54 protein-coding genes and 1 pseudogene (2 of these 55 running past the window's edge) are annotated in these 55,911 nt (G+C 61.3%); 36 read left to right on the forward strand and 19 right to left on the reverse strand.

What is annotated here, in order from left to right; all coding sequences use genetic code 11:
• A protein-coding gene (gene cqsA / locus CYJ10_RS12225; protein ID WP_374703257.1) for an alpha-hydroxyketone-type quorum-sensing autoinducer synthase crosses the window boundary here: on the forward strand, positions 1 to 1,000 show its 3' portion. Its footprint begins 380 nt before the window's first position; only the last 1,000 of its 1,380 coding nucleotides appear in the window; its start codon lies off the left edge, out of view; the stop codon is at positions 998 to 1,000.
• Between the two features lie 23 nt (positions 1,001 to 1,023).
• Positions 1,024 to 2,328: a sensor histidine kinase gene (locus CYJ10_RS12230; RefSeq protein WP_101681858.1), complete on the forward strand. Its 1,305-nt coding sequence runs from the start codon at positions 1,024 to 1,026 to the stop codon at positions 2,326 to 2,328.
• 943 nt (positions 2,329 to 3,271) lie between these two features.
• Here the strand turns inward: CYJ10_RS12230 and CYJ10_RS12235 are convergent.
• Positions 3,272 to 3,985: a GntR family transcriptional regulator gene (locus CYJ10_RS12235; protein WP_101681761.1), complete on the reverse strand. Its 714-nt coding sequence runs from the start codon at positions 3,983 to 3,985 to the stop codon at positions 3,272 to 3,274.
• A gap of 136 nt (positions 3,986 to 4,121) precedes the next feature.
• On the opposite strand from CYJ10_RS12235, the gene CYJ10_RS12240 reads away from it, so the two are divergent.
• The 5 genes from CYJ10_RS12240 to CYJ10_RS12260 all read left to right on the forward strand — a co-directional run bounded on the left by CYJ10_RS12240 (position 4,122) and on the right by CYJ10_RS12260 (position 9,511).
• Positions 4,122 to 4,877, forward strand: coding sequence for an alpha/beta fold hydrolase (locus CYJ10_RS12240; RefSeq protein WP_101681762.1), 756 nt, complete (start codon positions 4,122 to 4,124; stop codon positions 4,875 to 4,877).
• Positions 4,874 to 6,145: an iron-containing alcohol dehydrogenase gene (locus CYJ10_RS12245; RefSeq protein ID WP_101681763.1), complete on the forward strand. Its 1,272-nt coding sequence runs from the start codon at positions 4,874 to 4,876 to the stop codon at positions 6,143 to 6,145. Before CYJ10_RS12240 ends, CYJ10_RS12245 begins: the two co-directional genes overlap by 4 nt.
• A 161-nt stretch (positions 6,146 to 6,306) precedes the next feature.
• Complete coding sequence (locus tag CYJ10_RS12250) at positions 6,307 to 7,683, forward strand: MFS transporter (protein WP_101681764.1); 1,377 nt, start codon at positions 6,307 to 6,309, stop codon at positions 7,681 to 7,683.
• Between the two features lie 151 nt (positions 7,684 to 7,834).
• The gene (locus tag CYJ10_RS12255; protein WP_101681765.1) at positions 7,835 to 8,641 is read left to right on the forward strand and encodes a fatty acid hydroxylase; all 807 of its coding nucleotides are present in this window, start codon (positions 7,835 to 7,837) and stop codon (positions 8,639 to 8,641) included.
• A gap of 228 nt (positions 8,642 to 8,869) precedes the next feature.
• On the forward strand, positions 8,870 to 9,511 hold the full coding sequence (locus tag CYJ10_RS12260; protein ID WP_101681766.1) for a hypothetical protein: 642 nt from the start codon (positions 8,870 to 8,872) through the stop codon (positions 9,509 to 9,511).
• Positions 9,512 to 9,634: 123 nt separating this feature from the next.
• On the opposite strand, the gene CYJ10_RS12265 is transcribed toward CYJ10_RS12260, so the two are convergent.
• Complete coding sequence (locus CYJ10_RS12265) at positions 9,635 to 11,308, reverse strand: site-specific integrase (protein WP_101681767.1); 1,674 nt, start codon at positions 11,306 to 11,308, stop codon at positions 9,635 to 9,637.
• Positions 11,309 to 11,717: 409 nt separating this feature from the next.
• Positions 11,718 to 12,596: a LysR family transcriptional regulator gene (locus CYJ10_RS12270; protein ID WP_101681768.1), complete on the reverse strand. Its 879-nt coding sequence runs from the start codon at positions 12,594 to 12,596 to the stop codon at positions 11,718 to 11,720.
• 167 nt (positions 12,597 to 12,763) lie between these two features.
• Here CYJ10_RS12270 and CYJ10_RS12275 point away from each other — a divergent pair, with 167 nt between their 5' ends.
• The 4 genes from CYJ10_RS12275 (at position 12,764) to CYJ10_RS12290 (ending at position 16,594) form a co-directional block, all read left to right on the forward strand.
• Positions 12,764 to 13,831, forward strand: coding sequence for an alkene reductase (locus tag CYJ10_RS12275; protein ID WP_101681769.1), 1,068 nt, complete (start codon positions 12,764 to 12,766; stop codon positions 13,829 to 13,831).
• Positions 13,832 to 13,841: 10 nt separating this feature from the next.
• Positions 13,842 to 14,666: a pirin family protein gene (locus CYJ10_RS12280; RefSeq protein WP_101681770.1), complete on the forward strand. Its 825-nt coding sequence runs from the start codon at positions 13,842 to 13,844 to the stop codon at positions 14,664 to 14,666.
• A 52-nt stretch (positions 14,667 to 14,718) separates the two neighbouring features.
• Positions 14,719 to 15,324 carry an isochorismatase family protein gene (locus CYJ10_RS12285; RefSeq protein WP_101681771.1) on the forward strand — a complete coding sequence of 202 codons (606 nt, stop codon included), beginning with the start codon at positions 14,719 to 14,721 and terminating at the stop codon, positions 15,322 to 15,324.
• Between the two features lie 121 nt (positions 15,325 to 15,445).
• On the forward strand, positions 15,446 to 16,594 hold the full coding sequence (locus tag CYJ10_RS12290; RefSeq protein ID WP_257993272.1) for an FAD-dependent monooxygenase: 1,149 nt from the start codon (positions 15,446 to 15,448) through the stop codon (positions 16,592 to 16,594).
• Between the two features lie 358 nt (positions 16,595 to 16,952).
• Here CYJ10_RS12290 and CYJ10_RS12295 read toward each other — a convergent pair.
• A pseudogene (locus CYJ10_RS12295) lies at positions 16,953 to 17,814 on the reverse strand (IS91 family transposase); the annotation flags it as partial.
• A 34-nt stretch (positions 17,815 to 17,848) separates the two neighbouring features.
• Between CYJ10_RS12295 and CYJ10_RS12300 the strand changes: the two are divergent.
• Positions 17,849 to 18,046, forward strand: coding sequence for a hypothetical protein (locus tag CYJ10_RS12300; protein ID WP_257993273.1), 198 nt, complete (start codon positions 17,849 to 17,851; stop codon positions 18,044 to 18,046).
• Between the two features lie 114 nt (positions 18,047 to 18,160).
• Here CYJ10_RS12300 and CYJ10_RS12305 read toward each other — a convergent pair whose 3' ends face one another.
• Positions 18,161 to 19,066, reverse strand: coding sequence for a LysR family transcriptional regulator (locus CYJ10_RS12305; RefSeq protein ID WP_101681772.1), 906 nt, complete (start codon positions 19,064 to 19,066; stop codon positions 18,161 to 18,163).
• Between the two features lie 215 nt (positions 19,067 to 19,281).
• Between CYJ10_RS12305 and CYJ10_RS12310 the strand changes: the two genes are divergently transcribed.
• The 16 genes from CYJ10_RS12310 to CYJ10_RS12385 all read left to right on the forward strand — a co-directional run bounded on the left by CYJ10_RS12310 (position 19,282) and on the right by CYJ10_RS12385 (position 35,271).
• Entirely contained in the window at positions 19,282 to 20,148 is an 867-nt protein-coding gene (locus CYJ10_RS12310; protein WP_101681773.1) for a VOC family protein, read from the forward strand.
• Complete coding sequence (locus tag CYJ10_RS12315; protein WP_101681774.1) at positions 20,145 to 20,852, forward strand: class II aldolase/adducin family protein; 708 nt, start codon at positions 20,145 to 20,147, stop codon at positions 20,850 to 20,852. The genes CYJ10_RS12310 and CYJ10_RS12315 overlap by 4 nt, the downstream gene beginning before the upstream one ends.
• Before the next feature lie 62 nt (positions 20,853 to 20,914).
• Positions 20,915 to 22,276, forward strand: a complete 1,362-nt coding sequence (locus tag CYJ10_RS12320; protein ID WP_101681775.1) for an MFS transporter — start codon at positions 20,915 to 20,917, stop codon at positions 22,274 to 22,276.
• A gap of 48 nt (positions 22,277 to 22,324) precedes the next feature.
• The gene (locus CYJ10_RS12325) at positions 22,325 to 23,779 is read left to right on the forward strand and encodes a 2-hydroxymuconic semialdehyde dehydrogenase (protein ID WP_101681776.1); all 1,455 of its coding nucleotides are present in this window, start codon (positions 22,325 to 22,327) and stop codon (positions 23,777 to 23,779) included.
• Between the two features lie 8 nt (positions 23,780 to 23,787).
• On the forward strand, positions 23,788 to 24,570 hold the full coding sequence (dmpE, locus tag CYJ10_RS12330) for a 2-oxopent-4-enoate hydratase (protein ID WP_101681860.1): 783 nt from the start codon (positions 23,788 to 23,790) through the stop codon (positions 24,568 to 24,570).
• A gap of 32 nt (positions 24,571 to 24,602) precedes the next feature.
• On the forward strand, positions 24,603 to 25,391 hold the full coding sequence (dmpH, locus tag CYJ10_RS12335; protein WP_101681777.1) for a 2-oxo-3-hexenedioate decarboxylase: 789 nt from the start codon (positions 24,603 to 24,605) through the stop codon (positions 25,389 to 25,391).
• 42 nt (positions 25,392 to 25,433) lie between these two features.
• On the forward strand, positions 25,434 to 25,649 hold the full coding sequence (locus CYJ10_RS12340; RefSeq protein ID WP_257993289.1) for a 2-hydroxymuconate tautomerase: 216 nt from the start codon (positions 25,434 to 25,436) through the stop codon (positions 25,647 to 25,649).
• Positions 25,650 to 25,677: 28 nt separating this feature from the next.
• On the forward strand, positions 25,678 to 26,622 hold the full coding sequence (locus tag CYJ10_RS12345) for an acetaldehyde dehydrogenase (acetylating) (RefSeq protein ID WP_101681779.1): 945 nt from the start codon (positions 25,678 to 25,680) through the stop codon (positions 26,620 to 26,622).
• Positions 26,623 to 26,642: 20 nt separating this feature from the next.
• Positions 26,643 to 27,680, forward strand: coding sequence for a 4-hydroxy-2-oxovalerate aldolase (gene dmpG, locus CYJ10_RS12350; protein ID WP_101681780.1), 1,038 nt, complete (start codon positions 26,643 to 26,645; stop codon positions 27,678 to 27,680).
• A gap of 273 nt (positions 27,681 to 27,953) precedes the next feature.
• Positions 27,954 to 29,045 carry a porin gene (locus tag CYJ10_RS12355; protein ID WP_101681781.1) on the forward strand — a complete coding sequence of 364 codons (1,092 nt, stop codon included), beginning with the start codon at positions 27,954 to 27,956 and terminating at the stop codon, positions 29,043 to 29,045.
• Between the two features lie 196 nt (positions 29,046 to 29,241).
• Positions 29,242 to 30,429: an ABC transporter substrate-binding protein gene (locus tag CYJ10_RS12360; RefSeq protein WP_101681782.1), complete on the forward strand. Its 1,188-nt coding sequence runs from the start codon at positions 29,242 to 29,244 to the stop codon at positions 30,427 to 30,429.
• Between the two features lie 24 nt (positions 30,430 to 30,453).
• Positions 30,454 to 31,365, forward strand: coding sequence for a branched-chain amino acid ABC transporter permease (locus CYJ10_RS12365; RefSeq protein ID WP_101681783.1), 912 nt, complete (start codon positions 30,454 to 30,456; stop codon positions 31,363 to 31,365).
• 7 nt (positions 31,366 to 31,372) lie between these two features.
• On the forward strand, positions 31,373 to 32,380 hold the full coding sequence (locus CYJ10_RS12370) for a branched-chain amino acid ABC transporter permease (protein WP_101681784.1): 1,008 nt from the start codon (positions 31,373 to 31,375) through the stop codon (positions 32,378 to 32,380).
• Positions 32,373 to 33,116: an ABC transporter ATP-binding protein gene (locus CYJ10_RS12375; protein ID WP_101681785.1), complete on the forward strand. Its 744-nt coding sequence runs from the start codon at positions 32,373 to 32,375 to the stop codon at positions 33,114 to 33,116. The genes CYJ10_RS12370 and CYJ10_RS12375 overlap by 8 nt, the downstream gene beginning before the upstream one ends.
• A 1-nt stretch (position 33,117) precedes the next feature.
• Complete coding sequence (locus tag CYJ10_RS12380) at positions 33,118 to 33,810, forward strand: ABC transporter ATP-binding protein (protein WP_101681786.1); 693 nt, start codon at positions 33,118 to 33,120, stop codon at positions 33,808 to 33,810.
• Positions 33,811 to 33,901: 91 nt separating this feature from the next.
• Positions 33,902 to 35,271, forward strand: a protein-coding gene (locus CYJ10_RS12385; protein ID WP_374703210.1) for an IS3 family transposase whose coding sequence is annotated in 2 segments (ribosomal slippage) — positions 33,902 to 34,370 and positions 34,370 to 35,271 — 1,371 coding nt in all. Because the reading frame shifts where the segments join, the coding sequence is not laid out codon by codon here.
• Between the two features lie 198 nt (positions 35,272 to 35,469).
• Here CYJ10_RS12385 and CYJ10_RS12390 read toward each other — a convergent pair.
• The 6 genes from CYJ10_RS12390 to CYJ10_RS12415 form a co-directional block, all read right to left on the reverse strand.
• Positions 35,470 to 35,874 carry a GlcG/HbpS family heme-binding protein gene (locus tag CYJ10_RS12390; RefSeq protein WP_101681787.1) on the reverse strand — a complete coding sequence of 135 codons (405 nt, stop codon included), beginning with the start codon at positions 35,872 to 35,874 and terminating at the stop codon, positions 35,470 to 35,472.
• A 71-nt stretch (positions 35,875 to 35,945) separates the two neighbouring features.
• A complete protein-coding gene (locus CYJ10_RS12395) occupies positions 35,946 to 36,839 on the reverse strand; it encodes a fumarylacetoacetate hydrolase family protein (protein ID WP_101681788.1) in 894 nt (297 codons plus the stop codon).
• Positions 36,840 to 37,391, reverse strand: coding sequence for a VOC family protein (locus CYJ10_RS12400; RefSeq protein ID WP_180862910.1), 552 nt, complete (start codon positions 37,389 to 37,391; stop codon positions 36,840 to 36,842).
• A 30-nt stretch (positions 37,392 to 37,421) separates the two neighbouring features.
• The gene (locus tag CYJ10_RS12405; RefSeq protein WP_101681789.1) at positions 37,422 to 38,465 is read right to left on the reverse strand and encodes a CDP-6-deoxy-delta-3,4-glucoseen reductase; all 1,044 of its coding nucleotides are present in this window, start codon (positions 38,463 to 38,465) and stop codon (positions 37,422 to 37,424) included.
• Between the two features lie 299 nt (positions 38,466 to 38,764).
• Positions 38,765 to 39,682, reverse strand: a complete 918-nt coding sequence (locus tag CYJ10_RS12410; protein WP_101681790.1) for a LysR family transcriptional regulator — start codon at positions 39,680 to 39,682, stop codon at positions 38,765 to 38,767.
• A gap of 128 nt (positions 39,683 to 39,810) precedes the next feature.
• Positions 39,811 to 40,689, reverse strand: a complete 879-nt coding sequence (locus CYJ10_RS12415) for a LysR family transcriptional regulator (RefSeq protein WP_101681791.1) — start codon at positions 40,687 to 40,689, stop codon at positions 39,811 to 39,813.
• 384 nt (positions 40,690 to 41,073) lie between these two features.
• On the opposite strand from CYJ10_RS12415, the gene CYJ10_RS12420 reads away from it, so the two are divergent.
• Positions 41,074 to 42,027 (forward strand): alpha/beta fold hydrolase, encoded by a 954-nt coding sequence (locus tag CYJ10_RS12420; protein ID WP_257993274.1) that lies wholly within the window; start codon positions 41,074 to 41,076, stop codon positions 42,025 to 42,027.
• 94 nt (positions 42,028 to 42,121) lie between these two features.
• On the opposite strand, the gene CYJ10_RS12425 is transcribed toward CYJ10_RS12420, so the two are convergent.
• Positions 42,122 to 42,490, reverse strand: a complete 369-nt coding sequence (locus tag CYJ10_RS12425; RefSeq protein ID WP_101681793.1) for a hypothetical protein — start codon at positions 42,488 to 42,490, stop codon at positions 42,122 to 42,124.
• Positions 42,491 to 42,495: 5 nt separating this feature from the next.
• Here CYJ10_RS12425 and CYJ10_RS34110 point away from each other — a divergent pair, with 5 nt between their 5' ends.
• Both CYJ10_RS34110 and CYJ10_RS34680 read left to right on the forward strand, forming a co-directional pair.
• A complete protein-coding gene (locus CYJ10_RS34110; protein ID WP_180862911.1) occupies positions 42,496 to 42,663 on the forward strand; it encodes a hypothetical protein in 168 nt (55 codons plus the stop codon).
• 33 nt (positions 42,664 to 42,696) lie between these two features.
• Complete coding sequence (locus tag CYJ10_RS34680; protein ID WP_257993275.1) at positions 42,697 to 42,825, forward strand: hypothetical protein; 129 nt, start codon at positions 42,697 to 42,699, stop codon at positions 42,823 to 42,825.
• Positions 42,826 to 43,079: 254 nt separating this feature from the next.
• On the opposite strand, the gene CYJ10_RS12430 is transcribed toward CYJ10_RS34680, so the two are convergent.
• Positions 43,080 to 46,013, reverse strand: a complete 2,934-nt coding sequence (locus tag CYJ10_RS12430; protein WP_101681794.1) for a Tn3 family transposase — start codon at positions 46,011 to 46,013, stop codon at positions 43,080 to 43,082.
• A gap of 148 nt (positions 46,014 to 46,161) precedes the next feature.
• Between CYJ10_RS12430 and CYJ10_RS12435 the strand changes: the two genes are divergently transcribed.
• The 3 genes from CYJ10_RS12435 (at position 46,162) to CYJ10_RS33735 (ending at position 48,160) form a co-directional block, all read left to right on the forward strand.
• Complete coding sequence (locus CYJ10_RS12435; protein ID WP_257993277.1) at positions 46,162 to 46,392, forward strand: H-NS family nucleoid-associated regulatory protein; 231 nt, start codon at positions 46,162 to 46,164, stop codon at positions 46,390 to 46,392.
• Positions 46,393 to 46,582: 190 nt separating this feature from the next.
• Entirely contained in the window at positions 46,583 to 47,332 is a 750-nt protein-coding gene (locus CYJ10_RS12440) for a hypothetical protein (RefSeq protein ID WP_146002029.1), read from the forward strand.
• Positions 47,333 to 47,758: 426 nt separating this feature from the next.
• Positions 47,759 to 48,160 carry a hypothetical protein gene (locus CYJ10_RS33735; RefSeq protein ID WP_146002030.1) on the forward strand — a complete coding sequence of 134 codons (402 nt, stop codon included), beginning with the start codon at positions 47,759 to 47,761 and terminating at the stop codon, positions 48,158 to 48,160.
• An 865-nt stretch (positions 48,161 to 49,025) separates the two neighbouring features.
• Here the strand turns inward: CYJ10_RS33735 and CYJ10_RS12445 are convergent.
• From CYJ10_RS12445 to CYJ10_RS12460, 4 genes are all read right to left on the reverse strand, one after another.
• The gene (locus tag CYJ10_RS12445; protein WP_101681796.1) at positions 49,026 to 49,826 is read right to left on the reverse strand and encodes a YecA/YgfB family protein; all 801 of its coding nucleotides are present in this window, start codon (positions 49,824 to 49,826) and stop codon (positions 49,026 to 49,028) included.
• A 469-nt stretch (positions 49,827 to 50,295) separates the two neighbouring features.
• On the reverse strand, positions 50,296 to 51,195 hold the full coding sequence (locus CYJ10_RS12450) for a papain-like cysteine protease family protein (protein WP_101681797.1): 900 nt from the start codon (positions 51,193 to 51,195) through the stop codon (positions 50,296 to 50,298).
• A gap of 10 nt (positions 51,196 to 51,205) precedes the next feature.
• Entirely contained in the window at positions 51,206 to 51,520 is a 315-nt protein-coding gene (locus CYJ10_RS12455; RefSeq protein WP_101681798.1) for a hypothetical protein, read from the reverse strand.
• Between the two features lie 181 nt (positions 51,521 to 51,701).
• A complete protein-coding gene (locus CYJ10_RS12460; protein ID WP_101681799.1) occupies positions 51,702 to 52,103 on the reverse strand; it encodes a nuclear transport factor 2 family protein in 402 nt (133 codons plus the stop codon).
• A 365-nt stretch (positions 52,104 to 52,468) separates the two neighbouring features.
• On the opposite strand from CYJ10_RS12460, the gene CYJ10_RS12465 reads away from it, so the two are divergent.
• Positions 52,469 to 52,732 (forward strand): hypothetical protein, encoded by a 264-nt coding sequence (locus CYJ10_RS12465; protein WP_101681800.1) that lies wholly within the window; start codon positions 52,469 to 52,471, stop codon positions 52,730 to 52,732.
• 481 nt (positions 52,733 to 53,213) lie between these two features.
• Here the strand turns inward: CYJ10_RS12465 and CYJ10_RS12470 are convergent, their stop codons facing one another.
• Both CYJ10_RS12470 and CYJ10_RS12475 read right to left on the reverse strand, forming a co-directional pair.
• Complete coding sequence (locus tag CYJ10_RS12470; RefSeq protein WP_146002031.1) at positions 53,214 to 53,720, reverse strand: hypothetical protein; 507 nt, start codon at positions 53,718 to 53,720, stop codon at positions 53,214 to 53,216.
• A 74-nt stretch (positions 53,721 to 53,794) separates the two neighbouring features.
• A complete protein-coding gene (locus tag CYJ10_RS12475; protein WP_101681802.1) occupies positions 53,795 to 54,229 on the reverse strand; it encodes a hypothetical protein in 435 nt (144 codons plus the stop codon).
• Between the two features lie 777 nt (positions 54,230 to 55,006).
• Here CYJ10_RS12475 and CYJ10_RS12480 point away from each other — a divergent pair.
• On the forward strand, positions 55,007 to 55,911 hold the 5' portion of the coding sequence (locus CYJ10_RS12480; RefSeq protein WP_101681803.1) for a helix-turn-helix domain-containing protein. The gene runs 91 nt beyond the window's last position; 905 of the gene's 996 nt are visible here — the first part of the coding sequence; it begins with the start codon at positions 55,007 to 55,009; its stop codon lies off the right edge, out of view.

The raw sequence follows: 55,911 nt of genomic DNA on the forward strand, positions 1-55,911 counted from the left end.
GGTGTTTCGGCATGGTGACACGCCCCAACAGCAGCTCGAACGCAAGCTCGCCACGCTCATGCAGGCAGAAGATGGCCTGATCGCCCAGTCAGGATGGGCGGCGAACGTCGGGTTGGTGCAATGTATTGCAGGGCCGGGGGTGCCTGTCTACATCGACATGAACGGTCATGCCTCCCTGTGGGAAGGCATCAGCGCGGCGGGGGCACAGGCCGTGCCAGTCCGCCACAACGACTTCGCTCACGCCGCACGTCAGATCGAGCGGATAGGTCCGGGCGTCATCCTCGTGGATTCTGTCTATAGCACCACGGGCAGCGTGGCGCCGCTGGAAGCGTACGTCCAGATGGCGGAATCGACGGGCAGCGTTTTGGTGGTGGATGAGTCACATTCACTGGGCACGCATGGCCCGGCGGGCGGTGGGCTTGTCCCGGCGCTCGGGCTCTCCGAACGGGTGCATTTCCGGACGGCGTCGCTGGCCAAGGCATTCGCCGGCCGCGCCGGGTTCGTGGCCTGTTCGACCAGATTCAAGGAATTCTTTGCGGTGGAGGCGCGTCCGGCCATTTTCAGCTCCGGTCTGCTGCGCCATGAAATCGCCTGGTTCGATGCCGCGACGGATTTCATTGCGCGCGCAGACGATCGCAGGGAGCGCCTGCATGCCATCACCCGGACCACGCGCGCGGCCATCGCAGAGCTTGGCTACAACATCAGCGACGGGAGTGAGCAGATTATCGGGTTGGAGGCCGGCACGGAACCCCAGGTCATGGTTCTGCGCAACGCACTGCAGCGGCATGGCATCTTCGGTGCCGTTTTTTGCTCGCCTGCTACCCCCAAGAATAGGGCATTGATGCGCCTTACGCTGCATGCGAAACTCACTCCCTCCGACATAGACCGGCTGATCGACGTTCTCGCGAAGATTCGGGACGAAGTCAGGCTGGCGGAGTGGTCATCGACGCGCCGCGCGCATCGCGGCCATACCCGTTCACCAGGCGACACAGCGCCATAATCTTGCAGGGGTCAGACGCTCAGATGGAAGCCACGCAAGAGCAATCAGGGGGCGAATCGTTGTGGATTCGACTCGTCAAGGATGCCCGGCGTGCCGTATTTGAGACGGCCTCCAGGACTACCTTGCTCGACGAGGAAAGCGTCGTGCGCCTGCGTCGCATCCAGATGGTGGGCGCGCTCGGGGTCATTGGCCATCCGCTTTACTACGTCATCTGGTCCTATGTCTTTCCCCAGGCTTACGAAAACCTGTGGCTGCGACTGATTTGCACGGCGCTGTTCGTGCCGCTGTTGTTCGCTTCTGCACTGTCGCACAAGCGATGGCTGCCGACCTATGCGCTATTTGCCATCACCGTCGGGATGCCATTCGCTTTTATCTTCTTTTACCTGGAGAACCACGGCTCTCTGGTGTGGGCAGAGTCGGTCATCATCGCCGTAGTGGTCCTCTACCACTTTAGTTCGGCGTTTGCGACGATTGCCTTACTCTCGGGAGCGGCCGGCGCATTTGCCTTGTTTGTGGTCGCCGGTCATTCCATTGCAGGCATTCCCTGGCAGTCGTTGCTTTTGCAGTTGCCGATCATTGCCTTCGTCATCGCCGTGCTCGTCGTGATCAAGTTGGATCGCCAGTTGCTGGTCGAAGAAAAGCGACGAGGGATGGCCGTCGCCCTGGCAACGGTCGCCCACGAATTGCGTACGCCCCTGACGAGTCTGACGATGACCGCTGCGGGACTCAAAAGCAGGTTGCCGGCGGCGCTGGACCCACAGGCCACGCATCGTGAGGGGATTCTGCAGGCCATTGGCCGTTTGCAGGCCGATCTCGCGCATGTCAGCAGCAGCATCGATTTGCTGGTGGCGAACTCCAAGGACCCCGCGGCGGCCAAGCAGGAGGTGTTCGACCTGGTGCACGCTGTCCGCGAAAGTATTGACCGGTTTCCGTTCGACCCTGCGCATCAGGATATCGTCACGATCGACGCGTCGGCACCGCTGCACGTGCTAGGTAACGCCCAACTGTTCGAGTTGGTCATCACCAATCTGACCAAGAATGCGCTCGAGGCGATCAAGCGCGCAGGCAAGGGCAAGATTCTGATCCGATGTGAGATGCGAGGCAGCGACGTTTATGTCTTGTTCCGGGACACGGGGCCAGGGGTCCCTGCGCACGTTTTGGCCCGGATGTTCCAGCCGTTTTTTTCCTATCCCGCGCATCGGGGAACGGGTATCGGCCTGGCGTTTTGCCGGGACGTCTTGCGCAGTTGGGGGGCTTCGATTTCCTGCCAGTCCGTGGAACACGAGTTCACCGAATTCGAGCTTCAGTTCCCGAAACACAAGGCTTGATCTCAGCGGCAATGCGCGGCACGACCCCGACGGCTGCCAAGACTGATGCGGCGGATGTCCAATAGATTGTCTTGGCGTAACGTTCGCGTCAAACACTGCGTCCCCGAATGCAAGTCCAAAAGAGCGCTGACGTCTCGAGGGCCAATGGCTGTGTTTGGCTCTGAGAAAGATGGCCAATGCAGCGGCCGAGGGACGTGATATCGACCATGCGCGCCCAGCAGAAGCTGTAGTGTCTCGTCCGGTAGAGACACTACCCATGCAAACACACAAGTCAGGTCAGTCCGTTGCTATCCGCACCAGTGCAACAAAAACCGCCACTGGTTAGGTGAGCATAAAGCGCTTTTATAGGCACATTCACGGCTGGCAGTGCTTGCTTCCCAGGCTCCGAATCCCCACAACAGTCTTGAGCGCCTGGGGCCAGTGATTGGTCGTTACCCGAAAACTTCGGGTAACGACGCCGGAACAACGCGCTTCGCAAGCCGGTGCAGCCACTGCTCGTGCCGAGCACGCGGGCGGTCGGCCGTCAGAAAACCGGTATCAGCTGCGGAGCAGACCGGCCGAGCGGGTTCCGAGGCAGGCGTGACACAAATCGAGCAAGTTATGGTGGAAACAAAAGTTATTGTGATAAGAAGGCTTATCTTCATAGCATTCATTTTTGCGTGAATCTGCAAGGGCTGGCGCCGCCGTGGCACCAGCCCCCGTGTCGCCGGGATTGCATATCAGGGAGAGAAAGGGAGAGAAAGGGAGAGAAAGGGAGAGAAAGGGAGAGAACGCGCCCGGCGGAACGTTTGCGGTCCGGGCTGTCAGCGTAGACGGGCGCTTACGCGAATACCACGCGCAGCGGGGGAGGGGAGGTCGCCCCTGGGGCTTTGGCTTGACTGTGTCGATGCCGAGCGCTAGCGCGTCGCCGAATTACAGCCGTCAGAGGGCCGAGGCGGGTGCCTTAACGATAGTCACCCAGCACGGTGGCGCGGGTGAATTCCTCAATGTTGTCGAGCAGCGCGTCCAATGCGGCGCCGGCAGCGTCGATATCACCGCGCGCAATGGCCGAAGCGACTGCCGCATGCAGCTTCGACATGGTGGGCAGGTCCGCGGCCTCCTTGTAGTGCAGATACCAGAAGCGGCGCGACAGGCCGTGCATCAGTCGCATCGCGCCTTCCGCGAATTCGTTACGGGCCGCCACCAGGCATAGCTCGTTGAATTCGCGATCCGACCGGACGAACGCTACGTCGTCGCCGTTGCGCGACGATTGCTCGAATTCCTTGGCCAGACGTTTGAAATGGTCGCGCTGCTCGGGCGTGGCCCGGCGCGCTGCGCTTCGGCAGATCAGCCGTTCCACCTCGCGGCGCGTTTCCAACAGCCGCAACTGCCGCGCGACATCCATCGGTGCAATCAGCAGGCCCCGCTGCGGTAGCACCATCAACAGATGTTCCCGCGCCAGCCGCTGGATCGCCTCACGGATCGGCGTGCGCCCGATACCCGTCATGTCGCTCAGTTGCAGCTCCGAGATCGAACTGCCAGGGGCCAGCTTCAGGGTAACGATGGCTTCCTCGATCTGCTCATAGGCGAGGTCGGTCAACTTGCCGCGCTGGACCGCGGTCTCTTCGGTTTCCTGTACGGCCGCGGGACGGGGTCGGGTAGCGGATTTTGCAGGCATGGCCACGGTTTGAGTGCACGGAATCCCATTGTATATGAGCTGTAGGCAGCTTCTGTGCATGTCGCATTCCGTCCTTGCACCCTGAGGCAATTCTGCTACTATCCATGTAATATATTAGATGTGTACGGAGATGCAGATGGCCGACGACGTGCTGGTCTCGGGGCAGGGCCCATTGACGGTGGTCGCAGTGCACGGCATCCAGGGCACTCGCGCAGTGTGGCAGCCGTTGGCCGAACAATTGGGCGGTCTGTGCACATTTGTCCTCCCCAACTTGCCCGGGCGCGCTAGCGCGCCGACGCCTGCCGGCCCGCACGAATGCACGCTGCAGGCCTACGCCGACGTACTGCGCCGGGTCATCTGCACGCAAGTGCGAGGCCCGTTCGTGTTGGCAGGGTGGAGCCTGGGTGTGTCGGTCGCGCTTGCCTATCTGGCGCAAGCCCGCGCGACGTCGCAGCCCATGCCCGCCGAACTGGTGCTGGTGTCCGGCACGCCGCAGCTCAATCAAGTGGCTTGGTTTCCGGCGGTGTCATCCGAGACGGCGCTGCGCGACGCCATAGCTGCGCGTGAACGGCGGTTGGGTCTGCGCGAGGCGGCCGACCATCAGACCGTCGCATGGACATGGATGTCGATCCGTGACACCGATCAGCGTGCCGAACTGCGCCACGTTACCTGTCCCACACGGGTCATTCACGGCAGCGCGGACGACGATTGCCCTTTACATCATGGCGCTGCCCTGGCCGAAGGCATCCCGGATGCCGCGCTGCACGTGCTGCATGGCGCCGGACATAACGTGTTCACGCAGCAGACCGACGAGATTGCCGACGCGCTGCGCTTGTACTGGCGCGAGCGCAATGCCACGTCGAACAAGACCTACCCCCGGGAGACAGCATGAGAGTGGAAGACCTGGTGTACTTTTGCGCGCCCGCGCGGCTGATTGTCGGCCCCGGTAGCCGGGCGCAATTGCCTGCGCTGCTGAACCGGCTGAACTACCGACGCGGACTGATCGTGACCGATACGTTCTTTACGCAGGCGACGTCGTGGGTCGAAGAACTGGTCAGCGGTGCGCAGGAACAGGGCGTGGAATTGCTGGTGTATGACGGCGGTATGCCGGACCCCACCACAACACGTTGCGATGCGGCCACGCTATCGGTGCGCCAGTGGGCCGGCGACCGGCCGTTCGATCTGGTGATTGCACTGGGTGGCGGTAGCAACATCGATCTGGCCAAGGCGCTGTGTCTGACGTTGCCCGATGGCAAGCCGGTGCGCACGTTCATGGGCCGTATCGATGCGCAAACACCGATTCTGCCAGTGGTAGCCCTGCCGACCACTGCGGGAACGGGCTCGGAGGCCACGCCCGGCGCCATCCTGGTGGACCCGGAAAGCGCAACGAAGGTCGCCGTGATGGACAACCGGCTACGGCCAGCCATCGCACTCATTGATCCCGAGTTCACCTATACGTGTCCGCCGCGCGTCACCGCCGACGCGGGTATTGATGCGTTGACCCACGCGATCGAGTCATACCTGACGCGCGACGCCGCGGACTTTGATCGCGCGGGCGACCCCGATCCGGGCTATAGCGGACGCAACGCACTCACCATGTTGTTCGCGCAGGAGTCGGTCAGGCTGTGCAGCCAGTTCCTGATGCGCAGCTACCGCGATGGCAATGACGAGGTGGCGCGCTGCGGTATGAGCTACGCGAGCCTGTATGCGGCGCTGTCTTATGGCAGCGCGGGGTTGAACGCCGTGCATGGCATCGCCTATGCGGTGGCAGGGTTCACCCATCTGTCGCACGGCACAACCAATGCCGTGATGCTGCCGTACGTGCTTGATGCGCTGCGCGATGTTCGGCGTGATGAACTGATAACGATCGCCCGGCTTTTCGGGATCGACACGCCCGATCCAGAGGATGCCGCGGCCCAACTGCCTGTCGTCATGCGCGATCTGGTGCAGGCGCTCGGCATCCCCACCACGCTCAAGGCTTGCGGGATTGCCCAAGGCGATCTCGACGCGCTCACACGCGATGCCTTGGCGGTGACCCGACTGGCCAAGGCGTTGCCGGCACCCGACGTGGCCGCGCGATATGCCGCCATCGTGCGCCATGCCTGGGCAGGAACGCTGACCGCCGAAGCGAAATTGAAGGCGCCACGCCGCGCGGCATAGCGCCATCCCATCTCCCCGTCACCCCTAAACCGCACCCCAAACACGACCGGCATACGGTAAACCATTACTTGAACATCAGATATGTACAACTAATATATTACGCAAGATGTTCCCCAAAAACGCGCCGCGAATGAGCGCGTTCACCGATACAGGAGACAACCATGGATATGTCAGGCGCCCTCAAGCTGGAAGCGGGTATTGCCGCCCGGCTGGAACGATTGCCGATGACCGGCTATCAACGTTCGCTGTTCGGCATCATTGCCACGGCGTGGTTTTTTGATTCGATGGACCTTGGGCTGATGACGTTCGTCCTGGGATCGATCAAGGCCGAATTCGGCCTGACGGCCGCACAGGCCGGCATGCTGGCCAGTTCCAGTTTCCTGGGCATGTTCCTGGGCGCCGCTGTGGCGGGTCTGCTGGCTGATCGTTTTGGTCGTAAGCCGGTGTTCCAGGTCAGCATGATCTTCTGGGGTGTGGGTAGCCTGATGTGCGGGCTGGCTGACAACGTGACCACGCTGATGCTGTATCGAGTGCTGCTCGGTTTCGGCATGGGCATGGAATTTCCGATCGGATTGTCGATGGTCTCGGAGATCGTGCCGGCCAAGAGTCGTGGCAAGTATGTCGCGGTCCTGGAAGGCTTCTGGCCGATTGGCTTCATTGCGGCGGGCGCGCTGACCTATACCCTGCTGCCGGTGATTGGCTGGCGCGGCATCTTTATGGCGCTGGCTGTGCCCGCGGTGTTCGTGTTCGTGGTGCGCCGTATCGTGCCCGAGTCGCCACGCTGGCTGGAGGATGTCGGCCGCAAGCGCGAAGCCGACGCGGTCATGGCCGGCATCGAGCAACGCGTGGAACGCGCGTGGGGCCGCGCGCTGCCACCGGTGGCGGCCGTGTATCAGGGCGCCGCGCCATCGAACCGCAAGGCGCGTTTTATGGAACTGTGGGCAGGGCCTTACGCACGCCGCACCATCATGCTCTGGTCGGTCTGGTTCTTTGCGCTACTGGGCTATTACGGGCTGACCACCTGGCTGGGTGCGCTGCTGCAGCAGGCGGGCTACGCCGTGACCAAATCGGTGCTCTACACGGTCTACATCTCGCTGGCGGGCATTCCGGGCTTCATGTTCTCGGCCTGGCTACTCGAAAAATGGGGCCGCAAGCCCACCTGCGCGTTGATGCTGGTCGGCAGCGCGATAGCGGCGTACGCCTACGGCCAGGCGGCCGTGCACAAGGTGCCCGTGGAGCAATTGATTGCCGCAGGGCTGTGCATGCAGTTCTTCCTGTTTGGCATGTGGTCCGTGCTGTATGCCTACACGCCAGAGCTGTATCCCACGCGGTCGCGTGCCACGGGTTCGGGCTTTGCCTCCTCGATTGGCCGCATCGGGTCGCTGGCGGGCCCCTATCTGGTGGGCGTGCTGCTGCCGGTGACAGGGCAGGGTGGGGTGTTTACGCTTGGCGCGCTGTCATTTGCGCTGGCCGCTGGCGTCGTGCTGCTGCTAGGGGTGGAAACACGCGGCAAGGCGCTCGAAGAGGTGTCGCGTTAGCCGATTGGACGCGGCCCACGTGCCGCGATGAAGGAACGAGAAGGCGCCCCTGTCGGCACAGGGGCTTTTTTTGAACCGCCGCGCATTTATATCCAACTGATATGTTAGTGCGGCGATCCGAATGCAAAGCATCGATTGTTGGAGACGCATCATGATGACTGAACGTCAACGCAAGTTCAGGGAGCAATACAAGGCCGATATCAGTCCCCTGTACAACGGCCTGCTGCATATCACGGTGATTTACGGCGTGGGTATCACCGCGTTGTACTGGGCGACTCACCAACTGTACAACGTGACGTGGGAATGGGCGCTGATACTGCCCGTCTTTCTGGCTGGCAATTTCGTGGAATGGGCGATGCACCGCTTCGTCATGCATCGGCGTATCGACGTGTTCGCGTTGCGCGCCATCTATGAGCGGCACACGCGCCAGCATCATCAGTACTTCACTGATCAGGAAGCCACGATCGACACCACGCGCGAATTCCGGATCGTGTTCTTTCCCTGGCGCGTGCTGGCCACGCTGGGCATTGGCGGCGGGGTGCTGGGCTATGTCGCTGCACAGCTCTTCAATATCAACGCGGGTTACGTCGTGTTCATGACGATGGTGGCCCAGTACCTGATTTACGAGACGTTTCACTACTGCTGCCACGTGCACGACAACTGGTTCGTACGCAACATGCCGTTCATCAATACGATCCGTCGCCACCATACCGCCCATCACAACATGGGCATCATGATGAAATACAACATGAACCTGACCTTCCCGATTGCGGACTACCTCATGGGCACGTCGGACCTGCGCCGTGGCCTGATCGGACATCTCTTCAATGGCTACAGCGAAGCACACGTCAAGGAAGAACTGAAGCCGATCATCCACAAATTCCGAACCGACCATTCCAACGTGACGCTCGATGGTCCGGTGCTGGACGAAGATGAACGACGCGCGATGGCGTTATAGCCCGGGATCCCGGGAGCCTCGAGCCTCGAGCCCCGGGGCTCCCCGGGACGGGCAGCTCAGGCACTAGCTGGCGAGGGCTTCCACCCGTAGGAAGAGAAGCGATTCCCCACGCTAACGATTGGCGCTTGTGAAGAAAATCCACTTCGATTAATCTGGAATGCTGTGCTCCGAAAGCGTCATGCACAGCGGTCCTTGTGGCCCTCGACGCTTTTTGAGCAAGGTGCCACGATGCATGATGGTTTGGTTCTTTCCCCGGGCGGGAAGCTTGAGTTCTCTCACTGGGTGTACGACGACGAGAAGGAAGAGGGCGCATACGTGCGCGAAGACCTCTCCGACAAGGCGCTCCTCTACCTCATGGAGCCCGTCACCCTTGAAGGTGATGTGCGGCTGATGGACGTTTTTCGGGTCGCCGCGTCCACTGCCTCTGTCGCCCAAGTGTTCCGCCGCGATTTTTCCTTCGAGCTGCTCCAAGAGGCGGCCAAGGTCAAGGTTACCCCCTACAGCACCGAGTATTCCCCGACCGGCCTGGAATACCTTGAGCTCTACCAATCGTGGGAGCGCAACGAAAAAGGGGAGTGCGAGGGGAGTAGCCGCTGGTCCTTCCACGGCGTTGGCTTTGTACTTCGCGAGGACATGGTCAAAAGTGGCTACATCATTAGGCGAGCGGGGAACCGGGTGGATTGGGCGATTGATCTGACGCCTCTGGCCGACCTTCTGGACATTCCCTTGCGCATTAACAAGAAGGTGCTCATCCACGGCCGCGACATGGACTCGCCGACGTTTGACGAGAGCGTCGGCGCAATCGTCCTTACCGGGGTAATCGTACTTTTCGTGCTAAATCTGGCGGTTTGGTCTGAATTTCTCTTATAGATCAATGCCTTGTGCGACAGTGCATTTCCCGGTTGCTGTTCCTTCCGGTGCAAAATCTGGCGCATTTCAGGCCAGCGCTGCCATCTCCTCGCGTCTCGTACTCACGGCACCCCTAAGTGAGATTCAGGCAGCGAATGCCTCGCCGAACTGCCGGGCCCGCTTGACATCATCGGTATGTAAGTAGATGGACGTGGTCGAAATTGAGGCGTGGCGGAGGTTGTCGCGCACTGCGCTCAGTTCGACGCCCTTGGCCAGCGCGTGGGTCGCGTGGGTGTGCCGCATCCAGTGTGGCGTGGCCCGTCGGAGCTTCTCTGCCAATGCTGGATGGTCGCCTTCGATGATGTCCGCTGCGAGCCTGAAGAATCGGCGCATGACTTCCCACAGGCGCAGGGGCGTGATGCCCATCTCGCCACCGTCCAAGTTGCCGATCAAGGGCGTAGCGGGTTTCCAGCGGGCGCGGCTGACAGGTAGCCCGCGCTCCAGCAGGTAGCGTTCCAGCGCCGCGCGGGCCAAAGGCGTCAAGGTGACCTTGGCGGGCTTGCCGCCTTTGCCTACCAAGTGCAGCCACTGATCGCCGGCGGCATCGACTTCGAGATTAGGCAGGGCGGCATTGGCCAGTTCGCTGACCCGCAGTCCCGTGGCGTAACCGAAATCCAGCAGAAAGCGAAGCCGTTGTGCCGCCGCGGCTTGCCAGCGGTATGACCACTCGAGGCCGTTGGCGATGGTGCGCACCAGCAGCCATTCTCCCTCGGTGAAAGCGTGTGTGGTTTCCACGGCCATGGCACGCTGGCTGCCGCGCACCTTGATGCCCGCAAAAGGGTTGGCCAGTACATAGTGCTGTTCCATCAGCCAGCGGAATAGCGCGTTGAGCACGGCCAGCGCATGGGCGACCGAGCGGGCCGAGAGGTTATCGACAAACGGGCGCCAGTCCGGCGACGTACGTGGCCGCGGGGGTCCGACCCAGCGCTCGCGCGGCGTCGGTCTGCGCAGAAAGGCCCGATAGTCGGTCGCATCCTTGGTAGTCAAGGAAGACAAGGCCTTGCCGCGCGCGACGATGGCCCACAGGATTAGACGCTCGGCTTCCTTGCGATACGCACGCTGCGTGGCCGGGGATTCGTGTAATCCCAGCCAGGCTTGGATAGCCTCGTAGTCGTTGTCCACGCCAAGAATGCAAGTTGATGGCGGCGCGCGGAAGGCGCCGGACGAACCATCAACTTCGTGTGGTAACTGCAGCCGTTCCCACGGCGTCACGATGGACGCGCGGTCAGAAACGATCAGGGCGCGGGCACGCTCGGTGAGCGCGGGGTGCGCGGCGAAGAAGGCTTCGATCTGGCGGGCGCTGGCGGGCCCAAGTCCTGGGACAGCAGTCCACCATCGGCGCCGGCGCGGGATACGGACGGTGAGATCGGCGAGCGTAGCGATGCCAGCGGCCTGCAGGGCGCGCACTGCGCGCGCCGGTAGCCACTGATCCACTGCATCGCTGATCTGCGGTGCAGGCGCGGAGGCTATGCGCAACTGCTCAATGGCCGCGGCGGCAGCCCGGGCGTAGCCCATGCGCCCAGCTGCGGCACAAGCGAAGATCTCCGCCAGGTCGGGGCGCTGGCGTTGCCGGGCGTACTCAACGAGTTGACGCCGGATCGCGCCGATGAGGCCGCGCGCCGACTGGCCATGGCCAAGCCGATCGCGCAGGAAGCGGTCGGCGGTTTCGCGGGAGGAGGCGCCCTCGTACCAGGCGCGCAGCGCTGCAAGGGCAGCGGTGTCCGGTAAGGCGTCAGGGATTGGCAGGGCTCGGGGCATTTTGCGGAAAGGCAGTTTTGTACCACGATGATGGCACAGAGATAATAACTCTTATCTCTGCGGATACGTTTTTGATCGTTGCGATGCTCAGGCACAACGCAGGATATGCGCCGACCGGGGCAGTGGGCATGGGCTAGAATCGGCTGCCATCGGACTCCGAATCCTCCACGCAATCCTTGCCGCGGCCGAGTACGCGATCGAGCATTTCCGCGTCCAGCCAAAGGATCAGGTCGAGCCGAAGGCCGTTCCCGCCCCGAAGCGGTGCCTTACCCGTTCAATGTCACCGGCTCCTAGTCGAACAACAACGGACGCTGAACCGCGCAGCCGGGGCCAAGTCAGATGGTTCGTTTGGCGCATGCAACAGCCCGCGCTTTCAGGGGCTCGCCGGGAGGACACGACCCTCCCGCCATTAGCTCTCCTTACCGAGTCGTTCTCGTAGGAATTCAATAAAGCGCTGGGTTTTTGCCGGGAGCAATCGTGTTTCGGTCAGCGCATAGACTGGCGTCGACCTCGTCTGCCATTCGGGGAGAATTCTCCGCAGGCGCCCTGCAACCAGATCGTCTTCGGCCATCTCCACCGGCAGCAAGGCCACACCCAGATCCAGTGTCGCCAATCGCCGGAACATTCCCACGCTATTCACCTGGAATCTTCCGCCGACTTCTACCTCGATCCGCTCTTCACCACGCTGGAGCGCCCACTTCCCTGCTTTGGGAAAGCCGATGCACTCGTGACGAGCCAGGTCCGCAGGATGAGACGGCTCGCCAGAAAGCTCTAGGTAGCGCGGTGAAGCATATACCTGCACGGAAAGTCGAGCCAACAGCCGAGCAATTAGATTGGATTCTGTCGGCTCGCCCATGCGAATCGCCACGTCGAATGGCTCGCTGACCAGGTCCACCCGTCGGGGGGTCAGGTCGAAGTCAAAGGTAATGCCCGGATAGCGGCTCGCAAACTCGGCGATCAAGGGTGCCATGTAGATCGTCGCAAAGTCGACTGGAAGCGATGCCCGCAATGTGCCGCTCGGCTGGGCAAGCATCTCGCCCAGTTGTTCATGGGCGATCTTCGCTTCGTCGACGATCCGCTTGCACCGGTCGTAGTAGAGCTGACCGGCCTCGGTCAGCTCCACTCTTCGCGTGGTCCGGTGCAAAAGCCGCAGCCCGATCGCCTTCTCCAGTGCGTTGATCCGCCTCGATATGGTCGAGTTGGGTATGCCAGTCACCTCGGCCGCACCCCGAAAGCTCCGTACTTGGGCGACCTCTACGAACAACGCCATGTCATTCAGCAGTTCCATTCTAATTGCGCCATTTATGGATCAATTATCTCCAATTTACCACCTTTATCTCCTCAGGGAAGCAATCCAGAATAGGTACATCGCCTCAGCGCCTTGAGGCGGGCCGGCAAACAAGCGGTTCAGAAACCTGCGTTTGCGCACCTACTTACACGTTCAAGGAATTACCTATGAGCAAGCTTCTTACCCCCGTCCGCATCGGTCGCTATGTCGCGCCAAACCGCCTCGTGATGGCCCCGATGACTCGGTCCCGCGCTGGGGAAGACGGTGTCCCGAGCGAAATGACAGTGACGTATTACGCACAGCGAGCCAGCGCTGGCCTCATCATCTCAGAAGGCGTGTTCCCATCTGCAATGGGCAAGGGCTACGTGCATACGCCCGGTATTGAGACCGACACTCAGGTCGCAGCGTGGAAGAAAGTGACCGAAGCGGTTCACGCTCGCGGTGGTCGCATCTTCATGCAACTCATGCACTGCGGCCGGGTTTCGCACCCGTCGTTGCTGGATGGTGCTACGCCAGTCGCCCCATCGGCAATCAAGCCCGAAGGCAAGGCGTGGACCCCTGTCGGCCAGGTCGACTTCGTCACGCCACGCGCGTTGGGCCTCGGTGAAATCGCCGGCATCGTGGATCAGTATCGTCAAGCCACTCGCCGTGCAATCGCTGCAGGCTTTGACGGTGTCGAACTGCACGGTGCGTCGGGCTATCTCCCCGAGCAATTCTTGTCGTCGGGCAGCAATCAGCGCGACGATCAATACGGGGGTTCTGTCGAGGCCCGTGCTCGCTTCGTGCTCGAGGTGCTGGACGCAATGATCGCCGAAGCCGGCGCCGACCGTGTCGGCATCAAGCTCTCTCCTGAGATGAACTACAACAGCATCACGGATGCCGCACCGCAGGAAACCTACAGCTATCTCGTCAGCAAGCTTCGCGGAAAGGGCCTGGCCTATCTGCATGTCGCCCTGTTCGGAACGAAGGTCGACTATCACGCATTGCTGCGCCCGCTGTTCGACGGCGCCTACCTGATCGGTAGCGGCTTGACGCAGGACAGCGCCGAAACGGTGCTGAACGAAGACAAAGCCGATGCCACGGTCTTCGGCAGCGCGTTCCTTGCGAATCCGGACCTGCCGGAACGCTTCCGCCAGGGAGCCGCGCTCAACGCACCCGACCGCGATACGTTCTTTGCACCGCCCACTGCCAAGGGATATATCGACTATCCCACGCTGGCTGCTGAAGCAGCCTGAGGAGCCACTCATGACCACCACCGCCCGCATGCAGCGCGCCAACCGCGGAAGCCATTTCCGGGCCTACCGCCTGCATGGCGCCGATCCGGCCCTGCTTGATCCCTTCATGGGGGTCGACCATGCGTGGATGAGCGCACCGACGTTTCCGCCGCACCCTCATGCCGGCTTCTCCGCGGTCACCTATCTGTTCCTCGATTCAGAGACGGGAATTGCCAATCGCGACTCGCTGGGCAACAGTGTGCTCATCGAGCCGGGCGGCTTGCATTGGACGGCAGCCGGGCGTGGGGTGGTCCATGAGGAGAATCCTGCCGTGTTGGGCAGTACAACCCATCTCCTGCAGATTTTCGTAAATCTCCCGCAAGAACGACAGGAAGCCGAGCCGTTCGCACTGACGTTGTCGGCGCGGGATGTGCCGGTGGTACAGCGGCCTGGCGTACGGATGCGCATTCCGCTGGGCAACTTCGCGGGCATGCAATCACCCCTGATGCCGCCGACCGACGTCACGTTGCTCGACATCTCGCTCGATGCCGGCGCCGCCTTGGATCTGCCGTTGCCCGCAGGGCACCAGGCCTTCGTCATGCCGATCTTCGGTAGCGCGGAACTCGATGGAGAGACTTTCGGACTCGACAACCTCGGGGTCCCCATTCTCCCTGTCGCGAGCGAAGCGACCACATTCAGGCTCGTCGGAAAGGCTGGAGGTGCCAAGGTCGCCGTATTCATCGGCCGCCCGTTGCATCAACCCATTCTTTCAAACGGTCCCATGGCATTCGCGAGCCAGGAAAGTCTGTCCGCTGCAACCGCTGCGTATCACCGTGGCGATATGGGAAGCCTGTGAGCGCTTCCCAAACTTCCGGGGCGGATGCCCCACTTACCACGAAGGAGTCATCATGAAAGCTGAACGATTCACTGCCGAAAATAGTGCATTGCTGCTCATCGACCATCAGGTTGGCACGATGCAACTGATCAAGAACATCGATCGTGGGCTTGCGGCCAAGCAGTCCATCGCACTGGCCAAGATGGCGAAGATTCTAAACCTGCCCGTTGTCATTACGTCGAGCCAGGAAGATCGTGCCCAAGGTCCGATTCTTCCGGAGATCGCCGAGATTCTGCCGCAAGCGCACGCGGCCCGAATCAAGCGCCCTGGCGTGGTAAATGCGTGGGCCTACCCGGACTTCCGTGATGCCGTGCTCGCCACGGGGCGCAAGAACCTGATCATGGCGGGTGTGACCACCGATGTCTGCCTGATTTTCCCTTCGATCGACGCTGCACTTGAGGGCTTTAACGTTCAGGCCGTAATGGACGCCTCGGGCTCCCCCAGCGATCTTTCCGAAGAGTTCTCGCGGCAGCGGATGCATGACGCAGGCGTCGTTCTCACGGCAACCAACACGCTCATGGCTGAAATCGCTCAGGACTGGTCTACGCCTGCCGGCCAACAGTTGATCGGGTTGTTATTCAGCGACGTATTTCCCGCGCTCGGCGCCAGCATCTCCTGACGCTGAAACCAGTACTCTTCCGCGGAACGAGTCCCGCATCCAAGCGGGCTCGTTCATCGGTCGATGAACTCTTCCCCTACATGAGTTCTCTGCCTGCCCATCCGGCCAACAACCAAGTCTCATGAAGGCCAAGGCCATGAATGCACCTGACGCGCGAATCCTCATCGTTGGTGGCTCTCTCGCTGGTCTCACGCTTGCCTTGGCCTGTGCATCCAGGGGTGTGCAGGTTCATGTTGTCGAGCGATCTGCCCGCCGCCGACAAGGTGGCGACAGTCTGAGCGTTGATCTTTCAGCGATGGCAGCGGCAGTCGGTCATGATCCGCGCTTGCAACCTATATTGCCCGTCGTTCACGCCTATCGTGATCGCCACCTGACGACATGGCCAGCGTTGCATTCGTGGCTGCGAGATCGTACCGCCGAAACGCCTGGAGTATTCGTTGACGAGGGACGGGCGGTCGCGTCGATTACCGACCAGGGTAACCGCGTGCAGGTCCACTATTCCGACGGGGCAGAAATGATTGCCGATGCGGTAATCGGCGCCGACGGATACCACAGCATCGTCCGCCGAGCCGTTGCACCCGAGGCACCGCTTGCACGTTTCGCAGGCTACGTCGTCTGGCGAGGACTGGTTGAAGAGAGGGCGCTCAAAACCCCTATTCCATTGCCCGTCACCCGAGGCCTATGGATTGATTTCGTGGAGGGATACCGGCTCGTCGCCGCTGTGCTTCCGGGTCGCAATGGTTCTCTCGAAATCGGCGAGCGGCAAGTTACCTTTGCATGGTTCGACACGCACCGAGAGGAGTTACTTCGCCGCACCGCTCGCTTGACTCCGGACGGGTGCTTGGTTGGGACACTCGGACGCGGAGCGATTGATGCAAAGGTCCGGGAAGAGCTCTTCGGACTTGTACCAAGGATTTGGCCCGCGACCTGGGCAGAGGCCGTAGCTGTAGGGATCCAGTCGACAGATGCACTCAGCGGCGCGCCGATTGCCGAATATGAGCCGACGCGGCTTGCGTCCGGGCCGTTGGCAATCATCGGCGATGCCGCGCATGTCGTTTCACCGATGACCGGGCGGGGCTTTGCGACCGGTGTCGAAGACGCAGCCGTCCTTTCAAATATGCTTGCGGACCGGAATGTCAACGAGCCAATCTCTATGGCTCTGGCGCGTTACAACGCGGCGAGACTTCCGTATGTGCGCGCACTGGTAAGGCAGTCCCGGCAGATAAGCGCGGAGTATCTTCGCTATGCTGCCGATCCTGATCGTTACTGATGGCAGGTGCGGACGCCATCATCGCCGCCATCGCAACTACCCGGTGCTACGCGGGAAGATCTCGACCATGGTTTCACCTCATAAGTTTCTACGGGTCTTGCGGGTCAGAAGGCCACACGTGCAACGTCGCCGTGCTATGGCGATTCAAGCGTCTGCTGAATCAGCACGGGCCGGGGAGGTTGGATATAAGTGTGGCGTAAAGCGGTCCCTGGGATCGCGGAAGGTGTCGACATCTCAAGACTACGAGGACGCTGCGCGTGTGCAATAGAGCTTCCCGAGATTGCGAGCGCGACTGTCCGCTTGCGGCTCCGCTCTCCGAAGAGCCGCCGGTTGCATTGGACGCGTCCGATGGGTGATCTCATCTTGAGGCTCGCAGTGGTGGCGGCCCGCGGATGCAGGCACTGCGCGGGATCACCTCGATGATCAGCATGGGTGCGCCACAGTGTCGGCAGCGCAAGGGCGTCGGGGCAGCGCGATCGGTGTCGTCCGGTGAAGGGACGACATTGGGTACGACGCTCAATAGCTCGCGCGCTCTGGCCAGGTTTGCGCGACGCACCGGGTTGGCAAACAGACCGTAGTGCCGGATGCGGTGAAAAACACCGGGTAGCACGTGCAGCAGGAAGCGTCGCATGAACTCACCGACGTCCAAGGTCATGGTCTTGTAGCGGGTGCGGCCCCGGGCACGGTAATCCTTCCAGCGGAAGGTCACGCCCCGCTCGTCCATCGGCAGCAGGCGCTGGTTGGAGATCGCCACGCAATGGGTAGAGCGCGATAGATAAGCCAGCACCGCCTCGGGTGCGGCGAACGGCCGCTTGGCATACACGACCCATTCGGAGGTGCGAAGTGGCGCGATCCACGGTGCAAAGGCGGTCGGATCGGCGAGCGCAGCGTAGTCGCCGAAGAACCGCAACCCGGGGACGATGCCGTGCACGTGCGGATGATGCGTGAGTGCCGATCCCCAGGTGTGCAGCACCAGGGTCGCGCCAATTTGCGCCCGAGGTGCTTCGGGTCGGCGGCAATGGTGCGCAGGGTGTCGGCGGCGACATCGAACAAGAGGCCATAGATCACGGCCTTGTTGTACAGGCGATGGCGCTGATGGGCGCGGACAGTGTGAAGACGACGTGGTAGTACTTCACGGGGAGCAGGTCCTCACTGCGCGCTTCGAGCCAGCGATGCGCAGCGCTGGCCTGACACTTGTGGCAATGCCGGTTGCGGCAGGCAATTGTAGGTGACGCTACCCATGTCGTCTCACCCATGACAGGAAGTGGCTTTGCGAGCGGCGTAGAGGATGCGGCAGTCCTCTCGCGACTACTTGCCGATCGGCGCGTGAACGAACCGTTCTCCGCTCCTTTGGCACCCTACGAAGCAGCGAGACTGCCTTTCGTCCGCGCGCTGGTCAGGCATTCGAGACGAATCAGCAGCGACTACCCTCTTTACGCAACAACAGTTTGACTGGGCGCCAGTATTCCCGCGCGTTGTCAATCAACCATTGAGCGCATGGGTCCTCAGCGAAGGATGCCTGCTTGCATTTGCCTTCCTCGACAAGTCTAGGAAACGACCAATTGCTCAGTCGGTATCAGTGGCAAAAACTTCTGTGACCACGGAGCGCAGCCATTTCGATTTGGGGTCTTTGGCAAAGCGCCGATGCCAGTACACCTTCAGATCGTAATGCGGAATTTCAACTGGAGGCGTCACAATGCGCACCCTTTTGGAGTCGGCAAACACATTGGCTACCGTGCGCGGAAGCACAACCACCAGGTCGGACTCGGCAATGATGGTGGGGATGCTCATATAGTGCGCAGTATGCAACACGATATTGCGCTGGATGCCCTGCTTGGCGAGAACCTCTTCAAACATCTCCTGGCTACGACTTCCATCCTTGACGAAAGCATGTTCTGCAGCCTGGAACTGCGCCAAGGTCATGCGCAGTCCTTTGATTCGGTGCCCCGTGCGCACCAGACAGACAAGGTCATGCGAGAACAGGCGCCGCTGGAAGAATTCGGCCTTGCGTAGATCCGGGAAATAGCCCAGCGCCAGATCGACCTCACCGGCTCGCAAAGCTTCCTCCAACTGTGCGGGAGCGAGGCTGACGCCACGAATGCGCGCCGACGGGGCTGTAGCACGGATGTGTTGCACCAGCTTTGGCAGAAACACGATCTCTCCGATCGCGCTCAGGGAAAAGACGAATTCATCGCTGCATACCAGTGGGTCAAATTCCGGTGCTCGTAGGATGTCGTGATCGATGGCGTCCAGGACTTCCCTTGCCTTGCCCGCAAGGCGTTGCGCGCGAGGCGTGGGCGACATGCCATCGACCTGCCGGATAAACAGGGCATCTCCCAATGACTCCCGCAACCGGGCGAGAGCGGCGCTGGCCGCCGGCTGGCTCATCTTCAAGCGCTTGGCCGCTGCAGTCACGCTGCCGGTGTCGTAGATCGCCAGCAAAACCCGCAGCAAATTCAGATCGAGTCGCATGTATATCTGAAAATCAAATAATCTGAATTATAACAATTTGCTTTGTTTATGGGATCGGCGCCGCTACATTTTTCAAAAACCAGCCGGCAGGATGCGCAGCATCGATGCCTGCGGGGCAGGAGACAAATGTAGCCAGACCGGTTCACTGTGACCGGAAGCGCGTACCTGACTCCTCCTGCCTCGTGGTCTGCCGGCGGCGATCAACAGGAGACCCGATGATTCACCTTTCCGATATCCGTTATGTGCGTCTTGGGACGCGCGACCTGCAGGGTTGCGAGCAGTACGCTACGCAGATGCTGGGCCTGGAGGTCGCGCATCGCGAGAAGGGCGCCCTCTACTTCCGCTCGGACAGCCGCGACCACACGCTGTGCTATTTCGAGGGCGATCCCAAAGACCACACTTCCGCCTTCGAGGTGGCGTCTGCCGCCGAGCTTACCGCGGCCGCGGACTTGCTCGATCGCAACGACGTGCGTGTCGTCACCGGCTCGAAAGAGCAGTGCGAGTTACGACGGGTCGGTGCCTTCATCAACTTTCGTGATCCGTCTGGCAACAGTATCGATCTCGTTGTCGCACCCGATCACAGCGGTCGCCGCTATTTTCCATCGCGCGATGCCGGCATCAGCGGCTTCAGCCACATCGGCTTGCGCTCGACCAATCCGGCGCGCGACGAAACGTTCTGGACGGGGCTTTGCAATGCAAAGGTAAGTGACTGGATCGGCGAAGCGCCGTTGCTGCGAATCGACGAAATCCACCACAAGATCGCGCTGTTCCCTTCCACATTCGCCGGCGTTCAGCATATCAACCACCAGGTGGAGAGTGTCGACGACCTGATGCGGTCTTACTACCTGTTGCGCGAACGCGGCGTCCGCATCCTCTTCGGTCCGGGACGGCATCCCACCTCAGGCGCCGTGTTCCTCTATTTCGAAGGTCCGGACGACATGATCTACGAGTACTCGACTGGCGTCAGGACCATCACGGAGGAAGATGAGAAGACCTACCGCCCTCGTCATTTTCCCACCGGTACCTCGTCATCCTTCTGCATGTGGGGCGCCACGCCGGACATTGCCGAGTTCCGCTCATGAGCACGACCTCCACTCTCTGGGATGCGCAACAACGCCTCTTGCGGGTAGCGGCGCGGGCGATCGGCCGCGCTCATCTCGCCCACGCCTATGGACATTGCAGTGTCCGCCTCAGCCCGAGCGAATTTCTGGTGTGTGCGGCCAAACCGATGGGGCTGATCGGTGAAAGCGACATCGGCACCGTGGTGAACGTCAATGGCGCGCTTCCTGAAGGCGTGCTGGGCGAAGTCCGCATTCACCAGGAGATCTACCGACAGCATCCGCACATTGGCGGCGTCGTGCGCAGCATGCCACCGGCAGTGATGGCGTTGTCGGCAGCGCGCCTGACACCGCGTTGCCTGCACGGCATTGGCACGTACTTCTCTGCCGGGGTGCCACTGTGGGACGACCCGCAACTGGTCCGCACGCCTGAGCAGGCGGCAGCGGTGGTCGAAACACTGGGTACGGCCAGCGCGGTGGTGATGCGGGGAAATGGCGCCGTGATCGCCGGCGCTTCACTGGAGGATGCGGTGGTACTGACGTGGTACCTGGAGGACGCGGCGCGCATGGATCTCGCGCTGCGAGGTGCCGGTCTGAGCGACCACGCCGCGGTCATCTCGCAGGAGGACGCCGAATTGCGAGCGACACGCGTTGGTCGGATCTTCGAACGGATGTGGGAATACCTGACAGCCGGTGATTCGGAGGGAACGGCGATCGGATCGCCTTAGCGTTCCAGGCGAACGCTTCCGATTTACAGATGAGGCAGCACGAGCTGCCCGAGGGGTGAGACATGAAGGAAGACAAGGTAGTCGATATCGAAGACATAGTGGACCAGAGCCATTTGTCTCGATTCCAGGTCGTCGTGCTGGCCCTATGCGGGTTGATCGTCGCGATGGATGGATTCGACACTGCCGCAATTGGATACATCGCGCCGGCCCTACGGCAGGAATGGGGCCTGGCCGTTTCGGCCATGGCACCGGCGTTCAGTGCTGGCCTCTTCGGCCTGCTGGTAGGCGCCTTGTTAATCGGGCCACTGGCGGACAGGATCGGCCGCAAGCGAGTGATGCTGCTCTCCGTGGCGATCTTCGGTCTTGGCACCGTGGTATCAGCCGCATCGACCTCGCTGGAGATGCTGGTCGCCCTCCGTTTCCTGACGGGGCTGGGATTGGGTGGTGCCATGCCGACGTCAATCGCGTTGACATCCGAATACGCGCCCAGGCGGCACCGGATGTTCCTCGTCACCCTCAGTTTTTGCGGCTTCACGGGGGGCTTTGCCCTTGGCGGTGAGCTTGCGGCGCAGCTTATCGTGGCCTACGGGTGGCGTAGTGTACTGGTGCTGGGCGGCGTGATGCCTCTGGTGTTGCTGCCGTTCCTCGCGGTTGCCTTGCCGGAGTCGGTGCGCTATCTGGCGGCACGGTCGGAACACCAGCGGCAGTTGCATCGATTCGTGGAAAAAATCTGTGGCGACACTCGCTGGCGCGATCACACCATCGTCGCCTCCCATGATGGAGCGGTGGCAAAGGCGTCCGTCAGCCAGTTGCTTGCAGCCGGGTTGCTGCGGCGTACGGTCTTGCTCTGGGTCGCCTACTTCTGCTCGCTATTCGTGTTCTATCTCCTTTCCAGCTGGCTGCCCACCATCATGCGGGAGGCCGGCCATCCTATCAGCACCGCGGCGCGGATTGCGGCCATGGCGCCGCTTGGCGGCACCATTGGCGCGCTGGTCCTGGCGCGCTTGATGGACAGGCTCAACCCATATTACGTACTGGCGGCATCGTATGTGGGCTCCAGCCTCGCCCTGGGTGCGATTGGATTGACGATTGACTCGCCAAGCCGGTTGGCAGTCGCAGTGTTCGGTGCCGGTTTCGGTGTGGTCGGTGGGCAGACCGGCATGAACGCGCTGGCCGCAACGTTGTACTCAACGTCAATACGCGCCACCGGTGTCAGCTGGGCACTGGCCATGGGGCGCATCGGGTCCATCGTCGGTGCCATCAGTGGTGGCATGTTGATGACGCTGTTCGCAGATACCCGGATGCTATTCCAGCTAATCGCGCTTCCTCCCGTGCTTGGGGCGATTGCCTTGGCTTGCTTGTCCGCTGCGCAAAAACGACAGACCACCGCAGCTGCGGTGCTGCTCGGGTCCGACGCGCCCTAGACGGTGCGGATCCAATCCCTTTTCAAAATCAGTCACCGAGGCAATTGCATGAAACAGTTCCACAACTTCATTAACGGCGAATGGGTCAGCACCGGACGGACCTTCGAGGACCGCAATCCGGTCGACAACAGCCTGATTGGGCACGTCCACGAGGCCGGCCAGGCAGAGGTTGACGCTGCCGTCGCGGCCGCGCGCCGCGCGTTGCACGGCGAGTGGGGGCGCATGACGGTGGCCCGGCGCGTCGAACTGTTGCACGCCGTGGCCGACGGCATCAACCGCCGCTTTGACGAGTTCCTGCAGGCCGAGATTGCCGACACCGGTAAGCCGCTGTCGCTCGCCAGCCACGTCGACATTCCACGCGGCGCAGCCAACTTCAAGGTGTTCGCCGACCTGATCAAGAACGTCCCGGCGGAGAGTTTCTCCATGGCCACGCCCGATGGCGGCGAGGCCATCAACTACGCGGTGCGCTCCCCGCGCGGCGTGATCGGCGTGGTGTGCCCGTGGAACCTGCCGCTGCTGCTGATGACCTGGAAGGTTGGCCCGGCGCTGGCCTGCGGCAATACGGTAGTGGTCAAGCCGTCCGAGGAAACACCGGCTACCGCCACCTTGCTTGGCGAAGTGATGAACGAGGCTGGCGTGCCGCCCGGCGTGTACAACGTGGTCCACGGTTTTGGCCCGGATTCCGCCGGCGCCTTCCTGACCGCGCACCCGGGTGTGAACGGCATCACCTTCACGGGCGAAACCCGTACTGGTGAGGCCATCATGAGGGCCGCTGCCAATGGCGTGCGTCCGGTCTCGTTGGAGCTGGGCGGCAAGAACGCCGGCATCGTGTTCGCTGACGCGGATTTCGACAAGGCCGTCGCCGGCATTGCGCGCGCGGCCTTCGAGAACAGCGGCCAGGTCTGCCTGGGCACCGAGCGCGTCTACGTGCAGGGGCCGATCTTCGAGCGCTTCGTCGCGGCGCTCAAGGCAAAGGCTGAAGGCTTGCGGCTGGGCTCTCCGTACGGAGACGGCGTGAACCTGGGCCCGCTGGTTTCGCTGGAGCACCAGGCCAAGGTGCTGTCGTACTACAGGAAGGCGGCTGACGCGGGGGCCACCGTGGTCACCGGCGGCGGCGCGCCCGAAATGCCCGAAGCGCTGGCCGAAGGCGCCTGGGTGCAGCCCACCATCTGGACAGGTCTGCCCGAGGACTCGGCCGTGATCCGCGAGGAGATCTTCGGCCCTTGCTGTCATATCGCGCCATTCGATACCGAGGAAGAAGCCATCCGGCTCGCCAACGACACCCCCTACGGCCTGGCCGCGACGGTGTGGACATCCGATCTCGGCACGGCACACCGCATGGGTAGCGCGCTGGAGGTGGGCATCTGCTGGATCAACTCGTGGTTCCTGCGCGACCTGCGCACTGCCTTCGGCGGCGCCAAGCAATCCGGCATTGGCCGCGAGGGCGGGGTGCATTCGCTGGAGTTCTATACCGAGCTGCGCAATGTATGCGTGAAACTGTGAGCCGTACCATGAAACCAGAACAGATCCTTGATATCGCTGCTGGCCTTCACCATGCGCTGGCCGCGCGCGAGGCCATCGCCCCCCTGACTGAAAGCTATCCGAATCTGTCCATCGAGGACGCCTACGGGATCCAGCTTGCCATGGTGCAGCATCGGCTGGATGCCGGCGAGCGCGTGATCGGTAAGAAGATCGGCGTGACCAGTCGGGTGGTGATGGACATGCTCAATGTGCGCCAGCCAGACTTCGGGCATCTGCTGTCCGGCATGGTCTACGGCGATGGCGCCGCCATTGCCGTAGACACGCTGATCGCGCCCAAGGCCGAGGGCGAGATTGCCTTCGTGCTCAAAGAAGACTTGGAAGGCCCAGGCGTCACCAATGCCGATGTGCTGCGCGCCACCGCCTACGTGCTGCCGTGCTTCGAGATCGTCGACTCGCGCATTCGCGACTGGAAGATCCGCATCCAGGACACGGTGGCGGACAACGCGTCGTCCGGCGTGTTCGTGCTCGGCGACGCCGCCGTGGACCCGCGCGGGCTCGATCTCAGTACCGTCGGCATGACGCTGGAGAAGAACGGCGAGATCGTCGCCACCGGTGCCGGTGCCGCTGCGCTCGGCCATCCCGCCAACGCCGTGGCGTGGCTGGCCAATACGCTGGGCCGTCTCGGCATGGGGCTGAAGAAGGGCGAGGTGATCCTGTCCGGCTCGCTGGCCGCGATGGTGCCGGTCAAGGCCGGCGACCAGCTTCGCATCAGTCTGGGCGGCATCGGCTCGGCTGGCGTGCGCTTCATCTGAACGGATTCCACTTAGCAGCCCACGACAACGCCATGAATCTCACCCAAGACACCATCCAGCAGCTCGCCGAGCACCTGGAGAACGCCGAACTCAACCGTGAGCCGGTGCGAAAAATCACCGACAAGCATCCCGACATGGACTGGGATGATGCCTACGCCATCCAGGACGCGATCCGGGCACGCAAGGAGGCGCGCGGCACGCGCATTGCCGGCCTCAAGATGGGGCTGACGTCGTTCGCCAAGATGCGCCAGATGGGCGTGACCGATCCGGTTTACGGCTTCCTGACCGACTATGGCGCGTGCATGGACGGCGGCGTCATTGATACCGTATCGCTGATCCATCCCAAGGTGGAGGCCGAGATCGCCTTCGTCCTCAAGCGCCCGCTCAAGGGGCCCGGCTGCCATATCGGCGACGTGCTGGCCGCCACCGATTTCGTGCTGCCCGCGGTGGAGGTGATCGACTCTCGCTACGAGAACTTCCGCTTCGACTTGAAGAGCGTGATCGCGGATAACACCTCCTCGGCCCGCTTCGTGGTGGGTGGCACGCATCGCAGCGCCGATGGCATCGATTTGAAGAACCTCGGCGTGGTGATGGAAAAGAACGGCGAAGTGGTTGCCACCGCCGCCGGCGCTGCCGTGCTCGGCCACCCAGCCAGCAGCGTGGCCATGTTGGCCAACATGCTGGGTGCACGCGGGCGCGAGCTGCCGGCCGGCACCTTCATCATGACCGGCGGCGTGACCGAGGCGGTGGCGGTGCAGGCGGGCGACAACGTCACCGTGCGCTACCAGCACTTGGGGACGGTATCGATGCGTTTTGTCTGATAACAGCGCACAGGCCAGCGGGAGCAAGACTGTGTGCTCCCACTGACAAATGACAGGAGCAAGGCAATGCCCATCATGCAAGTCTTCCTCATGGAAGGAAGGACTGAAGAACAGAAAGCGGGCCTGATCGGTGCCCTCACTGACGCGGCGGTGGAGTCGATCGGCGTCCCGCGCGAATCAGTGCGCGTGCTGATCACCGAAATGCCCAAGGCGCATTTCGGCATCGGCGGAAAATCAGCCAAAGAATTGGGCCGCTAATGGACAGCGGCGGCAACGGAGAATCAGCATGGACATGAAAGCAGGCAAGCACAAGGTTGCCATCATTGGTTCGGGCAATATTGGCACCGACCTAATGATCAAGGTGATGCGGCACGGCCGAAATCTGGAGATGGGCGCGATGGTCGGCATCGATCCCGCCTCCGACGGCCTGGCGCGCGCTGCTCGCCTGGGCGTTCCGACTACCGCCGGGGGTATCGAAGGCCTGCTGGCAATGGAGAGCTTTGGCGATATCCGCATCGCTTTCGATGCCACTTCGGCCGGCGCGCACGCGCACCATAATCAGTTGCTGCAGCAGCATGGCGTGCGAGTGATCGACCTGACGCCGGCGGCGATCGGCCCCTATGTGGTGCCAGTGGTCAACCTGGACCAGCACCTCGAGGCCAGCAATCTAAATATGGTCACCTGCGGCGGCCAGGCCACCATACCGATGGTGGCCGCGGTATCGCGCGTGGCGAAGGTGCACTACGCCGAGATCGTGGCGTCGATCTCCAGCAAGTCGGCCGGGCCGGGTACGCGCGCCAACATTGACGAGTTCACCGAGACCACCAGCAAGGCGATCTGCTCGGTAGGCGGCGCCGCGCACGGCAAGGCCATCATCGTGCTGAACCCCGCCGAGCCGCCGCTGATCATGCGCGATACGGTGTTCACGCTGTCCGATCTTGCCGACGAGGCGGCGATCGAGGCGAGCATCGCGGAGATGGCGCAGGCCGTGCAGGCCTATGTGCCCGGCTACCGGCTCAAGCAGCGCGTGCAGTTTGAGCGCATTCCTGCTTCTGCGCCGCAGAACGTGCCGGGCATCGGGCTCGCAAGCGGACTGAAAACCACTGTGTTCCTCGAAGTGGAGGGTGCCGCTCACTATCTGCCGGCCTATGCCGGCAATCTCGACATCATGACCAGTGCCGCGCTGGCCTGCGCCGAACGCCTGGCCGAGACCAGTCTGGCAGCCGCCTGACCGTGCAGAAGGAGATAGAAATGGATCTAAACAAGAAGCTTTATATCTCGGATGTCACTCTGCGCGACGGCAGCCACGCAATCCGCCACCAGTACAGCCTGGAGCATGTGCGCCGTATTGCCGCCGCGCTGGACGCAGCGGGCGTGGACTCGATCGAGGTCGCGCACGGTGATGGGCTCTCGGGCTCGAGCTTCAACTATGGTTTCGGCGCTCATACCGATGTTGAGTGGATCGCTGCTGTAGCCGAGACCGTACGTCGCGCCAAGGTGGCGACGCTGCTGCTGCCCGGAGTGGGCACGGTGCACGACCTGCGCGCAGCCTACGATGCCGGCGCGAGAGTCGTGCGCGTAGCGACGCACTGCACCGAGGCGGACGTCTCGCGCCAGCACATTGATTTTGCGCGCGAACTCGGCATGGATGCCGTTGGCTTTCTGATGATGAGCCATATGACCGATGCCGCCGCGCTGGCGCAGCAGGCGAAGCTGATGGAAAGCTATGGTGCGCAGTGCGTCTACGTGGTTGATTCCGGTGGGGCGCTGAACATGAACGATGTGCGCGATCGTTTCCGCGCCTTTAAGGACGTGCTTAAGTCCGAGACCCAAACTGGCATTCACGCACACCACAACCTGAGCCTGGGCGTCGCCAACTCCATCGTCGCGGTGGAAGAAGGCTGCGACCGTGTGGATGCGAGCCTGGCCGGCATGGGTGCGGGCGCAGGGAACGCGCCGCTGGAGGTGTTCATCGCAGCCGCAAGCCGGCTGGGTTGGAAGCACGGTTGCGACCTCTACACCCTGATGGATGCCGCCGATGACATCGTACGCCCGTTGCAGGACAGGCCAGTACGCGTGGATCGGGAAACCCTTGCGCTGGGCTACGCCGGCGTCTACTCGAGCTTCCTGCGCCACGCCGAGGCCGCAGCAGCACGCTACAAGCTGAAAACCGTCGACATCCTGGTCGAGCTGGGGAAGCGTCGCATGGTTGGCGGCCAGGAGGACATGATCGTCGATGTGGCGCTCGACCTGGTTACGCAGCGAGGCGGGGAACCGGCCGAGGCCTAGCGAGAACCTTCGCCGTGGATTGACAGCCCCGGTGAATTTCAGGCGAGCCGGTCATGCAGAGACTGCAGGCCGGTGCAACCGCCGAACGGGCTAGGCCCGAATCGCGTCAGGAGGCAAAAAAGGAAAGCGTCGCGCTTGCCGCGGGGCTCTCTATTCTCACGCCAAGTGACAGAAATTGCAGGCACGTATGGCGGGGCATTTACCACCTTGACGGAGGCTCGGTGGCGCTCCTGCAACGTCAACCAATAACTATATGACGGTAATGGAGGAGACATGAAAATTCGTAAGATGGCCACTATGCTGCTGATGGCAACCCCCGGACTGGCCGCAGCGCAGAACGTTACGTTGTATGGAGTCGTCGACACCGGCATCGCCTTCGTCAACGGCATTGGCCAGGCACGCGACACCGTAGCTTTCATGCCTAGCCTGACGAGTACCGTGCCGTCCCGTTGGGGCTTGCGCGGGAGCGAAGACATCGGTGGCGGCAATAAGGCGATCTTCTGGTTGGAGTCTGGCTTCCTGCCAGACAGCGGTGCGTCTAGCCAGGGAGGGCGTTTATTCGGCCGCCAGGCGCTGGTAGGCATCTCGGGGGGCTGGGGACAGGTGGCACTCGGGCGCCAGTACACGATGCTGTTCTGGGCCATGGCCGAGCCCGACATGCTCGGCCCGAATCTCTTCGGTTCTGGATCGCTCGACAGTTACATACCAAATACGCGAACGGACAACGCCGTGTCCTATAAAGGCACCTTTGGTGGTGTGACGGTCGGCGCTACCTACAGTTTTGGTCGCGACACCGTCAATGCCGGCCCGAGTCCGGCCGGCACCAACTGCGCGGGGGAGAACCCCGCAGACCAGCGAGCATGTCGTGAGTGGTCGGTGCTCCTGAAATATGATGCGGCGCGCTGGAGCGTAGCGGCGGCCTACGATTCGTTACGAGGAGGGCCTGGTGCTTTTTCTGGCCTGACAAGCAGTGCCCTGACCGACGACCGGCTTTCCCTCAATGGGTATTTCATGGTGGGAGAGGCGAAGATCGGAGGCGGGTGGCTGCGCCGCGACAACCGGGCAAGCGCGACACCGCGCAGTGATCTCTACTACCTTGGGACGTCCTACCCGATCACGCCGACGATCAGCGTCGATGCAGAGGCCTTTCACCTTCGCTTTCACAACAGCCCGAACAAGGCATGGCTGTTCGCAGGCCGCGGCACCTATGCGTTCTCGAAACGGACATCCGTGTATGCGACGGCCGGCTTTATCGACAATCTCGGAAACCTCGCCTTGTCAGTCAACAGTGGTCAGGCCGGCACCAACCCGGCGCCAGGTGGCAACCAGTTTGGCGCTATGGTCGGCATGAAGCACATATTTTAGACGAGTGGCTTTTGCACGGCGCCGGGGAGCGGCGCCCGTGAGAATCCAGGCGCCTTCATGCCGCGTCGGGCACCCACAGAATCATTCGGCATGCATTCCGTACTGCCGCCGCAATGAGCTTTTCACAAGCAAAGCGCCGTGGCGGCCATGACTGCCCGGAATAGCCGCATCACACGCGCACAAAGAGGAGACGAACATGCTTCAAGCAAAGAGATGGATTGCCTTCATGGCCATCGCCCTATCCTGTACGCCGGGAGCACAGGCCGCTGACCCAATCAGGATTGGTTTCATCGGCTCCCTCACCGGACCACTGTCGACGTTGTCAACCGACATGAAAGACGGATTCAATCTCGCGCTCAAGCACAAGGGGGGCAAGCTGGGCGGTGCCGACACTGTCGTTGCGTACGGCGACGACCAGGCCAACCCGGATACCGGCAAGCAGGTCTACGAGCGCATGGCCAAAAGCGAGAATGTCGACATCATCACCGGCATGGCATTTACCAACGTAATGCTGGCCGTGGCACCGACGGCGTTCAAGGACAAGATCTTCTTTGTCAATTCAAACGCAGGCCCTAAGGAGCTCGCGGGGGCTTCATGCAATTACTATTACTTCAATCCTACCTGGCATACCAGCGCACTGTCCGAGGCCGCTGGCCGCTTCGCCACCCAGAAGGGATACAAGCGGATATTCGTGATTGCGCCGAATTATCAGGCGGGTCGCGAGCATGCTGAGGGCTTCGAGAAAGAATACAAGGGCGAGATCATAGGTCGCGCCCGCAACAAAGTGGGCCAACTGGATTTCTCAGTGGAGATCGGCCAGATCCGCGCCGCCCAACCCGACGCGGTCTTCTTTGCATTGTGGGGGCCGATGGCGATTAATTTTGTCAAGCAGTTCAATCAGGCCGGCCTGAACAAGAAGATCGACCTGGTCACGGCCGGCTTCGCCGTCGACGCCGACACCCTGCCTGCACTCGGTGATGCTGCCGTCGGCATCTACAACACCAGTCAGTGGAGCCCGGACCTTCCTAACGCGGTTAACAGGAAATTCGTCGAGGATTTCGAGAAGGAATTCAAGCGTCCGGCCTCGAGCTACGCCTCGCAGGGCTACGAGGTTGGACTGCTTCTGGACGCTGCGATACGCGACAGCAAGGGTAAGTACAAGGACGACAAGGTGCTGCACGATGCAATCATGTCGGCAAAATTCGAATCGGTGCGCAGCTATTTCAAGTTCTCCTCAAACCAGAACGCGACTCAGCACATCTACTTGCGCCAGGTGGTGAGGAACGAGAAGGGCCAGCTGACCAACAAGACCGTCAGCAGCACGCCGGTATATGCCGACCAGAGCGATCCCTACGTGGGCGAATGCAAGCTCGCGGCGAAATAGGGTAACTGTTGGAAGGAGTACATCATGCTGGTTTTTCTGTTTGAACAGCTCCTCAACGGCGTGCAGTTCGGGCTCATGCTGTTTCTGCTGTCGGCGGGCCTGACGCTCGTGTTCGGCATCATGAACATGATCAATCTGGCGCATGGGTCGCTGTACATGATCGGCGCCTATCTGGTCGCCACGCTGACCCTGAAGACGGACAGCTTCCTGTTAGGGCTGGTCGGCGGCGTGGCGCTGACCGCGGCGATTGGCATCTTGCTCGAAATGAGTCTGTTGCGCCGGCTCTATGACAAGGACCATCTTACGCAGGTACTTGTCACCTTCGGCATCATCCTGATCGCCAACCAGGCGGTGCAGGAGATCTGGGGGGCTCAGCCGATCATGACCAGCATGCCGGCCTCGTTGAGTGCGTCCGTGCCGCTCGTCGGTAGCTTCGAGTATCCAGTCTTTCGGCTGTTCATTATCGTCGTCGGCCTGCTGATGGCCGCATTGCTGGCGCTGCTCATCAAGAAGACGCGGGTGGGCATGTGGATCCGGGCGGGCGCGTCCGACCGTGAGATGGCCTGTGCCATGGGGGCGAACATCAACCTTGTGTTCTCGCTCGTCTTTGGTCTTGGCGCGGCGCTGTGCGCCATCGCCGGAGGCCTGCTTGGTCCTTTGCTGTCGATCAATGTCGGCATGGGCGAGAGCATCCTGATCCTGGCCTTCGTGGTGGTGGTGATCGGTGGCATCGGTTCCGTCCAGGGTGCGCTTGCCGGCGCCGTGCTCGTCGGCATTGTCGATGCGCTGGGCCGAGCAATGATTCCGATGGCGCTGCGCAGCTTGCCGGACCAGGCACTGGCCGAATCGCTGGCATCTACGCTATCCGCCGTTTCGATCTATCTACTGATGGCGCTGGTCTTGTACTGGCGGCCGCAAGGTTTATTCTCGCGCTGAGGCTGTAATGAAATCTCATTCTCACATTGCCTGGGTACTGCTTGCCATCCTGCTGATCGGCTTCCCCGCGATCGCACAAGCGTTGGGCGGCAGCTTCTACGTTGGCTTCGCCACGCGGGTGCTGATCCTGGCCTTGGCCGCATCCAGCCTGCGACTGCTGGTCGGCGAACTGGCCCTCGTATCTTTCGGACACGCCGCCTTCTTTGGCACGGGCGCCTTCGTGGTCGCCATCTTGTCAAAGGAACTGACGGCACCGGTCGGCTTGCTGCCTGGTACGGATTCCGCATGGATCGCCTGGCCGATTGCCGTCATGGTGTCGGCGTTGCTGGCCGTGGTGATCGGCATGATCTCGCTGCGCACGAAGGGCGCTTACTTCATCATGATCACGCTTGCGTTCGCTCAGATGACGTTCTATTTGTTCGAATCACTGAAGATGTACGGTGGCGACGAGGGCATCAACATGGCGCACCGCTCCAGGCTTGGCTTCGGACTCGATACGAGTGACAACGTCACGTTCTATTACGTGATCCTTGCTACCGTTCTCCTGGCGAACCTGTTCTTCCTCTTCCTGATCCGGTCGCCGCTGGGGCGCGTGATGAAAGGCATCAAGGAAAACGAAACCCGGATGCAGGCGCTCGGCTACCGCACCTACAGGTACAAGCTGATGGTGTTCGCGATCGCCGGCGCCGTGGCGGGGCTGTCCGGTGCACTCCTGGCCAACCAGAACAGTTATGCAAGCCCCAACCTGTTCAGCTGGCTGCAGTCCGGCAACCTGCTCATCATGGTAATTCTCGGAGGCAGCGTGAACTTCTGGGGTGGCGCTGTAGGTGCCATCGTTTTTTGTGTGCTGGAAGAGTTGCTACCACACCTGACCGGGTACTGGCAGATGGCCATGGGCGTTTTTGTGATTCTGGTTGTCATGCGTGCGCCGGAAGGATTGACCGGCCTGCGGTTGCGCGTCCGGGTCCCGCATGCGGCGCAAGGCCGTTCGTCGAGCGAGGTGGGAAATGGCTGACAAAGTGTTGTCGGTACGGGGCCTCGTCAAGCGCTTTGGCGGACTGGTGGCCACCGATCATGTCGACTTCGACATCATGGACAATCAAATCCACGCGCTGATCGGGCCAAACGGAGCAGGCAAGACCACGTTTATATCTCAGCTCGCGGGCGGTCTGCATCCGGATAGCGGGTCCATTGCATTCCACGGAACCGACATAACCCGCCTGAGCATGGCCGAGCGCGCCGACATCGGCCTGGTGCGCTCTTACCAGATCACCAGCATTTTTCGCAATCTCTCGGTATTCGAGAATCTCGCGATCAGCGTTCAGTCGCGGCTGAAGGCAAGCTTCCGCTTCTTTGGCAAGGCATTGGTTGAACAGTTGCGCGAGGAAGTGGTTTCGGTTGCAAGCCGCATCCAGTTGGCGGACGACCTTCACACCCTGGCCTGCCACTTGTCGTATGGCCAGCAGCGCCAACTGGAAATCGGGCTCGCGCTGGCGCTCAGACCGCGCCTGCTGCTGCTTGATGAGCCGATGGCCGGGCTGTCCCCGAACCAGGTGCCCTGGTTTGTCGACTTCATCAAGAGCCTGAAGGGCAAGGACCTGTCCATCCTGCTAATTGAGCACGACATGGACGCGGTCTTCAGACTGTCCGACCGGATCTCAGTGTTTGTGTCGGGGAAGCGGATCTTTAATGGGTCACCCGACGAAGTCAAGAATAGCGCGGAAGTAAAGCGCGCCTATCTGGGAGAGTGATATGAGCCTGCTGGAGCTGACATCTGTTGAGGCCGGCTACGGTGCGAGCCAAGTGCTGTTCGGTGTTGACCTCTTCGTCAAAGAAGGTGAAGTCGTGACGCTGCTTGGCCGCAACGGCATGGGGAAGAGCACGACCGTTAAGGCTATCTCCGGGCTGCTACGCCCAAGGCGCGGCAGTGTGCGCTTCAACGGATGCGAGGTGGCCCGGATGGCGCCGGAACGCATCAGTCGAAATGGGATCGGGCTGGTGCCGGAAGGCCGCCGGATTTTTTCCAACCTCACGGTATACGAGAACCTCGTTGCGTTCGCACGCCAAGGTCAGTGGAGCTTGCAGCGAATATACAAGCTGTTTCCGGTCCTGGAAAGGCGTAAGGACAACATGGGCTCCCAGCTTTCCGGCGGCGAGCAGCAGATGCTGGCCATTTCGCGGGCACTGCTGACCAACGCCAGGCTGCTGCTGATCGACGAGGCGACCGAAGGGCTGGCGCCGCTGATCCGGCAGGACATCTGGCGCTGCCTGCACGAGGTGAAGAAGGAAGGCCAATCGATCCTGGTTATTGACAAGTATGTCCAGAACCTGCTTGACCTCGCGGACCGTCACTACTTCATCGAAAATGGAAGGATCGGATGGACGGGAAGCAGCGCACAGCTGAGTGAACAACCGGAGATCTGGGAGCGATTTCTTGGCGTTTGATCGCTCACCAGTGGGAGCCGCGTGAAAGAGGAAAGGCCGGAAGAATTGAACTGCACCCCAAAAGTTGGACACCAACTTTTGGGGTGTTTTCATGTATAGGTACACCGAGCAGTTCAGACTGTCGGTCATCAAGGAGTATCTGACCGGGCACGCAGGGGCCGGCGCGCTCGCCAAGCGCTATGGGATTGACGAGGGGACGGTGCGGCGGTGGGTTGCAGCCTATCGGCTGCATGGCCAAGCCAGTCTCAAGCGCAGGTACAAGACCTACAGCGCAGAGTTCAAGCTCTCCGTGCTTGAGCGGATGCGCCGCCAAGGCTTGTCGCATCGGGAAGTGGCGGCGCTGTTCGACATCCGCGGTAGCGGCGCCATTGGCGTGTGGGAACGCCAGTATGATGCTGGGGGTTTAGAAGCTCTGACGCCTCGCCCCAGGGGACGACGGCCCAGCAAGATGCCACAACGGACTCCCAAGACAAAGCCATCGCGGTCATCAGGCGACCTGACGCGCACGCGCGAAGAACTCCTTGAAGAGTTGGACTACCTGCGCATGGAGAACGCGTACCTAAAAAAGCTCGACGCCTTGGTTCAAGCGAGCAAGACATCTGCGCAACCCAAAAAGCGCAAATAGTGCTTGAGCTGAGGCAGCAGTACCCGTTGGCCGGCTTGCTGAGGGTGGCAGGACTGGCGCGCAGCACGTTCTACTACCAGCAGGCCGTGCTGCAGGCCCACGACAAATATACGGAGCTGAAAGCGCGCATTCGCGAACTCTTTGCCCGGCACATGGGCCGTTATGGCTACCGCCGCATCACGGCGGTAATCCGGCAAACCGGCACGATCGTCAACCACAAGACGGTTCAGCGCCTCATGAGAGAGATGGGACTGAAGTCGTTGGTCCGGCCGAAGAAATACCGCTCCTACAAGGGCACGGTAGGCCGTGTCGCACCCAATGTTCTGCAACGGCAATTCCAGGCCAGGCGTCCGAATCGGAAGTGGGTAACCGACGTGACCGAATTCAACGTGGCCGGCGAGAAGCTGTACCTCTCCCCGGTGCTGGACCTGTACAACGGCGAGATCATCGCCTACGAGACTGCCCGTAGGCCCACCTTCGAGATGGTGAGCAATATGCTGAAGAAGGCGTTCCGCCGCCTCAGCCCGAAGGACCGACCGCTGCTGCATTCCGATCAGGGTTGGCAGTACCAGATGCCGGCCTATCAGCGGATGCTCAAACAGCGCAGAATCCGTCCCAGCATGTCCCGCAAGGGCAATTGCCTCGACAACGCCACCATGGAAAGCTTCTTCGGCACCCTGAAGTCCGAGTTCTTCTACCTGAACAAGTTCGCCAGCGTCGAGGAGCTACAGCAAGGCCTGCGCCAATACATTCACTATTACAATCACGACCGCATCAAGCTCAAACTTAAAGGGCTGAGTCCCGTGAAGTACAGGACTCAGCCCTCTCTAGCCTAGCAAATCAACTGTCCAACTTTCTGGGGTCAGTTCAGAATTTCCGGCTCTTTCATGTCGAAACGCGTGTACGCAAACCGCTTTCACTCTGGCGACGTCGAGAAGCCATTGCGTTACCCGCGGTTGATCTGCAGGATTTCCACGTCGTTATCTGCATCGACGCTCGCCACGCGGGCCAACCTAGCTGCCCGCGCGGACGGGCTATGCGAGAGCCGCGATGCCAGCGTGCGCGATTTCGGCATCTTCGTTGGAGCGGACGCCGCTCACACCGATCGCTCCGGCGCAGCTACCGTTGACCATGATCGGAACGCCGCCTTCCAGGAGGCAGTCCAGGCCTGGCGCAGACAAGAACGCATGCCTGCCGGCGTTGACCATGTCTTCATAGAACTTGCTTTCACGCTGGCCCATTGCCGCCGTGCGGGCCTTGGCGGCTGCGATGTAGGCGCTTGCCGGCGAAGCACCGTCGGCCCGCTGCAGCCATTGCAGATGGCCTCCATCGTCGACGATGGCGATCGTCACGACCCACTGTTTTGTGCTGGCATAGGCCTGGGCAGCGTCGGCTACCTTCTTCAGTTCCGCCATGCCGAGACTGATCTTCTGATACATCTTAAGTCCTCTCCAATAATGGGAGCGCCGGCGTTAGGGTACACCGGCGCAGCCCGCTAATCTCTATGCCTTTATGCGATCGTGAACTCGAACTCGCCGATGTTCTCGATCCATTGCTTGACGACATCGCCCGACTTCAGAAAGTCGCTGTTCGGCATGCCAACACCGGCCGGCGTACCCGTCAGGACAACGTCGCCAGGGAGGAGCGTCACGCGCGAGGACAGATGGGAGATCTGGTCGGCAATGTCGAACAGCATCTGGTTGGTGTTGGAATCCTGCTTAAGCTTGCCGTTGACCCACAGTTTCATGCTCAGGTTCATCGGGTCGCCGATGAATTGCGCAGGCGTGATTGCAGGACCCATTGGGCAGGAACCGTCGAATGACTTCTGGCCGATCCAGTCATAGCGAAAGGGCGAGGTCTCTTCCACTTCAGGCCGGGAGATGTGGTCTCGAGCGGACAGGTCGTTGGCAACGGTATAGCCAGCTACATAATCAAGTGCTTTGTCCCGCGGCACATCCTTTGCGGGCTTTCCGATGACGACCGCCAGTTCCACCTCCCAGTCGAGCATCGTCGACCCGCCGGGCAGCGCCACCTTGGTGCCGGGACCCACCACGCTCGAGCCGGTCGCCTTGAGCGAGTGCCATGGCTTCTCACCGCTGCCCTTCGGATCGGCGTTGATATCGAGCTTGAGGCGCTCCCTCATTTCCTCTACATGGTCCTTGTAGTTCGCGCCGGCGAAATAGATGTTCCGCGGCGCCGGAAGCGGCGCAACCAGTTCGGCATTCTTCACGTCGTCTCGCTCGGCCAGTTTGGAGCCAAGCGTCGCGAGTTTTGCGGAAGCGTTTGGCCAGTCTGCGAGCACTTCGAGCATGTCGTTGTAGGCGCCGGACTGGTAAATCTTGCCGTTGGTCATCGTGCCGGTGCGCACACCCTCGGGCACCTTGAAGGTAACGAGCTGGATCATTTAGTCTGCCTTTCCGAAGATATTGAGTTCAGGGAGCGCGTTGAGGTCGACTTTTTCGTCGTCGGAGAAGCGGTCCCCAAAATCGAAGAAGTCGTCATGCTGGAACCCGTTCGGGTAGTACTGAATCTCCCACCAGTTATGGTCGAGGTCTTCCAGGTAGAACGAGTACACGCTGTGCTGCTCATTCGGTTCCAGCACCTGGCGGATTTTGTATTGGTCCTTGTACTTGAGCGCCGCCTGGTAGGCATCGTCCACACTTTCGCGTGACTTGACGTCCAGCCCCCAGTGGTTAAGCACATTGCAAGGGTGGACCGCGTCGCCGACTTCCACGCACACGATGTGGAAGCGCATACCCAGGCGAACCGACATTGACGGTTTGGCGTGGCGGCGGCACTCCAGGCCGAGGAACTCCTCGTAGAACTTACGGGACGCCTTCAGGCTGTAGCACTCCAGAGTGCCATGTCCAAGGCAGAAGGGCTTCACGAGCGAATTGCGCTCTGGGACAGGCGCGGTGAAGTCCGTGGGAATGGCATCTTCGATGTTGATTTCCATCGTGTTGTCTCCTCAGTATTGCCGGTCAGCTCAAGCCGCGGCCCTCTGCCGGTCTGCTTCGTTGATAAAAGAATCGGCGTAGAACTCGTCTTCTGGAAGGCCACATCGCGCCGTAAAGTCGCGGCGGGCGGATTCGACGACGACCGGCGCGCCGCAGGCATACACCTGATAGGCGGACATGTCGGGGAAGTCCTTCATGACCGCCTCGTGCACGAATCCGCTGCGACCAGTCCAGTTGCATTCGGGGGTCGCGTCACTCACGACCGGAATGAACTTGATGTGGTCGTGTTCTGCAACCAATTTTTCGACAAGCGAAGCCATGTAGATGCATGCACGCGTGCGGCCGCCCCAGTAAAGGGTGATGGGACGCGTGTTTCCGCACGCGATGCTGTAGTCGATGATGGACTTGATCGGTGCGTAGCCCGTGCCTGAAGCAAGCATGATCATCGGCTTGTCGCTGCTCGCTCGCCAGTAGAAGGACCCGAGCGGCATTTCCAGCATCATTGTTTCGCGCAGCTTCATCGCGTTGAACACGTGTTCCGTGAAGCGGCCACCGGGAACGAGGCGGACATGCAGGTCGAACTGCCTTACACCTTCGCTGGCGGGGGCGGTTGCGATTGAGTAGCTGCGGCGTGTGCCGTCTTTGAGCACGAAGTCAACGTATTGGCCCGCCTTGAAGACGGTGGGCTCGTTGGGCGGCAGGCCGATGGTGATCAGCATGACGTCTGGCGCTACCCTTTCGAGATGCAGTACGCGGCACGGCAAACGGCGCACCGGGAAGGCTTCCGCGGGGTCCAACTCACGGACTTCGATGCTGCAGTCGCCGATGGCTTTGGCCGAGCACAGCAACGCCTTGCCGGCGCGCTTGTCGTCGTCGCTCAGATAGGTCGGGTGGACATTGCCGAAATCAACCTTGCCTTGCTTGACGGTGCCGCGGCAGGTATTGCAGACACCAGAACGGCAGCTGTAAGGCATGAGGAGGCCGGCAGCCAGGCCGGCCTTCAGGATAGTCTCGCCGTCGTCGCACTGGAACTGGTTGCCACTGGGCAGCAGGGTGATCGTGTGCCTGGTCATTACGAAACCCCCCAAGCCATTGCGAGCGGGGGATTAGGTGATGCCGTAACACGCGCTGACGGCCGCGGGTGAGATATCTTCATTGCGTCTCCTCCTTCTTCGGGAATGTGAAAGGAGGTTAGGGCGCGACCTGCGGTGCGTCCATGCGGTAGCGTCAATATCAACTATTGGCGCAATGAATGTCAGGGGAAGAAGTAGTAAGGGACGAGGAAGATATCGCCTGAATCAGGCCGCTCGCGTGTGAAATGTGCTCTGCAAGCGTCGGCAGGGCATTGAGCGTGCCAATGTTGCCCGCTGTGTTAGGCAGGAAACATGTTCTTGAACTGCGCGCGCAGCCACTGATTGGCAGGGTCGTGGTGATAGCGTGCGTGCCAGTACTGGAATATCTCGATATCCGGAATATCGAATGGCAGGTCGAAGACCTGGACCGCAGCCGTTTCGCAGAACGCCTGCGCCAGCACAGACGGTACGGTCATGATCAGGTCGGTGCTGGAAATGATCTTCGGGATGCCGAGCGAATTCGCTACGCGCAAGGCGACGCGACGCCGCACGCCGTGTTTCATGAATGCTTCCGCAAGGAGCGCTTCCAGCGCGGCGTGGTTGCCGAGGGCAGGCACGTAGGAGATGTGCGAGGCGTTCAGGTAGGCGGGCAGGGTCAGGGTCCCGTCAATATCGGGATGCTCCTTACGCGCAACGGCGACGTAATGACCTGTCGTCACGCGCTGGCGGAAAAAATTCGGCCCGAAATCTGAAAAATAGCCGATGACAAGGTCCACGTCGCCATTGGGCATCGCCGCCTGCGCCTGCTGCGATGTCATTTCGATAGCCTCGAGGTCTACCCCGGGCGCGATTTCGGCGAAGCGGGTGACGAGCTTTGGTAAAAAGACGCGTTGTCCCATTTCGTTCATGCAGATGGAAAAACGCCGACATGAGGCCATCGGGTCGAAGTGGCGCTTGTCCTCGATCGCCCGGCGGAGTTGTCCCAGCGCCTCCTGGACTTGTTCCGCCATTTGCAAGGCCAGCGGCGTCGGCCTCATGGCACCGTCAGACCGCACGAACAGCGGGTCGCCAAAAAATTTCCGCAGGCGGGCGAGCGCGTTACTCGTGGAGGGCTGGGTCAGCCCCATCTCCTCTGCGGTCCTGGACACGCTGCCGACGCGCAGCATCGCATCAAAAACCAGCAGGAGATTCAGGTCCAGTGAGTAGAGCTTGTTCATCGTCGCGTGGGGATAGGCGAATTGATTGTATCAATAGTAGGGCGCTGCCAGCAGAACAGGACGAGCCACGGAAGCGTCGCTCAAAACTCCAGAATCGTGGGGGCCCACTGCGCCTCCCGGGAGACCTATCAGTGCTCCAAGCGCTCCCGCAGGAACTCGATAAAGCGCTGCGTCTTCGCCGGCAACAGGCGCGTCTCGGTGATGGCATAGACGGGGATGGGCGTGGCCTGCCACTGTGGCAGCACTCGACGCAGTAGCCCATTGGCCACATCGTCACCTATGATTGTTTCCGCCAATACGGCGATGCCCAGGTCGAGCGTCGCCAGGCGGCGGATCATGCCGACACTGTTGAGCAAAAACCGGCCGCCGACTGCGACATCAACCGTTTTCGTCGCGTCATTCAGAGTCCATGTGTTGGCCTCCGTCGTGCGGAGCCGCAGACACTCATGCCGTACGAGGTCGGCCGGCTGGCTTGGTTCGCCGAAGCGTTCGATATATTGCGGCGAAGCGTAAAGATAGCGGGGCAGGCTGGCAAGGCGGCGCGCGATCAGGTTCGAACTTGGTGGTTCTCCCATGCGGATCGCGACATCGAACGGCTCGGTGACCAGATCGACGCGCCGTGGCGTGAGGTCGAATTCGAAGCTGATGCCGGGATAGAGGTTCGCGAATTCCGCGATCAGCGGCGCCAGGAAGATATTGGCGAGATCCACCGGTAGCGAGGCGTGCAGCACGCCGCTGGGCTGAGCCAGCAACTCGCCGAGTTGCTCGTGCGCAAGCCGTGCCTCGTCGACGATACGATTGCAGCGATCGAAATAGAGCTGGCCGGCCTCGGTTAGCTCAATCTTGCGCGTGGTGCGATGCAGCAGGCGCAGCCCGATCGCCTTCTCCAGGGAGCTGATGCGGCGCGACAGCGTCGAGTTCGGCATGCCGATTGCCTCCGCCGCTCGGCGAAAGCTCCGGGCCTTGACGACTTCCACGAACAAGGCCATGTCGTTCAACAGTTCCATCTTGATTGCTCCATGGGCGGATCAATCAATTCAATTTTGCCATATTTATCCCGAGAGCGGTTTGCAGGATGATCTCTACATCAACCAACACTTCGGAGCTCAGTACAAGGACAGCAAAGCAGAACCAGCCTACTTATCCCGTTCGCATCGGCCACCAATCCCTGCCCAACCGCCGGGACATAGCCCCGACCGTTTTGCCTTCGAAAGTCCGCAGTCGCACGGACGTGATCACCAACGGTAGAAGTTGAACGTGCTATGCCGGTCGCATGCGAGCTGATCGATTTGCTATCGCGACCCGCTGGCAGACTTAGTTTGGCCGTGAGCAAGCGTACGGCGTCTTCCGCAGCAAGAGAAAACTTTATGAATAGCCCGTCGATTCAAAGCATGAAACGCGCAACTGGGTACGGCTCAGTACACGATGTTCCCCAACTGGCAGCAGGCTTTACGGATGTCTTCGAAAGCTATCTGGTGCCGGCTGGCGGTCTTACCCTGCATGCCGTCGTCGGCGGCCGGGGCGCGCCGCTGCTATTGCTCGGCGGGTGGCCGCAGAACTGGTTCGCATGGCGGTACTTGATGCTCCCGCTGGCGCGATCCTATACGGTTATTGCCGTCGATCCCCGAGGCGTGGGACTCTCGGACAAGCCGGCTACCGGTTACGACTCCAAGACGCTCGCCGCCGACATGTTCGCGCTGATGGATGCGCTAGGTTTTGAGCGTTTTGCTATGGTCGGCCACGACATCGGAATGTGGACTGGCTTCGCGATGGCGTACGACCAACGTGGTCGGATCGACCGTATCGCGCTCGGTGAAGCGCTTGTTCCCGGCGTGTCGGACTCGCCACCACTTCTCTCCGACGAACGTTGGTTGAGCGATTTCCTTTGGCACTTCAACTTCAATCGTGCGCGCGAGGTCAATGAGCGCCTTGTCGAGGGACGCGAGTCGATCTATTTCGGCCACCAGTTTGCGACGAAGGCCGGCTCTCCCGACGCTGTTCCGGCCTACGCGAGAGAGTTCTACATCGAGCAACTCAGGCGCGATCCAAACGCACTGCGCGCGAGCTTCGACTATTACCGGGCGATAGACGAATCGATCCCTCAGAATCGCGAACGCGCGCGCAGTGCGAAGCTAACGCTGCCAGTGCTGGCGTTTGCCGGCGAACTGGCCTGTGGTGGCAGCGTGGAAGCGGAACTGAGGACGGTGGCGAACAACGTGCAGTCGGTGATCATCGCGGGCAGTGGCCATTATCCGGCGGAAGAGAAAGCGGCGGCCACGCTTGAGGCGCTCCAGGCGTTCCTAGCGCCTTACGCGGGTGCGGCCAAGGATGCGAAGATCATCTGAGGCTCCAGTCGAGGAATCCTTTTGCAGCCCCCTCAGCTCGGTCAACCGGGGTGCGTGCGCCGGCCCTAGCCCACAGCGCGCACCAGTGGACCGCCTATGCGCCGGTGCCGGCCGAGATGGTCACGCGCACGCCGGCTGGCACGGTCAAGGCGGGGACGCCGCTGATCCAGCTTCGCCAGCCCGAACTCGCCAGCGAGACCATCGTCGCCCGTGCCAGCGTGGCGGGCAAAACGCGCGGCTTACCGGGCTGCGGGACTTGCGCCGAGGCATCGAGCAGCAGGCCGCCACGCTGGAAGCCCTGCAGAAAAGCCTGCCACGCGTGCGTGCCGTCCAGGCGGAAGAACGCCGCCTGTTGCTGGTGGCGTCCCTCGACTGAGCCTGTGTCGATGTGCCGGACGACGTACGCGAGGGCACGTGGGTGGGACAGCAGCAGGTGCTCGGCCGGCTGGTCAACCCGTCGCACTGCAGGTGGATGCCTACGTGGGCGAGGCCGACATCCAGTACCTGCGCCTTGGCGCACGCGCCTGCCTCTACGCCGAGACCCATCCGTATCGCTACTGCGGAGTGATTCGCGCGATTTCCCCATCGCGCAGTGCGCACATCCCGTCTCCCCAGCTCACCACGCCGCACGGCTGACCGGAGGCGGCGCTCTATCTGGTGCAGATCGACTTGTCCGGTCCATTGCCGTCGCTGTCCGAACTGCGCGGGCGCGTCCACTTTGCCGGAGAGTCGCGCAGCCGGCTTGGCGACTGGCTGCGAAACGTGCTGAGTGTCGGCATTCGCGAGGTGGGGTTTTAGCCAAGCAGCCCCGATCTACGGAATAGTGCGTGTCGATGCGGATGGCCGCCATCAGTTCCAATTTGGCCGGTCAGGATCCGGCCTCGGATGGCCGATCTTGACTCGTCGGGGCTTGGCGACAAACTGGGCCCCGGCGTCTTGATAATCCCTTGAAACGTCCACTGCCACTTTCTCGAGCTTGAAGTAAAGGAAGCAGACGTTCCGGGAGTGCAACATGCGGGCGCTTTCGCCGTATCAAAAGCTTATTGCGTTCCTCATGAACCTGTCGTGCGCTGCCAGGGTGCAGTGTCCAGCAGCATCTCCTGATACAGATGGAGCGGAAAACGCAGCGTGCCCCGGAAGTTGATATGTCCGAAATGCGCGGGCCCCATTCTCCGTAGCCAGTCATCGTCGATCTTCTGCCCCTTCTGGCGCCAGGCGTCCACTGTCACCTGCATGCGCTGCGTGTTCCATGCAATCACCAGATTGGTGAGCAAGGTCAGTGAGCCCGAGATCGCGATCATCTCGTCACGCCGACGGCCCCGCTCTGGCGCGATCTTGCCGGTGTAGACCGCACGCTGGAGCTGATGGACTGACTCCCCGCGATTGAGCAGCGTATGCAACTCCCGCCGGAATTCAGGATTGCCAAAATAGTCGCATAGGAACAGCGTTCGCAGCAGCTTGCCGAGCTGATCAGCGGCACGATAGACGGCATCACCCTGCGCGGCGCTGCCGAAGCGCTGGAGGGCGACCACGGCGCTGACGCGTCCGGACTTGATAGATGCCACTAGCCGCAGCAGGCCATCCCAGCCATCACGAATAGCCTTGAGAGAGATTTCATTGGCGACGACCGATGTCAGCTTGTCGGGGGCGGCCAATCCCCGGGGCAGGTAGAGCTTGCGCTCCGCCAGGTTGCGCAGACGCGGACACAGATCGAATCCAAGCAGCTTCGCAACCGCCATGCCGACGCTCGTATATCCATGCGTGTCGACGGAAAGCCGGAGCAAGCCGCCATCATCGCGGGTGTCATTGTGGCGTACGACGCCTTCGATCGCGACGCCAGCTTGCCGCTCGTTGAGCACGATCGGCTGGTTGTACACGATTCCGTGCTGGTCCAGCACGTGCGTATAGATCCCGACAGCATGGGTGCGCCGCCGGGGATCAGCTCGGGCATAGAACAGGTGGGGTGAGGTGTCGAGGCTCATAGAGTCACTCGATGCTCGTTGCCCGTCTCCCCAGAGCTCGGTGATCGCGTGAGTCCGCTGGAACTCAATCACCCGATCATTGGCACGCGCCAGCCGGCCTGGCATCTCCAGCGCGCGCATCTGTGTCGAAATATGCGCCGCGTCCAGTTGGGGAATCATCGCTGCGACACCCTTGGCATCGATCTCGGTGCCGTGTGCGATCAGCGCGCCGTACAGCGCCACGAGTTCGTTCGCGTCACGCGCTCTTCGGGCGAGGAGGACCGCGCTGAAGCCGGTGTGGGCGTCCATCTCCATGATCAGATCTGCGAACTGGGCCGTACCGATGGCCTTGAACAGCGTGTCGCGTGTCTTGCGAGGTAGATCGTCCGTCGGCAGCGCCTCCAACGCCGACAGGTGCAGCGCCCCGTCTGAGCCGATCGTGACCCGGCAGGCCTCGCGCGCTTCATCCAAGGCCGCAAGACTCACCTTGAGGTGCTCGATCAGGTTGTTGACAAACGCATTGGCCGTCGATGGCAAGGCCAGCGACGACAGATGTCGGTCGCGTTCGTTTTCCCATTGCCCAGATGGAATCAGGAGTTGATCCCGTTCCCGGAAGGATAGACTGTGATGGATCCACACGGAGCCACGCCGCAGGCCTTTGCGCAGGCCGGTGAGCGCGGAGGCGTCCAATGCACGCAGCGCACGCTTGCGATCGTCATTTTCGATAAGGTCACGCCAACTGGCGCTGGCTGGCACCTCACAGCCGCGGGGTAGCTCACTCGCACCGCTATCGCGCAATTTGCCAATGAGCGCCAATTGGCGCAGGCTCGGCTCTGCTTCCTGGCCAGCAAAATCCAGCTCCCGCAGCGATGTGAGTAGAGCTCGGATCCGTTGATTGTCCTCAGTCAGTGTCTCGCGCACACTGGCTGCATGGCTCATGGCGGGCTTGCCAGATAAATCCTCCAGCAGCTTGCCGATCTCCGAGAGCCGCTCCTCGGCCGAGCGTTCGGGGTCGCCGACGAGCATCTTGATCGCTAGCAGGCGATCGCGGTAATCGGCGGCAGAGCGGGCCTGCTTGGTCGTGGTTTTTTCGTAGGCCCGTCGAACCAGATCGGAGACCCGGCGCCCAGTCTGGTAAAGCAGGGAGTCCGTCAATTCCAGCAAGGTCACTCGGAGGAAGAAAGTCAGCTCCAGCGTGCGCGTCGGCGCCTTCAGTTCTCTGATCTTGACGGGGCGGCGCGTCTCAATGCGCTTGGCCCAGGCCCGCTGCTTCTCCATAGGCACCGCGTCTAATTGCCAGGTATGCGCACCGAGTTCCTTCAGAAATCGTATCTTCTCGAGCGTTTCAGTAATGGTCGTCGGACTGTGACGGGCCGGCGGGGTCTTCAGCCACTCAAGAACGGTCACTTCCGAAGTACCGTGTCGCGTCGACAGAACCGCGTCCGCGCGTGCAAGCTGAGATTCCGGGATGACGGCCTCGATCATAGCTACCACAGCTCGCTCGATTTCCGCCCAGATCGAGCGGCCGAGATCGCGCAGCGCCCGCTCGGCCGGGATGAGGATCCGCCGCTCGTATAGCCAGGAGCGCGCGTGCTGTAGCAGGTCCTCGGGCGTCAGCGATTCCTTCGCATCCTGGCGCATCCACGCCCCAAGCCCTGCCCAATGGTCTGGCCCAATCCGTGTTAGCCCGAGATAATCGCAGGCCCAGACTTGGTGGTCATAGAGCGTCTTGTAGCGGTGATACATGGTCCGAAGCGACGCGATGGTTGGCGTCGGCAGCCCAAGGCGCTCACCGATGTAACGCAGCAACTGACGCGGCAGGGTGCCGACGTGATCCAGCGTATGGCCGCTCGCCCGAAGAAAGACCAGCTGGATTGCCGCGCCGGCGCGCCGGTCTCGTCGAAACCGCTCATTCACCTCCACCATGTCGCGGTCGGCGAGCGCAAAGTATCGCTCCACTTCGAACTCCGACATCCGGGCGGGCAAGCGATCGATTCCCACATAGCCAAATTCCATGCCTGGCATTTCCCTACCTCCTTGCGGCGGCGCGATGCGCGGGCAGCTATGTTACCGCGGGATCTCTCAGAGTCTGCCGACAATCGTCGGAGTCAACCGGCAAGCCTTGCCAGTAAAGGCTTTCAGGGATAGCGCCAGATTTAGCACGGAAAGTACGATGTACGATTACCCCCAGATGGCCCGCCTCGAGCTAACGTACGAGCACCTTCTGGCGATAGGATGTTTTGACGCGCTTGACGTCGCCGGCGACACTGCCTCAGGCGTGATCCGTTTCCGCGACGCCAATGGCCACGCCTGGACCGGCCTTGGCGATTTGCCGAATTGGCTGCAGCGCGCCGTCAATGCAGGACAGTCGATCGAGCACTTCCGCGTCCGGCGAAAGGCATAGCTTGAGCCGAAGGCCGGTCCCGACCAAGGCCGTGTGGAACCGTCTCCCCTCGCACACAAGCGCCTAGCTGGAGCGGCCTAGGGAAACCCCGATTTGCCTACAAATTTGCCTACAGAATTAATGAGATGTTGTAGGCACACAGGGGCTTGCAGCCAGCAGAAATTCTACAGCAGCCGAGCACGAGCGATACTTGACCAAGCCGTTAAAAGTGCTAACTTCGCAAAAATGCCCGACCGATGGTGGAGGTAAAAAAATGTCTCGGATGCGCTTTTTGCTGCTCCTTGCACTCTGCGTTTTATCCTCGCTCAGTTATGGTTGGGAAGTGAAGACGAAAACGGACTCTATGACCGATGAAGTGCGACGGTCTGCCGTGACACGTAATGCACAAGGCTTCGAACTTTCGTTCTATCGCATCAGTCCCGACGGCGCCGTGTGGGCAAATTTCTCGCTGCCGGACAATTCTGATGTCCTCGGCACCCAGTCCCCGATGTACCGAATTGACCAATTGAAGCCGGTTGACTTGAATGTGGGCCGGAACTCAAAAATCGCCGGGCTTCCCGATATGGTGAGGCGCGAACCGAAGTGGATCAATTTCTTGGTGTGGCATGGTAAGGGCCAACTGCTGACCGGAACGCTGCGAGACTTTATGGATGGGAAGAGCGTGACATTCCGCTATTACCTAGCTACAGGTGGCAGCAAGGAGACGACATTCGATTTGCGAGGTGGAAAGGAGGCCATTGCGCAGGCCGTTGGCGTGGAGGCAAATCCGGACCCTGCCGCCGTTGACCAGGAAAAGGCTCGCAAGGCCGCCATGAACGAGGCGATGGAAAAGTGCAGCCATGAGTTTAATGGTTCCGACAGACAGACAATTCTGAATCGCATGAACTGCATGCAGCAGGCAGCGAAGGCAGCAGCAGAAGCTGAGAAGGCGGCGCGGTAGTCCGACGTATCTGGAATAAATATTCCTTGCCATAGTGCTTGCTGCGGTCACAAGTGCACCGAGCGTTTGCGCCCAACGCTGCTATATCGATGTCGGGTTCCATGTACGTACCTCCTATGGAACGCAATTCATCCGCCACCACCTATTCGGAGTATTCGATTTCTTCACACGAATGACGGCAAGGGGTGCTAGCCGAAAAGGCCCTGGATTTTTGCGCCCAATCTCACTGCGCTGAAACGGCTAGCCGACGTATCCAAGCGTCCACATAAGTCGTGAATCGTCAATCACATAGAGGACTCGTTCAGTTAAATGAGCGTGTGGATTTGATCTGCCGCAAATAGCGGCGAGACTCACCGCTCAAAATAGTGCCTGTCGCGGACGGCAATCGTGTCGTCGCGTAAGTCTTAAAGTAGGCAACGACGTACCATGAAAGCCCCAGCAACTACCCTTATGCTTGCCGCAGCCATTCTGGCCGGCTGTGCCGGTTCGCCGGCACGTATTTCGATGATGGATGAGGCCGAGCTTGCTCAGCAATCAAGCGACAATCTTTGCTTGGCGTACAACTTCGGCAGTAACAAAGAACGAGTTATGACCGAGCTACAGAGACGCAACGCTCTCAACGTTCGTGACCTCGATAACGTCGCCGGCAGAACCGTCCAAATCGGGATGTCCCGGACGGGACTCTATTGCTCTTGGGGTCGTCCTGCCCGGATCAACAGCACAACAACGCGCTACGGTACTCGCGAGCAGTGGGTATATGAGCGTTCAAGCGCCTCCCGGCAATACGTGTACGTGGAAAATGGCGTGGTGTCTGCATATCAGAACTAGTGGGAAAAGCGTTCCCCAGGCCGGCGAGTGACGAACTGCATTTGCGTATTGCCGTGCCGCTTCGTGTCCCACTTGCCGTAGCAGCACCCTTTCTTTAGAGAAAGGGGTGCTACGCTACGACGCAAATATGGGGTACGTAGCAGCCTCGTAGCAGGTGCTACGCAGCAGCCAAGATCGGTTTGCAATAAGGCGCTCCAGGTGCTACGCAAGGCGTGGGCGTAGCACCCCTCGTGCCAGACTGAAGGACGTGGCGGCGCGGTGCGCGGGCAACTATGGTACCGCGGGATCTCTCAGAGTCTGCCGACGGTCGCCGGGGTGGACCGGCAATCCTTGCCAGTAAAGGCTTTCAGGGAAAGCGCCAGATTTAGCACGAAAAGTACGATTACCCCTTACCGAAATCACCCTCGCTGAATTGATTCACGGCATTCTTTGGGAGCTTTCCTTCTACGGAACGCCAGAAGAGAGCGCAGCCATAGCCCATAATCTGCGGGAAATGAAAGACAGCCTAGACGACACCGACACGCTCAAGCAAGCCTAGTCCCTCAACCGCATCGCCTGGTCTGATCGCGGCTACGGGGAGTGTGCGCACGGATGTCGATGTCGAGCGCCGACGGGAGCGAACGCGCGGGTACGGCACTCACGACGCAGCGTTCAGCGTCGGGCAGCATCATCCAAATATGAGGACGCCGCAGCGGCTTCGGCTACGCTTGGGTAGTGTCGGTGTTGGATCGTGAGACTGGCCGGCTGCCTCGCCCCTAAATCACCCGGCCGAGAGCGATGCGTGCCACATCAGCGATGGCACGCCGGCCCGCCAGTCGAAACACACGGTACATGCAGCTATAAACTGCGAGAAAGCGCTTTGCCCTTATTTCCCGTGGCACTTCTTGAACTTCTTGCCGCTGCCGCAAGGGCACGGGTCGTTGCGGCCGGGCTGGTCGCCCTTCACCACGGCCTCCACGCGCGGGCCCAGGCTCCTCCAGATCTGGCGCAGGTCGTAGACAGCCCAGATCGCCTCGCCGAAGGTTTCCAAGCGCGCCCGGCTGGTGCTGGGCGGGCCATCCTCGCTGTACATACAGACCTCGGGCTGGCCGGTGTCGTCCTCTGTCAGGGCGACGATGCTATCGAGCGCGTCGTCCAGCCACTGGGCGGCCTCCTTGTCGCGCGGGGCGGCCCATTCCTCGGGCCAGTTCTCCACCGCGAACATGAAGCCCAGCGCCCACACCTGGGCAAATGACGGGATTTCCCGCCCGTCCATCTCGGCGCGCTCTTCCTGGGGCAGGCTCAAGATGGCGCCGCGCATGTCCATGGCCTCGGGATAGAAGGCGCGTTCGTCCTCCAGCGTCTCCACGGGCTGGTCGAGCTGGTACTCCACTTCGTTCCATCGGCGCTGCCACAACTCCATGAAGCGGGTCTGCTGGGCCGGGTCATGGAACGCGGGCAGCAACGGCAGCGGGCTGCCCTCGGCCACGTCGAGCGCCTCGCCGTCGCCCAGTAGCATGGGCAGGTAGTCGGCAGCGGGGATGCGGCGGCGCGTGCAGACCAGGGCCGTGAGAAAGCCGTCGCAGAACTCCCATTGCGGGATTTCCTCGACGCGCTGGCGCAGGTCGTCCAGCAGATCGTCAAGCTCCTGGAGTTCGTCGGGCGTCAGGGCGGCGGCTTCGGTCATAGTGCAGGTTCTCGTGGTGCGGGGTGGGGATGCGCTGAATCACATCGCCGCGAAGTATAGCGCCGCAATAGCGCCACGTCTTTGCAGAAGTGCGTCGCACGACTTGCAAGACCATGACGTTTCGGTACCGCGCGCCAAGCCGGGAGCATCCCCGCAAGCCGTTCGCCGGAGCGGCGGCCACTTGAATCCACGGCCGAACCCCGACGTCCGATCGAAACAACCCACCGGCGCCGCAGCGCGGTCACTACCGAAAAACCTCCCCCACTGACGACTATCTGTCCGTCGCCGCATCGCAAGAGGCGGTCCCAGCCCGTGGACGGCGGGGCAGTCGATCCGTCTGGCGACCCTGCTCGACACCATCGCCGCGTCACCAGCCGCCGGCTGAGGTCGCCACCCCTGTGTCGCGCATCTGCGCGGTATCCCGGCATGCCTGCGACCGAATCGGAGTGCCGGTGCTCGTCGAGGTGGCTCAGGGTCTGGTGAACGCGTAGCCGTCCAGGGTTGCTCCGCCGAAGTAGGTGCCGGGGAACTCGCCGAACTCCGTGAAGCACTCGCCGTTGACCGGATCGAGGATCAGCAGCCCCTCGCCCTGGATGCCAGCGATCACGACGAAGTGGGTCCCACCGCTGAGCCAGGTGATCGAGGCGACAACAGGTCGCCCGGCGTCGATTTCGGCTCTGAGGTCGGCGAGAGTCAGATCCGGTCCGTGATAGCTGGCGTAGTTGCCGACCTTCTTCAACGCGTCGGTCACCCCGCCGGACTTCAGATAGCGGGTGTCGATTCCCAGGAGGGGGTCGTCGAGCACGTAGCGGGCGCCGATGGCGTAGGGGTTGGCGTAGCGAGCGGCCAGGCCAGGATTCTGGATCAGTGCCTGCGCCGACGGGCAGGCACTGGTGTTCGTCGGGAACCCGTTGATCTCCTGTCCGATCTTCGTCATCACCTCGCATTGCTTCCAGGTGCTTGCTGGGTCGTAGAAGTGGTCGACGGTGGCGCCGCAGGCGATCCAGCACCACTGGCCACTCTGCTGGTACTGCAACCGCACCCCGAGACGGTTGGTCACGTCCGGTACGTACGTCTGCACCTCGATCGGCTTGGTGTCGAGGACGGTGATGTCGGTGACGACGTTCAGCGGCGAGTTCCAGCCCACGTTGACGACGAAGGTGACGCCGTGGTTGGGGTCGTAGGGTGGTCCGTGGGGGCAGACGTTGTCGGCGGAGATCGTCGCCGCACCGATGAACCGGACCTTGTTGTCGGCGTACTCCGATGCCGTGACGATGACCGTCGAGTCGTGGTCGATGGCGTCCCAGTTGAAGTTGAGGGTCGTGCGGCCCTGGAACTTCCCCCAATACTTGCGGATGGTCAGCGGCATGATCCCGGCCTCAGTACTGGATCTCGATCGGCGCGTCGTCGAGAACGGTGATGTCCGTGACGATGTTCAGCGGCGCCCCCCAGTTGACGTTGACGACGAAGGTGACGCCGTGGTTGGGGTCGTAGGGTGGTCCGTGGGGGCAGACGTTGTCGACGGTGATGGTGGCCGCGCCGATGAAACGGTGCTCGCCGTCGGCGGGCGTCGTCACCTTGTACTCGGCGGCTGTGACGATGACCGTTGAGTCGTGGTTGATGGCGTCCCAGTTGAAATTGAGCGTCGTGCGCCCCTGGAACGGGCCCCAGTACTTTCGGACGGTTTGCGGCATGCCGGCACTCCTGTCGCGTTGGAGAGTCGTAACTTCAGGCGCCTTCTGGGTCGACCTGTGGCGGTCCTGCGGCGGTCTGAGGCGCATGGATATGGCAACCGTGACGTCGCGCAATCCTCGTTTCGGCAGGTCCTCGCGTGTTCCCTGAGGGGGGAGAGGTGTAGTCGCCTATGCGACTGGCCTACAGCAGCCGCGCTGCCGTGTCGTAGAACCCGCGCCAGCCCACGATCTTTCCCTCGCGCAGGGTAAAGATATGGACCCACGGTGACACGTATTCCCTGCCACAGTGTCTTCCACTGCACTTGACCTTGCCTTTGATCTCGCCGATGACAACTAGCCGGTCGCCGCATTCGATGATGTCCTCTGTGGGCCCGAACGCATGGACCTCCTCGTCCTCGCCCATCTGCAGCAGGACATCGCGTATCTCCGCCTTCGTGCGGCGGGGGCCGGCATAGCGAAGCTCGGACTGTGGTCCGACGAACTCCCATTCGACTTCGTCGGCGAACAGCATCAACACGCCTTCCACATTGCCGGCGTTATACGCTTCGTATGAAGCCATGACGATTTCAGCGGGTGTCGGCATGATGTTCCTCCCTTGTCCCGGGCCGTTTGCTAAGTGCCCTGCGTGCAAGTAAAGGCGAGCAGCGCAGGGCTTGCAAGGTATCTCGCACGCGAGTCATGGTGCTAATCAGAACCAAGTTCATGCATAGTGGAAGGATGTAGAGCATGAAAGCCGCGAAGTACAGCATCCTTTGGGCTAACCCAACGCCCGGACCGGACCCGAAAGCCGCTTTTCAGGCGTGGGATCCTCTTCAATCAGGCCCGTCGCGAAACGCTTGACATCATCATGTTTGATGATGCGAAAAGCCCCCGACACGCCTTTAATGACGTCAAGGGGCCAGCCGCTGCACGGAAAGGGCGAGCCCGGTCTCGTTGGGGGGCAGACAGATGCGTGGACTCGACACTCGGGCGGCATATGCAATCGCCAAGGTCCTGCTTCTGACCGAGCGGGTCAAGGCAGAAGGCACGATCTTCGGACTTGTCAGTGTTGCGGCATGCGGCGAAGGGCGGGCGGATTTCGAGGCAGGCATCCACGAGCCGCCAATCATGTTCCGGGATGAGCCGAGTCTGCGCGCCGGTTGGCAGCGCGGACACGATTTGGCGGAGTCAGCGCACGCGCAGCGTCCATTGCGCTGCCGCCACTCCATCTAGTGCGTCTGGGCCAGGTTTGCGATTCACGTCGTCGCGATTCAGACGCCTTAGAAACTCGGCTTGATGCGCCACAGGCTGTGGCGACACTTGCTTTATCCCAATGGCCAGGGGCGCTGCACACCGGATCGCAGGCTTCTGCAGCTGCTCGATATCGCTAACCATACCCGACATAGTGGAACGCTTCGGCGGGCCGGGTGCAGAACGGGATTGAAGCAAGGTCCTGTTGCCCGGTGAGTAAGCCGACTAATTGGTGCCCCGGCCGTATATCTCGGGCGTCGGATTGGGCCATCGCGGTGTACGTTTGGCGCGTCGCACACAATCAGGTTTGGATTTCGAAGGATGTTCTTGGCCGACCTCGGCCGGCTGTTGCGTTGACAGGTCGAATCCGCAGCGCAGAGCGGTCATCGGCGCACGAGCATATGCGGTTGTCTTAGGGCCGAATGCGGCATCGGGCCCGCCTTCGCACCGCTATGCGCGTCGGCTACCGACGCTCATCGGCGTACATATTGTTTGGCTTGCTATCCGGGTACGTGCCAAAGCGGCGGAGGATAGCCATGCGTTTTCTGGCCTTCCACGCCCAACGGATATGCTGAAGCGCCAGCAGTCCAAAGATGGTCGGAAGCGTCCAAAACCACCATTGTTCTGATGGCCATTCGCCAACACCAAAGAACGGCATCACGTAGAACGGCAGGAACGCGAAGGGAAGAACGCACGTCAGTGCCGTCCAGAGATGCCACGCTGGCGAGCCGGTACCGGCGATCCTTCCGGTCTCGTGATCGATCCAGCCTCGCAGCGTATGCCAGTTGTCTGGCTCTTCAAGCAGTGCCGTGACCGTCATGCCATCTCGAAGGCTGACGCGGTCAGCGATACTGACGGCATACTCGCGCTTGCCATTGGCACTAAAATTGAACGATGTCACCTCTCCGCCTCGCGTGGCGGAATAGCTGACATGCGCAAAGTCTTCTAATGTGGCGGTTTTGAGCTGCATTCCTGTTCGTTGGTCTAATGTGTGCATGGCAGCATGCTGTTGCTGCGCGACTCAAACACCATGTGCTCGCGAGCTCAAGGCTCGGGAACCAGGACATTGGCCGTGTCCCGTTCGACGATGGCCATTGCTTGCTGGAACAATGCCTCCACGCTTTCGGCAGCGCTGTAACCCTTAAGCCGGCCCAACAGCGATAGCTCGGCGACGACCATGCAGGACCAAACCGTTTCACCGTCAATCGGCGTTGAGGCGCCGGTCTGTTCTGCAGCGATATCCTGAACACTGCCGCAACCGATCCAGAGCAAATACGGCTTACGCTGGACGATCGAGCACCATCCCCAATCCTCGGGGACGATCTCTTCGACAATCCGGCCTTCTGAAACCAGGCGATCGTGCAGCCACCGGGCAACCTGCTGCCCGGAGACGAATGGGTTCGTGGCTTTGGCCTCACTGGCCTCGCGGCCGAACAACGTTGAGCGGAACCAGAATTGCGGTGGATTCTTGGATGTCATAGGCGCGCCATGTCCTTTTCCGGTGTGTCGGGCGGTTCGATGATCACTGGCACTTGCTAAGCAGTTCTTCGCTTAACACATTCTCGACCGAGCCAATTTTGGCTGCCCGGTGAACGCACGCAGGCTGCCGATGAACTTCGTGATGCAACTTCCGGGTACCAAACTCAGCAGTCGAGCGCGTGTGTTGACATGGACAAGCCGACCCCCAATGTGTCGTGGTACGTGCCATCAGGTTGACGGTGACGCGGAGATTAGCAAACCAGCGTTCGTGGTTGGCAGCGCTGGAGTGGGGTGTCGTCGTGGCGCGACATCGTCGCGTCAATCGTGAGGAGGACTCGGCATGGGGGCGCCGACCGGCTGAATCCACGGTCTGTCGCTGACACCAACATAGGTGTCCTCGATCTCGATCGCATGGATCAAGGGAGGCCATGCCGTAGTCAGTACGATTTTACATAATATAGATTCTAACCAAAGTGGTTGATAAGTATCTTGTGCAATCGCCGCCGAACGTTAGGCGTCTGATCAACCACGAACGGCAACTTGTCAGTCTGAAGTGGGAAGCGCTGTCTTGCCATAGCGATGCAGCGACGATGGATGGACGCAGGCAGTCCGCAAGAAGGCATGACGGGGCTGTCCTTCATCTTCAACTCTTGACTGGCTCAACCCTGAGCTGGCAGAAGCCGAAATCTCGGGAATTGTTCTCATTGTCTGCACGCGGCCTTTGCTTTAGGCTGTGCCGTCGCCAGGTTGACCCCGTTTCCCGTGGAGGAGCCCAGGATGCGCGCAGTGCAAAGCCCATTGCAGTCTCCAGTGTCCCTGAGCGCGGCGAGCTTCGCCGAATGGGGCGAAGCGATCAGCACCAATTTTCTGCCCCTCGATTGTTCCCGCCCGGCGGGTGGCCGTTTTTATGGCCGTGCGAATCTCGCCCATTTCGCGCAAAGCGTGGTGGGTGACATCGAGGTGGGCGCGCATCGCGTTACGCGCCGCTGCCAACATGCCGAGGCGTCCGACGCCGGCTACTTCAAGATATTCTGGCAATTGAGTGGCCGCAGCGTGATCGCACAGCGCGGGCGCGAGGCGGCGTTGCTCCCCGGGCACTGGTCCATCTACGATACCGCCCAACCTTACAGCGTTGACATGGACGAAGGCTGCCGGGCGCTTGTACTACTCGTGCCGCAAATGCGCGGCTTTGGCTGGGAGGCTGCAACGCGTGAACTGTGCGGAAGCGCCCTCCCCGGTATGGGCGCCGCACGAATCGCCGCGTCTGCGCTCAGGGGGTTACTGCACGATACCATCGCCGGACATCAACTTGACCATCGTGCCCAGGCCGTCCTGGAGGATTCGATGGTGGCGCTGCTGGAAACGGCACTGCATGGGGCAATGGTGCCTGACGGGGTGGCCACGCACCAGCGCCTGGGCAAAAACCGCGTGCGGTCCATGGTCGAATATATCGACGCACAATTGCACGATCCCGAGCTGTCCGCACAACATCTGGCGGCGATATTCCATGTGTCGCGGCGCACGTTGTACAACCTGTTCCGGGAGTTCGGTCAAACGCCCCATGCCTACATCCAGTCGCGTCGGCTGGATCGCGCGGCGCAACGTCTTTCCGACCCTGTTGAGTCGAACTGCAGCATTACGCAGATCGCATTCGGGTTGGGCTTTGCCGATGCAGCCCATTT

This window comes from Cupriavidus pauculus (genome assembly GCF_002858765.1).
Lineage (GTDB): Bacteria > Pseudomonadota > Gammaproteobacteria > Burkholderiales > Burkholderiaceae > Cupriavidus > Cupriavidus pauculus_B.

What these genes read in the sequence shown, in the direction of transcription:
- dmpH (WP_101681777.1), top strand. Translation starts at nt 24,603, where the DNA reads ATGAATCTCACCCAAGACACCATCCAGCAGCTCGCCGAGCACCTGGAG.
- CYJ10_RS12290 (WP_257993272.1), top strand. Translation starts at nt 15,446, where the DNA reads ATGAAGGCCAAGGCCATGAATGCACCTGACGCGCGAATCCTCATCGTT.
- CYJ10_RS12230 (WP_101681858.1), top strand. Translation starts at nt 1,024, where the DNA reads ATGGAAGCCACGCAAGAGCAATCAGGGGGCGAATCGTTGTGGATTCGA.
- CYJ10_RS12245 (WP_101681763.1), top strand. Translation starts at nt 4,874, where the DNA reads ATGAGAGTGGAAGACCTGGTGTACTTTTGCGCGCCCGCGCGGCTGATT.
- CYJ10_RS12320 (WP_101681775.1), top strand. Translation starts at nt 20,915, where the DNA reads ATGAAGGAAGACAAGGTAGTCGATATCGAAGACATAGTGGACCAGAGC.
- CYJ10_RS12395 (WP_101681788.1), bottom strand. Translation starts at nt 36,839, where the DNA reads ATGATCCAGCTCGTTACCTTCAAGGTGCCCGAGGGTGTGCGCACCGGC.
- CYJ10_RS12430 (WP_101681794.1), bottom strand. Translation starts at nt 46,013, where the DNA reads ATGCCAGGCATGGAATTTGGCTATGTGGGAATCGATCGCTTGCCCGCC.
- CYJ10_RS12355 (WP_101681781.1), top strand. Translation starts at nt 27,954, where the DNA reads ATGAAAATTCGTAAGATGGCCACTATGCTGCTGATGGCAACCCCCGGA.
- CYJ10_RS12390 (WP_101681787.1), bottom strand. Translation starts at nt 35,874, where the DNA reads ATGTATCAGAAGATCAGTCTCGGCATGGCGGAACTGAAGAAGGTAGCC.
- CYJ10_RS12475 (WP_101681802.1), bottom strand. Translation starts at nt 54,229, where the DNA reads ATGACATCCAAGAATCCACCGCAATTCTGGTTCCGCTCAACGTTGTTC.
- CYJ10_RS12325 (WP_101681776.1), top strand. Translation starts at nt 22,325, where the DNA reads ATGAAACAGTTCCACAACTTCATTAACGGCGAATGGGTCAGCACCGGA.
- CYJ10_RS12420 (WP_257993274.1), top strand. Translation starts at nt 41,074, where the DNA reads ATGAAACGCGCAACTGGGTACGGCTCAGTACACGATGTTCCCCAACTG.
- CYJ10_RS12300 (WP_257993273.1), top strand. Translation starts at nt 17,849, where the DNA reads ATGACAGGAAGTGGCTTTGCGAGCGGCGTAGAGGATGCGGCAGTCCTC.
- CYJ10_RS12240 (WP_101681762.1), top strand. Translation starts at nt 4,122, where the DNA reads ATGGCCGACGACGTGCTGGTCTCGGGGCAGGGCCCATTGACGGTGGTC.
- CYJ10_RS12275 (WP_101681769.1), top strand. Translation starts at nt 12,764, where the DNA reads ATGAGCAAGCTTCTTACCCCCGTCCGCATCGGTCGCTATGTCGCGCCA.
- CYJ10_RS12365 (WP_101681783.1), top strand. Translation starts at nt 30,454, where the DNA reads ATGCTGGTTTTTCTGTTTGAACAGCTCCTCAACGGCGTGCAGTTCGGG.
- CYJ10_RS12270 (WP_101681768.1), bottom strand. Translation starts at nt 12,596, where the DNA reads ATGGAACTGCTGAATGACATGGCGTTGTTCGTAGAGGTCGCCCAAGTA.
- CYJ10_RS12250 (WP_101681764.1), top strand. Translation starts at nt 6,307, where the DNA reads ATGGATATGTCAGGCGCCCTCAAGCTGGAAGCGGGTATTGCCGCCCGG.
- CYJ10_RS12370 (WP_101681784.1), top strand. Translation starts at nt 31,373, where the DNA reads ATGAAATCTCATTCTCACATTGCCTGGGTACTGCTTGCCATCCTGCTG.
- CYJ10_RS12375 (WP_101681785.1), top strand. Translation starts at nt 32,373, where the DNA reads ATGGCTGACAAAGTGTTGTCGGTACGGGGCCTCGTCAAGCGCTTTGGC.
- CYJ10_RS12315 (WP_101681774.1), top strand. Translation starts at nt 20,145, where the DNA reads ATGAGCACGACCTCCACTCTCTGGGATGCGCAACAACGCCTCTTGCGG.
- CYJ10_RS12470 (WP_146002031.1), bottom strand. Translation starts at nt 53,720, where the DNA reads ATGCAGCTCAAAACCGCCACATTAGAAGACTTTGCGCATGTCAGCTAT.
- CYJ10_RS12435 (WP_257993277.1), top strand. Translation starts at nt 46,162, where the DNA reads ATGTACGATTACCCCCAGATGGCCCGCCTCGAGCTAACGTACGAGCAC.
- CYJ10_RS12405 (WP_101681789.1), bottom strand. Translation starts at nt 38,465, where the DNA reads ATGACCAGGCACACGATCACCCTGCTGCCCAGTGGCAACCAGTTCCAG.
- CYJ10_RS12305 (WP_101681772.1), bottom strand. Translation starts at nt 19,066, where the DNA reads ATGCGACTCGATCTGAATTTGCTGCGGGTTTTGCTGGCGATCTACGAC.
- CYJ10_RS12255 (WP_101681765.1), top strand. Translation starts at nt 7,835, where the DNA reads ATGATGACTGAACGTCAACGCAAGTTCAGGGAGCAATACAAGGCCGAT.
- CYJ10_RS12415 (WP_101681791.1), bottom strand. Translation starts at nt 40,689, where the DNA reads ATGGAACTGTTGAACGACATGGCCTTGTTCGTGGAAGTCGTCAAGGCC.
- CYJ10_RS12235 (WP_101681761.1), bottom strand. Translation starts at nt 3,985, where the DNA reads ATGCCTGCAAAATCCGCTACCCGACCCCGTCCCGCGGCCGTACAGGAA.
- CYJ10_RS12265 (WP_101681767.1), bottom strand. Translation starts at nt 11,308, where the DNA reads ATGCCCCGAGCCCTGCCAATCCCTGACGCCTTACCGGACACCGCTGCC.
- CYJ10_RS12285 (WP_101681771.1), top strand. Translation starts at nt 14,719, where the DNA reads ATGAAAGCTGAACGATTCACTGCCGAAAATAGTGCATTGCTGCTCATC.
- CYJ10_RS12410 (WP_101681790.1), bottom strand. Translation starts at nt 39,682, where the DNA reads ATGAACAAGCTCTACTCACTGGACCTGAATCTCCTGCTGGTTTTTGAT.
- dmpE (WP_101681860.1), top strand. Translation starts at nt 23,788, where the DNA reads ATGAAACCAGAACAGATCCTTGATATCGCTGCTGGCCTTCACCATGCG.
- CYJ10_RS12450 (WP_101681797.1), bottom strand. Translation starts at nt 51,195, where the DNA reads ATGCCGCTGACCATCCGCAAGTATTGGGGGAAGTTCCAGGGCCGCACG.
- CYJ10_RS12360 (WP_101681782.1), top strand. Translation starts at nt 29,242, where the DNA reads ATGCTTCAAGCAAAGAGATGGATTGCCTTCATGGCCATCGCCCTATCC.
- CYJ10_RS12465 (WP_101681800.1), top strand. Translation starts at nt 52,469, where the DNA reads ATGCGTGGACTCGACACTCGGGCGGCATATGCAATCGCCAAGGTCCTG.
- CYJ10_RS12400 (WP_180862910.1), bottom strand. Translation starts at nt 37,391, where the DNA reads ATGGAAATCAACATCGAAGATGCCATTCCCACGGACTTCACCGCGCCT.
- CYJ10_RS12260 (WP_101681766.1), top strand. Translation starts at nt 8,870, where the DNA reads ATGCATGATGGTTTGGTTCTTTCCCCGGGCGGGAAGCTTGAGTTCTCT.
- CYJ10_RS12455 (WP_101681798.1), bottom strand. Translation starts at nt 51,520, where the DNA reads ATGCCGCAAACCGTCCGAAAGTACTGGGGCCCGTTCCAGGGGCGCACG.
- CYJ10_RS12345 (WP_101681779.1), top strand. Translation starts at nt 25,678, where the DNA reads ATGGACATGAAAGCAGGCAAGCACAAGGTTGCCATCATTGGTTCGGGC.
- CYJ10_RS12445 (WP_101681796.1), bottom strand. Translation starts at nt 49,826, where the DNA reads ATGACCGAAGCCGCCGCCCTGACGCCCGACGAACTCCAGGAGCTTGAC.
- CYJ10_RS12310 (WP_101681773.1), top strand. Translation starts at nt 19,282, where the DNA reads ATGATTCACCTTTCCGATATCCGTTATGTGCGTCTTGGGACGCGCGAC.
- CYJ10_RS33735 (WP_146002030.1), top strand. Translation starts at nt 47,759, where the DNA reads ATGAAAGCCCCAGCAACTACCCTTATGCTTGCCGCAGCCATTCTGGCC.
- CYJ10_RS12280 (WP_101681770.1), top strand. Translation starts at nt 13,842, where the DNA reads ATGACCACCACCGCCCGCATGCAGCGCGCCAACCGCGGAAGCCATTTC.
- dmpG (WP_101681780.1), top strand. Translation starts at nt 26,643, where the DNA reads ATGGATCTAAACAAGAAGCTTTATATCTCGGATGTCACTCTGCGCGAC.
- CYJ10_RS12380 (WP_101681786.1), top strand. Translation starts at nt 33,118, where the DNA reads ATGAGCCTGCTGGAGCTGACATCTGTTGAGGCCGGCTACGGTGCGAGC.
- CYJ10_RS12460 (WP_101681799.1), bottom strand. Translation starts at nt 52,103, where the DNA reads ATGCCGACACCCGCTGAAATCGTCATGGCTTCATACGAAGCGTATAAC.